At 43.4% G+C, this 57,671-nt stretch carries 62 protein-coding genes and 5 riboswitches (2 of these 67 cut by a window edge); of the genes, 58 read left to right on the top strand and 4 right to left on the bottom strand.

What is annotated here, in order from left to right; genetic code table 11:
• The 27 genes from DSBG_RS00535 to DSBG_RS00410 form a co-directional block, all read left to right on the top strand.
• Positions 1 to 129, top strand: the 3' end of a protein-coding gene (locus DSBG_RS00535; protein ID WP_068962272.1) for an energy-coupling factor ABC transporter permease. 924 nt of this gene lie to the left of the window's left edge; only the last 129 of its 1,053 coding nucleotides appear in the window; its start codon lies off the left edge, out of view; its stop codon occupies positions 127 to 129.
• A gap of 62 nt (positions 130 to 191) precedes the next feature.
• Positions 192 to 1,001, top strand: coding sequence for a cobalt ECF transporter T component CbiQ (gene cbiQ, locus DSBG_RS00530; protein ID WP_068962271.1), 810 nt, complete (start codon positions 192 to 194; stop codon positions 999 to 1,001).
• Positions 998 to 1,756, top strand: a complete 759-nt coding sequence (locus DSBG_RS00525; RefSeq protein ID WP_068962270.1) for an energy-coupling factor ABC transporter ATP-binding protein — start codon at positions 998 to 1,000, stop codon at positions 1,754 to 1,756. The genes cbiQ (DSBG_RS00530) and DSBG_RS00525 overlap by 4 nt, the downstream gene beginning before the upstream one ends.
• 280 nt (positions 1,757 to 2,036) lie before the next feature.
• Positions 2,037 to 3,632, top strand: coding sequence for an ABC transporter substrate-binding protein (locus tag DSBG_RS00520; protein ID WP_068962269.1), 1,596 nt, complete (start codon positions 2,037 to 2,039; stop codon positions 3,630 to 3,632).
• The gene (locus DSBG_RS00515; RefSeq protein ID WP_068962268.1) at positions 3,625 to 4,593 is read left to right on the top strand and encodes an ABC transporter permease; all 969 of its coding nucleotides are present in this window, start codon (positions 3,625 to 3,627) and stop codon (positions 4,591 to 4,593) included. The genes DSBG_RS00520 and DSBG_RS00515 overlap by 8 nt, the downstream gene beginning before the upstream one ends.
• Entirely contained in the window at positions 4,590 to 5,429 is an 840-nt protein-coding gene (locus DSBG_RS00510) for an ABC transporter permease (RefSeq protein WP_068962267.1), read from the top strand. Before DSBG_RS00515 ends, DSBG_RS00510 begins: the two co-directional genes overlap by 4 nt.
• Positions 5,429 to 6,199: a class I SAM-dependent methyltransferase gene (locus DSBG_RS00505; RefSeq protein WP_068962266.1), complete on the top strand. Its 771-nt coding sequence runs from the start codon at positions 5,429 to 5,431 to the stop codon at positions 6,197 to 6,199. Before DSBG_RS00510 ends, DSBG_RS00505 begins: the two co-directional genes overlap by 1 nt.
• A gap of 6 nt (positions 6,200 to 6,205) precedes the next feature.
• Positions 6,206 to 7,006 (top strand): ABC transporter ATP-binding protein, encoded by an 801-nt coding sequence (locus tag DSBG_RS00500; protein ID WP_068962265.1) that lies wholly within the window; start codon positions 6,206 to 6,208, stop codon positions 7,004 to 7,006.
• A complete protein-coding gene (locus DSBG_RS00495) occupies positions 7,000 to 7,851 on the top strand; it encodes an ATP-binding cassette domain-containing protein (protein WP_068962264.1) in 852 nt (283 codons plus the stop codon). Before DSBG_RS00500 ends, DSBG_RS00495 begins: the two co-directional genes overlap by 7 nt.
• A 219-nt stretch (positions 7,852 to 8,070) precedes the next feature.
• A riboswitch (NiCo riboswitch) is annotated at positions 8,071 to 8,165 on the top strand.
• Between the two features lie 553 nt (positions 8,166 to 8,718).
• Complete coding sequence (locus DSBG_RS00485) at positions 8,719 to 9,669, top strand: cation diffusion facilitator family transporter (RefSeq protein ID WP_068962262.1); 951 nt, start codon at positions 8,719 to 8,721, stop codon at positions 9,667 to 9,669.
• A 15-nt stretch (positions 9,670 to 9,684) separates the two neighbouring features.
• The gene (locus tag DSBG_RS00480) at positions 9,685 to 9,894 is read left to right on the top strand and encodes a hypothetical protein (RefSeq protein WP_068962261.1); all 210 of its coding nucleotides are present in this window, start codon (positions 9,685 to 9,687) and stop codon (positions 9,892 to 9,894) included.
• Positions 9,885 to 10,616, top strand: a complete 732-nt coding sequence (locus DSBG_RS00475; protein WP_068962260.1) for a protein kinase family protein — start codon at positions 9,885 to 9,887, stop codon at positions 10,614 to 10,616. The genes DSBG_RS00480 and DSBG_RS00475 overlap by 10 nt, the downstream gene beginning before the upstream one ends.
• 16 nt (positions 10,617 to 10,632) lie before the next feature.
• Complete coding sequence (locus tag DSBG_RS00470; RefSeq protein ID WP_068962259.1) at positions 10,633 to 10,902, top strand: hypothetical protein; 270 nt, start codon at positions 10,633 to 10,635, stop codon at positions 10,900 to 10,902.
• A 32-nt stretch (positions 10,903 to 10,934) separates the two neighbouring features.
• On the top strand, positions 10,935 to 11,609 hold the full coding sequence (locus DSBG_RS00465) for a DedA family protein (RefSeq protein ID WP_068962258.1): 675 nt from the start codon (positions 10,935 to 10,937) through the stop codon (positions 11,607 to 11,609).
• A gap of 111 nt (positions 11,610 to 11,720) precedes the next feature.
• Positions 11,721 to 12,410 carry a protein kinase family protein gene (locus tag DSBG_RS00460; RefSeq protein WP_068962257.1) on the top strand — a complete coding sequence of 230 codons (690 nt, stop codon included), beginning with the start codon at positions 11,721 to 11,723 and terminating at the stop codon, positions 12,408 to 12,410.
• Positions 12,411 to 12,505: 95 nt separating this feature from the next.
• Entirely contained in the window at positions 12,506 to 13,117 is a 612-nt protein-coding gene (locus tag DSBG_RS00455) for a cytochrome b/b6 domain-containing protein (protein ID WP_242877355.1), read from the top strand.
• 167 nt (positions 13,118 to 13,284) lie between these two features.
• Positions 13,285 to 13,692, top strand: coding sequence for a hypothetical protein (locus DSBG_RS00450; RefSeq protein ID WP_068962256.1), 408 nt, complete (start codon positions 13,285 to 13,287; stop codon positions 13,690 to 13,692).
• 12 nt (positions 13,693 to 13,704) lie between these two features.
• On the top strand, positions 13,705 to 14,220 hold the full coding sequence (locus tag DSBG_RS00445) for an FAD:protein FMN transferase (protein WP_068962255.1): 516 nt from the start codon (positions 13,705 to 13,707) through the stop codon (positions 14,218 to 14,220).
• A 7-nt stretch (positions 14,221 to 14,227) separates the two neighbouring features.
• Positions 14,228 to 14,413, top strand: a complete 186-nt coding sequence (locus tag DSBG_RS23900; protein ID WP_282434182.1) for a hypothetical protein — start codon at positions 14,228 to 14,230, stop codon at positions 14,411 to 14,413.
• Positions 14,410 to 14,652 (top strand): cob(I)yrinic acid a,c-diamide adenosyltransferase, encoded by a 243-nt coding sequence (locus DSBG_RS23895; protein WP_282434181.1) that lies wholly within the window; start codon positions 14,410 to 14,412, stop codon positions 14,650 to 14,652. Before DSBG_RS23900 ends, DSBG_RS23895 begins: the two co-directional genes overlap by 4 nt.
• 56 nt (positions 14,653 to 14,708) lie before the next feature.
• Positions 14,709 to 14,892: riboswitch (cobalamin riboswitch) on the top strand.
• Between the two features lie 339 nt (positions 14,893 to 15,231).
• Positions 15,232 to 16,017 carry an energy-coupling factor ABC transporter permease gene (locus DSBG_RS00435; RefSeq protein ID WP_068962254.1) on the top strand — a complete coding sequence of 262 codons (786 nt, stop codon included), beginning with the start codon at positions 15,232 to 15,234 and terminating at the stop codon, positions 16,015 to 16,017.
• Positions 16,014 to 16,310, top strand: a complete 297-nt coding sequence (locus DSBG_RS00430; RefSeq protein WP_068962253.1) for an energy-coupling factor ABC transporter substrate-binding protein — start codon at positions 16,014 to 16,016, stop codon at positions 16,308 to 16,310. Before DSBG_RS00435 ends, DSBG_RS00430 begins: the two co-directional genes overlap by 4 nt.
• The gene (cbiQ, locus tag DSBG_RS00425) at positions 16,307 to 17,077 is read left to right on the top strand and encodes a cobalt ECF transporter T component CbiQ (RefSeq protein ID WP_068962252.1); all 771 of its coding nucleotides are present in this window, start codon (positions 16,307 to 16,309) and stop codon (positions 17,075 to 17,077) included. Before DSBG_RS00430 ends, cbiQ (DSBG_RS00425) begins: the two co-directional genes overlap by 4 nt.
• A gap of 5 nt (positions 17,078 to 17,082) precedes the next feature.
• Positions 17,083 to 17,934, top strand: a complete 852-nt coding sequence (locus DSBG_RS00420) for an energy-coupling factor ABC transporter ATP-binding protein (protein WP_068962251.1) — start codon at positions 17,083 to 17,085, stop codon at positions 17,932 to 17,934.
• Positions 17,935 to 17,956: 22 nt separating this feature from the next.
• Positions 17,957 to 18,481, top strand: a complete 525-nt coding sequence (locus DSBG_RS23495) for a DMT family transporter (protein WP_242877354.1) — start codon at positions 17,957 to 17,959, stop codon at positions 18,479 to 18,481.
• Entirely contained in the window at positions 18,472 to 18,807 is a 336-nt protein-coding gene (locus DSBG_RS23490) for an EamA family transporter (protein WP_242877364.1), read from the top strand. Before DSBG_RS23495 ends, DSBG_RS23490 begins: the two co-directional genes overlap by 10 nt.
• 314 nt (positions 18,808 to 19,121) lie before the next feature.
• Positions 19,122 to 19,862: a precorrin-6A/cobalt-precorrin-6A reductase gene (locus tag DSBG_RS00410; RefSeq protein WP_068962250.1), complete on the top strand. Its 741-nt coding sequence runs from the start codon at positions 19,122 to 19,124 to the stop codon at positions 19,860 to 19,862.
• Between the two features lie 194 nt (positions 19,863 to 20,056).
• Here the strand turns inward: DSBG_RS00410 and DSBG_RS00405 are convergent, their stop codons facing one another.
• A complete protein-coding gene (locus DSBG_RS00405; protein WP_068962249.1) occupies positions 20,057 to 20,848 on the bottom strand; it encodes a lipid II flippase Amj family protein in 792 nt (263 codons plus the stop codon).
• Between the two features lie 153 nt (positions 20,849 to 21,001).
• Positions 21,002 to 21,189: riboswitch (cobalamin riboswitch) on the top strand.
• Positions 21,190 to 21,325: 136 nt separating this feature from the next.
• Between DSBG_RS00405 and DSBG_RS00400 the strand changes: the two genes are divergently transcribed.
• The 8 genes from DSBG_RS00400 (at position 21,326) to DSBG_RS00370 (ending at position 31,015) form a co-directional block, all read left to right on the top strand.
• Positions 21,326 to 21,520, top strand: coding sequence for a hypothetical protein (locus DSBG_RS00400; RefSeq protein ID WP_068962248.1), 195 nt, complete (start codon positions 21,326 to 21,328; stop codon positions 21,518 to 21,520).
• 9 nt (positions 21,521 to 21,529) lie between these two features.
• A riboswitch (cobalamin riboswitch) is annotated at positions 21,530 to 21,714 on the top strand.
• A 159-nt stretch (positions 21,715 to 21,873) separates the two neighbouring features.
• Positions 21,874 to 26,181, top strand: a complete 4,308-nt coding sequence (locus DSBG_RS00395) for a X2-like carbohydrate binding domain-containing protein (protein WP_068962247.1) — start codon at positions 21,874 to 21,876, stop codon at positions 26,179 to 26,181.
• Positions 26,182 to 26,453: 272 nt separating this feature from the next.
• The gene (locus DSBG_RS00390; protein ID WP_068962246.1) at positions 26,454 to 27,221 is read left to right on the top strand and encodes a DUF4430 domain-containing protein; all 768 of its coding nucleotides are present in this window, start codon (positions 26,454 to 26,456) and stop codon (positions 27,219 to 27,221) included.
• A gap of 24 nt (positions 27,222 to 27,245) precedes the next feature.
• Positions 27,246 to 27,485 (top strand): hypothetical protein, encoded by a 240-nt coding sequence (locus DSBG_RS23485; protein ID WP_242877368.1) that lies wholly within the window; start codon positions 27,246 to 27,248, stop codon positions 27,483 to 27,485.
• Positions 27,373 to 28,155: an energy-coupling factor transporter transmembrane component T gene (locus tag DSBG_RS00385; protein ID WP_242877363.1), complete on the top strand. Its 783-nt coding sequence runs from the start codon at positions 27,373 to 27,375 to the stop codon at positions 28,153 to 28,155. Before DSBG_RS23485 ends, DSBG_RS00385 begins: the two co-directional genes overlap by 113 nt.
• Positions 28,137 to 29,810, top strand: coding sequence for an ABC transporter ATP-binding protein (locus DSBG_RS00380; RefSeq protein ID WP_068962244.1), 1,674 nt, complete (start codon positions 28,137 to 28,139; stop codon positions 29,808 to 29,810). The genes DSBG_RS00385 and DSBG_RS00380 overlap by 19 nt, the downstream gene beginning before the upstream one ends.
• Positions 29,811 to 29,836: 26 nt before the next feature.
• Positions 29,837 to 30,493 carry an ECF transporter S component gene (locus tag DSBG_RS00375; protein WP_242877353.1) on the top strand — a complete coding sequence of 219 codons (657 nt, stop codon included), beginning with the start codon at positions 29,837 to 29,839 and terminating at the stop codon, positions 30,491 to 30,493.
• A 102-nt stretch (positions 30,494 to 30,595) separates the two neighbouring features.
• Positions 30,596 to 31,015, top strand: a complete 420-nt coding sequence (locus tag DSBG_RS00370) for a hypothetical protein (RefSeq protein ID WP_068962242.1) — start codon at positions 30,596 to 30,598, stop codon at positions 31,013 to 31,015.
• Positions 31,016 to 31,091: 76 nt separating this feature from the next.
• Here the strand turns inward: DSBG_RS00370 and DSBG_RS00365 are convergent, their stop codons facing one another.
• Positions 31,092 to 31,907, bottom strand: a complete 816-nt coding sequence (locus tag DSBG_RS00365) for a sugar phosphate isomerase/epimerase family protein (RefSeq protein WP_068962241.1) — start codon at positions 31,905 to 31,907, stop codon at positions 31,092 to 31,094.
• A 672-nt stretch (positions 31,908 to 32,579) separates the two neighbouring features.
• On the opposite strand from DSBG_RS00365, the gene DSBG_RS23480 reads away from it, so the two are divergent.
• The 23 genes from DSBG_RS23480 to DSBG_RS00260 all read left to right on the top strand — a co-directional run bounded on the left by DSBG_RS23480 (position 32,580) and on the right by DSBG_RS00260 (position 54,404).
• Entirely contained in the window at positions 32,580 to 32,765 is a 186-nt protein-coding gene (locus DSBG_RS23480; protein WP_242877352.1) for an energy-coupling factor ABC transporter permease, read from the top strand.
• Between the two features lie 59 nt (positions 32,766 to 32,824).
• Positions 32,825 to 33,121, top strand: coding sequence for a PDGLE domain-containing protein (locus tag DSBG_RS23475; RefSeq protein ID WP_083236648.1), 297 nt, complete (start codon positions 32,825 to 32,827; stop codon positions 33,119 to 33,121).
• A gap of 337 nt (positions 33,122 to 33,458) precedes the next feature.
• Positions 33,459 to 33,548, top strand: a riboswitch (cyclic di-GMP riboswitch).
• A gap of 511 nt (positions 33,549 to 34,059) precedes the next feature.
• Positions 34,060 to 34,473 (top strand): sigma-70 RNA polymerase sigma factor region 4 domain-containing protein, encoded by a 414-nt coding sequence (locus DSBG_RS00355; RefSeq protein ID WP_068962239.1) that lies wholly within the window; start codon positions 34,060 to 34,062, stop codon positions 34,471 to 34,473.
• Positions 34,474 to 35,048: 575 nt separating this feature from the next.
• On the top strand, positions 35,049 to 37,346 hold the full coding sequence (locus tag DSBG_RS00350; RefSeq protein ID WP_068962238.1) for an ATP-dependent DNA helicase: 2,298 nt from the start codon (positions 35,049 to 35,051) through the stop codon (positions 37,344 to 37,346).
• Positions 37,347 to 37,388: 42 nt separating this feature from the next.
• Positions 37,389 to 38,111: a Flp pilus assembly protein CpaB gene (cpaB, locus tag DSBG_RS00345; protein WP_068962237.1), complete on the top strand. Its 723-nt coding sequence runs from the start codon at positions 37,389 to 37,391 to the stop codon at positions 38,109 to 38,111.
• Entirely contained in the window at positions 38,101 to 38,838 is a 738-nt protein-coding gene (locus DSBG_RS00340) for a CpaE/TadZ family protein (protein WP_068962236.1), read from the top strand. The genes cpaB and DSBG_RS00340 overlap by 11 nt, the downstream gene beginning before the upstream one ends.
• 23 nt (positions 38,839 to 38,861) lie before the next feature.
• Positions 38,862 to 40,229 (top strand): ATPase, T2SS/T4P/T4SS family, encoded by a 1,368-nt coding sequence (locus DSBG_RS00335; protein ID WP_242877351.1) that lies wholly within the window; start codon positions 38,862 to 38,864, stop codon positions 40,227 to 40,229.
• Positions 40,230 to 40,242: 13 nt separating this feature from the next.
• Entirely contained in the window at positions 40,243 to 41,160 is a 918-nt protein-coding gene (locus DSBG_RS00330; protein WP_068962357.1) for a type II secretion system F family protein, read from the top strand.
• A 13-nt stretch (positions 41,161 to 41,173) separates the two neighbouring features.
• Positions 41,174 to 42,079: a hypothetical protein gene (locus DSBG_RS23470; protein ID WP_242877350.1), complete on the top strand. Its 906-nt coding sequence runs from the start codon at positions 41,174 to 41,176 to the stop codon at positions 42,077 to 42,079.
• Between the two features lie 108 nt (positions 42,080 to 42,187).
• On the top strand, positions 42,188 to 42,397 hold the full coding sequence (locus DSBG_RS00320) for a hypothetical protein (protein ID WP_068962355.1): 210 nt from the start codon (positions 42,188 to 42,190) through the stop codon (positions 42,395 to 42,397).
• A 162-nt stretch (positions 42,398 to 42,559) separates the two neighbouring features.
• On the top strand, positions 42,560 to 42,766 hold the full coding sequence (locus DSBG_RS00315) for a hypothetical protein (RefSeq protein WP_242877349.1): 207 nt from the start codon (positions 42,560 to 42,562) through the stop codon (positions 42,764 to 42,766).
• A gap of 52 nt (positions 42,767 to 42,818) precedes the next feature.
• Entirely contained in the window at positions 42,819 to 43,307 is a 489-nt protein-coding gene (locus DSBG_RS00310) for a DUF4320 family protein (RefSeq protein WP_068962234.1), read from the top strand.
• Positions 43,308 to 43,339: 32 nt separating this feature from the next.
• Complete coding sequence (locus DSBG_RS00305) at positions 43,340 to 43,810, top strand: hypothetical protein (protein WP_176716122.1); 471 nt, start codon at positions 43,340 to 43,342, stop codon at positions 43,808 to 43,810.
• 10 nt (positions 43,811 to 43,820) lie between these two features.
• Positions 43,821 to 47,042 (top strand): DUF8195 domain-containing protein, encoded by a 3,222-nt coding sequence (locus tag DSBG_RS00300; protein ID WP_068962233.1) that lies wholly within the window; start codon positions 43,821 to 43,823, stop codon positions 47,040 to 47,042.
• A complete protein-coding gene (locus DSBG_RS00295; protein WP_242877348.1) occupies positions 47,042 to 47,452 on the top strand; it encodes a prepilin peptidase in 411 nt (136 codons plus the stop codon). Before DSBG_RS00300 ends, DSBG_RS00295 begins: the two co-directional genes overlap by 1 nt.
• 63 nt (positions 47,453 to 47,515) lie before the next feature.
• A complete protein-coding gene (locus DSBG_RS00290) occupies positions 47,516 to 47,956 on the top strand; it encodes a hypothetical protein (RefSeq protein WP_068962231.1) in 441 nt (146 codons plus the stop codon).
• A gap of 69 nt (positions 47,957 to 48,025) precedes the next feature.
• Positions 48,026 to 48,283, top strand: a complete 258-nt coding sequence (locus tag DSBG_RS00285) for a DUF6870 family protein (protein WP_068962230.1) — start codon at positions 48,026 to 48,028, stop codon at positions 48,281 to 48,283.
• A gap of 166 nt (positions 48,284 to 48,449) precedes the next feature.
• The gene (locus DSBG_RS00280; protein WP_068962229.1) at positions 48,450 to 50,117 is read left to right on the top strand and encodes a recombinase family protein; all 1,668 of its coding nucleotides are present in this window, start codon (positions 48,450 to 48,452) and stop codon (positions 50,115 to 50,117) included.
• Entirely contained in the window at positions 50,118 to 51,818 is a 1,701-nt protein-coding gene (locus DSBG_RS00275; RefSeq protein ID WP_068962228.1) for a recombinase family protein, read from the top strand.
• Positions 51,811 to 53,388, top strand: coding sequence for a recombinase family protein (locus DSBG_RS00270; protein WP_068962227.1), 1,578 nt, complete (start codon positions 51,811 to 51,813; stop codon positions 53,386 to 53,388). The genes DSBG_RS00275 and DSBG_RS00270 overlap by 8 nt, the downstream gene beginning before the upstream one ends.
• Positions 53,389 to 53,422: 34 nt before the next feature.
• Positions 53,423 to 53,830 (top strand): recombinase family protein, encoded by a 408-nt coding sequence (locus DSBG_RS00265; RefSeq protein ID WP_176716121.1) that lies wholly within the window; start codon positions 53,423 to 53,425, stop codon positions 53,828 to 53,830.
• A gap of 17 nt (positions 53,831 to 53,847) precedes the next feature.
• Positions 53,848 to 54,039 (top strand): recombinase zinc beta ribbon domain-containing protein, encoded by a 192-nt coding sequence (locus tag DSBG_RS24265; protein ID WP_176716120.1) that lies wholly within the window; start codon positions 53,848 to 53,850, stop codon positions 54,037 to 54,039.
• Positions 54,036 to 54,404 (top strand): hypothetical protein, encoded by a 369-nt coding sequence (locus DSBG_RS00260; protein ID WP_068962226.1) that lies wholly within the window; start codon positions 54,036 to 54,038, stop codon positions 54,402 to 54,404. Before DSBG_RS24265 ends, DSBG_RS00260 begins: the two co-directional genes overlap by 4 nt.
• Positions 54,405 to 54,594: 190 nt before the next feature.
• Here DSBG_RS00260 and DSBG_RS00255 read toward each other — a convergent pair whose 3' ends face one another.
• Together DSBG_RS00255 and DSBG_RS00250 are read right to left on the bottom strand one after the other, a co-directional pair.
• Positions 54,595 to 54,921: a YnfA family protein gene (locus tag DSBG_RS00255; protein WP_068962225.1), complete on the bottom strand. Its 327-nt coding sequence runs from the start codon at positions 54,919 to 54,921 to the stop codon at positions 54,595 to 54,597.
• Positions 54,922 to 55,012: 91 nt separating this feature from the next.
• On the bottom strand, positions 55,013 to 57,671 hold the 3' portion of the coding sequence (locus DSBG_RS00250) for a UPF0182 family membrane protein (protein ID WP_068962224.1). Its footprint extends 80 nt past the window's final position; 2,659 of the gene's 2,739 nt are visible here — the last part of the coding sequence; its start codon lies beyond the right edge, outside the window; it ends in the stop codon at positions 55,013 to 55,015.

Raw genomic sequence — 57,671 nt, 5'->3', positions numbered from 1 at the left:
TGGCCCGCTGTAAGTGGAGGAACGAGCACTTCAGGATTGATAGGTGGCGGGATGACGCTTGTTTTGGCGGGTCTTGTGGGGTCAGGCATTAGTTTGGCTAAAAGAAGGAAAAATGGAACCTCAGCTTGAATAGTTCTGAGGTGGGGCAGATACCTTGCTTAAATAGAAAAAATTAGGATTGGATCGTTAATATGCCGAATATAATGAACTCATTGTATAATATGCGGATTCTCGATGATTTGGCCCGAAAGGAAACTACCATTCACAGATTACATCCTCTTGCGAAATTGTTGACCACAGTTAGTTATCTAACTGTGGTCGTATCCTTTGGAAAATACGAAATTAGTGGTTTAATTCCGCTTCTTTTTTATCCGGTAATGGTCTTTGTCTTGGCAGAACTTCCGGTAGGGCCAATAATCAAGAGGATGCTACTTGCTTCACCCTTGATTATCGGAATAGGTATACTAAATCCTTTTTTTGACCATCAAATCTTTTTGTTGAGCGGAATAGAAATATCAAGAGGCTGGATTACATTTCTGTCTCTTTTAATAAAGAGCGCATTAACAGTCTCCGCGGCCCTTCTACTTATTGCCACCACAGGGATGGACCGGCTTGCAGGGGCGTTGAGAATGCTGAAAGTACCTCGCATATTTGTGATTCAGCTGCTCTTAACCTATCGGTACATCTCCGTATTGATGGAGGAGGTTGCTCGGACATTAAGGGCTTATTCACTGCGTGCTCCGGAACAAAAGGGTATTCACCGGAGTGCTTGGGGGTCATTGGCGGGACAGCTTCTATTGCGTACATTTGACAGAGCACAGCGGATTTATGAAGCTATGTGTTTAAGGGGCTTTACAGGGGAGTACCATACCGGAAACTACGGGAAAATAATAGTCTGGGACCTGACTTATATAGTCGGATGGGTTTTGTTTTTTATAGCAACGAGAATTTACAATATTCCTATGCTCATAGGTTCATTGATTATGGAAGTGATAAGATGAGTCATCATAAACTTGAGGTAAAGGATCTGCATTATAGTTATCCAGATGAACATAAAGCGGTCAAAGGGATCTCCTTTTGCGTCCATCATGGCGAGTCTGTGGGAATCATAGGAGCCAACGGAGCAGGAAAATCTACGCTACTCATGTTGCTTATGGGGGTTCTTTTTCCGAGCCAGGGTGAAGTTTGTGTGGGAGATGTTCGAGTTGCAAAAAAGACACTCCCCATGATTCGGCAAAGATTGGGTATGGTCTTTCAGGACCCAGACGATCAGTTATTCATGACAACTGTCTATGATGATGTCGCCTTTGGCCCTCGCAATTATAAACTTGACGAAAAGGAAGTCGAACGACGTGTCCTTGAAGCCTTAGAAAAGGTCGGAATAGTTCATTTGAAAGACAGAGCACCTTTTAAACTGTCAGGAGGGGAAAAGCGCGCTGCGGCCATTGCCTCCGTGCTTTCCATGCAACCGGATGTTCTGTTAATGGATGAACCCACTGCTGCGCTCGATCCAAAATCCAGACGCAGGGTCATAGAGCTGTTGAAGAGCTTTAAACACTCGAAAATTATCACAAGTCACGATTTGGATATGATCTACGAGAGTTGTGATAGGACTATTGTCATGAAAAACGGAGAAATTATAGCCGACGGACTTACGTCAGAAATCCTTGTGAATGCAGACTTAATGGACGAGTGCGGACTCGAGGTGCCGCTGACCATTCAAAACTGTCCAGTCTGTGGGATGGGAAAAACGTAAACTTAGAAGAAATTTGTGGAATGGCGAGAGAATACAGTTGAACAAAGAAAAATATCGCAGAGCAAGACCATGAAGGTATTTGCAAAGACCATGGAGGTCTGACTTTTAGTAGAGTCAGACTTTCGTGGTCTCTTTTTTACCCTTGAAAGGAGGTGGTAAGGGGCATCCCCAGAGCACAGATCCAAGTATTAACGTAGAAGACTCGGATAATCTAAAGAAACCAATGTTAGGGAGTTAGCGCCAAAGAAAAACTTAAAGGAGAAGGGAAAGGGAAAGGGGAATGAGAATGAGGATGAGGATGAAAAAATCTATATCTATTTTAATGGTCGCAACCTTGCTCGTAGCTGTTCTATTGACAGGGTGTTCAAACACAACTTCAAATACAGTTCCAACCAAAACAACGAAGAGTGAGAAAACCCTGATCTATGCGGCTGAGACCGAGTATGAAAAAATAAATCCAGTTTTAGGGACAACGAATTTGGATGACCTTATTTTCAGGGGCCTGATGAGGTTCGATGAAAAGAACGTACCACAGAAAGACATCGCCGAATCGTATACGGTATCCACTGATAACCTTGTCTATGACTTCAAATTGAAGAAAGGAATCAAATTTCAGGATGGAACAGAGTTGAAGGCTGAAGATGTTGCTTTTACGATCAGTAGTATCCTCGACGCAAAAACGACTTCAACACAGAAAGCTGAGTTCTTGGAAGTTAGATCAGTTGAAGCTGTTGATGATTATGAGGTAAAGGTCAATCTAAAAGATCCCTTTCCTTCAATTTTAGATAAGTTGACGATCGGTATTGTTCCTAAACATGCCTTTGATGGTAAGGACATAAATACAGCCGAATTTAATCAAAAACCGATTGGATCTGGGCCGTATATGTTTGATAAATGGGAAAAAGGAAAAAGTCTTACTCTCAAAGCTTTTAAAGATTTTAATGGTAAAGTAGCTTCAATTAATACGGTGGTATTTAAGTTCTTGCCTGATGGAAATGTAAGAGCGCTTCAACTTGAAACTGGAGAAGTTGACATGGCCTTTCTTGAACCCAGTCAGGTTGAAAAAATCGAGAAGACAGGTAAGGTGACTGTGTACAAGGTTCCTACGGCTGATTACAGGTGTATGATGTACAATCTGAACAATGACTTGTGGAAGGATGTCAATGTAAGGAAGGCTTTCAACTATGCTGTAGATAGGAAAGCTGTGGTAGATGGGATTTTGATGGGCTATGGATCGGCCGCTTATTCTCCGATACAGATGAATCAGTATAAAAACGACGCTATCGAAAAATACGAGTATAATCAGCCAAAAGCTGAAGAACTTCTAGATAAAGCCGGTTGGATAAAAGGCAGTGATGGTGTCAGGCAGAAAAACGGCAAAAAACTTGCCTTTACTCTCACGACTCCGGTTACCGACGAAGTAAGGGTTAATATGGCAAACTATCTGGCCTCGCAATTCAAAAAAATTGGAGCCGAGGTGAAAGTTGACGCCCTTGACTGGAGCGTTATCAAGATAGATAAATGTGATGCCTTTGTCTTGGGCTGGGGTAGTCCGTTCGATGCTGATGCCATGACCTACTCTCTCTTCCATTCAAGCCAAATTGGCAACAATGGGTATAATTTCGGTTCCTATAATGATCCGAAAGTTGACGAGCTCTTGTTCAAAGGAAGAATCGCGGTTGATCCTGAACAGAAGAAAGCATTGTATCAGGAATTCCAGCAAGCGATTTCTGAAGATCCACCCTATAACTTTATCGTTTATCTAAAAGCGCTTTACGGTGCCAACAAGAAGATCAGCGGAATAAAAGAACGGACGCTTGGACACCATGGAGCGGGCTTTTTGTGGAATCTTGAGGAGTGGACGATGAATGATTAGCCGCTTTATTTTGGGAAGGGTGGCTCAAGGGCTCATCGTGCTTATTTTTGTAAGTATAATATCCTTTGCCATCATCAATGCGGCTCCTGGAGACCCGGCCTTAGCACTGTTTGGAAGCCAAGCTCAGAGGCTAACAGCGGCTGAACGAATAAGAATTAACAACACCTTCGGAGTAGACAAGCCCATAACTGAGCGATACTTGAAATGGGCGGGACAGATGCTAAAGGGCGATCTGGGCGTATCTTACCGTGAAGGTAGGAAGGTCATAGACATTCTACGCGAGAGGCTTCCCCATACTCTCATTCTCTTTTCAAGTTCCATGATCCTAATTATCGTATTTTCGATTCTCCTAGGACTTAAAGGGGGGCTTCATGAAGACTCCTTCTGGGATAAGGGATTGTCGGTAGCGAGTATCATCTTTAGCTCTATTCCAGCCTTTTGGTTGGGGATCATAGGCATTCTTGTTTTTTCTGTCTATCTACACATCCTGCCCTCATCGGGAACGGAAAGTCTTAGAGAGGGTGGTGACTTCGTTGATCGCCTTAAGCATCTTATTCTCCCGACAATTGTCATGGCCTCTGCCCATATCGGACTTTATGCACGGTTTATCCAGGAGAAAATTAAAGAAGAAAACAAACTCTATTATGTACAGGTAGCCCGTGCCAACGGTATGGAGGAACGGTTTCTGGTGAAAGGAATCCTGAAAAATGCCATCGTGCCATATATTAACTATCTGGGCATTACTATACCGGGTTTTTTTGGAGGGTCAATCGTTATTGAATCCGTGTTTTCTTGGGCTGGGTTAGGACAGCTTTCAGTTAAGGCAACAACTACACGGGATTACCCCGTTCTGATGGGCTGCATTATGCTGGCAGGAATCATCGTTGTTACAAGTTTGCTGATCACAGATATACTATCCCTGCTCGTTAATCCTAAACTTAGGAGACAAGTTGCAAAATGAAAAATTTTAAGCGATTAACAACTAAGAGTGATCGTTCCCTGCTTTTGTGGGGAGGAATACTAACTGTTATTGTACTTTTGGCTGTCTTTGCGAATGTTTTTGCAACCCATAATCCAACTGAAGTAAACTTAAAAAATGTGTTTTCTTCGCCGAGTGCCAACAATGTATTTGGTACGGATAATATGGGTAGAGACATCTATTCAAGAATCTTATATGGAGGACGAATATCCCTTAGCGTGTCAATCCTGTCAGTATTGTTATCGACAGTCGTTGGAACCTTGTTTGGCGGCATCAGTGGATATATAGGGGGATGGTGGGATAGCTTGATGATGCGCATATTGGAAGCCTTGCTGGCAATTCCTACTCTGATTATTATGATGGCTTTACAGGCGATTACACGAGGCGGTACCGTTAGTTTAATCTTGATTATTGGTTTGACAGGGTGGATGACCACGGCAAGAATTGTCCGTTCTCAGTTTATGGAACTCAAAGAGAAAGAGTTTGTCAAGGCAGCACATATTCTTGGCACTCCACCTCGGAAGATCCTTGTAAACCATTTACTGAGAAATAGTCTCTCAGCCATTTTTGTAATATCTATATTTAACTGCGCCCATGCAGTCTTTACCGAGGTTTCCTTAAGCTTTCTGGGCATTGGTATACCGCCCCAGACGCCATCCTGGGGAAATATGCTCAATAATGCCCAAAACGACATGCTGATTGGAGCATGGTGGGGGGGAGTCTTTCCGGGGCTAATGATTGTAGTCTCCTTACTTGCCATTAACTTTCTGGGAGAATCATTGAAGAAAAAATACGGAATACAGGGAGGCGACATTTGATGGATAGCAGTATCAGACAGAAGGTTGCGTCAAGCTGGGATATCCATGCTAAAGACTATGATGCACAATATGCTCATGGGTTAAAGAGCCTTGGAGAAACAGAGCAGTGGAAACTGGCTCTGCAACAAATTGCGGGTAAAAAAAACCTAAAGATATTGGACGTAGGAACTGGGACGGGATTTCTGGCTCTCTTGCTCGCGGAACTTGGACATAAGGTTAAGGGTGTAGATATATCGGAGGGCATGATGTCTGAAGCCAAAAGGAAGGCAGAAATGAAAGGTCTTCCCATTCAATTTAGTTATGGGGATGCCGAAAACCTCGATGAACCTGATAACACCTATGATCTAGTCATTAATAGGCATATACTCTGGACGATGCAATATCCTGAAAAAGCCATCCAGGAATGGATAAGGGTCTTGAAGCCGGGAGGTAAACTTGTCATTATGGATGGAGATTGGTTTTATAGAAAGCCCCTTTATACCTTGAAGATCTTTATCGGTAAACTCTTAGTTGCTGTAACAGAATTCAAAAATCCTTGGAGTCACAAACAAGATTATGACGAAGAACTCAAAAGAAGCCTGCCAATGATTAAGGATGAAAACGCCCGCGCTAGTGTTTCATTGGCTAATAAATGTGGCTTAAGTAATGTTAAAACCTACGGGCTGGAAAAAGTAGCAGAGGCAGAGAAAAATGCGATGCCTTTTAAACAAAAACTTCTAAGTCCTCATCGAAGAATCGTCATCGAAGGAGTAAAGCCTAAAGGAGGATGAGCGAGAGTGGAGAGTATACTCAAAGTCGAAGATTTATGTGTGAGTTTCAATGGACCTGAAGGAAGTTTTAGGGTAGTTGACAGCATAAGCTTCGAGGTCGAGGTAGGGAAAATAACCTGTGTCGTGGGACAAAGTGGAAGCGGAAAAAGTATGACCGCCCTGTCGTTAATCAATATGATTCCTTTGCCCGGAAAGGTGAGTGGCAAGGTGATATTTAAGGATAAGAACCTGTTGGATCTGTGCTTCAAAGAAATGCGCGAAATTAGAGGGAGACATATATTTTCTATCTTTCAACATCCGATGAATTCCTTGAATCCAAGTATTAAAATTGGGAAGCAACTTTTTAAATTTGCCAAAAGCCATGGTATGAGCGAAAATAAACAGTTCTACAAGGAAATTGCTGAGATCCTAGACACCCTAAATTTCGTGAATTCCAACATTATACTAGATCAGTATCCGTTTCAATTAAGCGGAGGGATGCTCCAACGGGTGATGATTGCCCTTGCGATCTGGATGAAGCCGGAGATTATCATTGCGGATGAGCCGACGACTGCCCTCGACGCCATCGTTCAGAAAGAGATCTTGAAGCAGTTTAGTATGATTAGGAAAATGTTTGATGTCTCCCTACTTTTGATAACCCATGATCTTGGTGTGGTGGCGGAGATCGCCGATGATGTCATTGTAATGAAAGAAGGAAGAGTTGTTGAAAAAGGGAACGTCTATAAGATATTCAACAATCCTCAGGAGCCCTACACTAAATCCCTACTTTCTGCCACGTTTAGAAAAGAGGCAGGCTTAGTATGTTGATGGAGGTATTTGAGCTTAATAAATATTATAAAAAGAGTATTTCTCTGATGAGCAGGGATGAAGAATTGATTATGGCCTTAAGTGATGTGAGTTTTGGTATTAAGCATAATGAAATTGTAGGAATTGTTGGGGAAAGCGGGTGTGGTAAAAGCACCCTCTCTCGCCAACTTGTAAAGCTGGAAAACTTGACATCAGGCAAGATTGTATTTCAGGGAGAGGACATAAAAAAATTTAGAGGATCTAAATTGAAAACCTTCAGGAAAAACTGTCAGGTAATTTTCCAAGATGCCATGTCTTCGCTTAATCCCTCTTTCACTATTAGGGACATTTTGTCCGAACCGCTAGACAACCATTATAATCTTAACCGAGCAGAGAAGCATTCGATAATTAAGGTGATGCTGGAAAGAGTAAGGCTCAAGGAAATAATTCTGGATCGATTTCCCAAAACTTTAAGTGGAGGAGAACGGCAAAGAGTTAATATATGCCGTGCACTTCTCTTGGAACCGAAGCTTTTGATCTGCGACGAAATTGTTTCAAATCTTGATGTTTTAGCACAGGCTTCAATTCTCCAATTATTGAAGGAGTTGAATAGAGAGTTTAAGATGTCTATCCTGTTCATTTCGCATGATATAGGGGTGGTAAAATACATATGTGATCGAATTATGGTGATGCAAGCGGGCAAGCTGGTGGAAGTCATCGATAGCAGGGATGGGACCTATAGAATAACTCATCCCTATACTGAACAGCTTTTTGCATCGCTACCTGTAACCCATCCTGATAACAGAGCTAATAACTCTATATTAATCTATAACCATACGGATAACCAAGAAAGGTCTTTGAGATAGGTATCTGCTTCACACATCATGGTATGAGCCTTTTTTGGGAAATTGAAAGATCATGGAACGCCCATGTTTAGGGTCAGACCTCCAGGGTCTTTTTTGTACATTACAGGTTTTGTTTTGTTAGAAATTAATTCGATATTCCGCCAACCAAACTAATTGAGATCGTACAAAAGCTCTGTTGACAAATTAATTTGTTTAACATATAATATGAAAAATTAAATATCTTAACTAATAGAGCAGGCGATACACTTCTATAAAGTGTGTGGGGCTGGGCTGGCCAAGAGCCGGCAGCAGGATAAAATACCTGTGGGACTATAATTCTAATAAAATTATAGTCCCACAGGTATTTTGGTTAAATCGGAGGTGGTATTCGTGAATTCATTTCGTTTTAGCATCATACATAAAAAGAAATTGTTTTGCATAATATTCCTCTTACTATTTTCGTTGATGTCTGTGTATATGCCTCATAGTTTAGTTGAGAGTTCTGAGCACCATAATTATGAAAGCTCGTTTAAGTATATTATAAATGATAACAAACCAGTCGCAAATCTGAGAAAATTACTCAAGAAATTAAAGTCATTTGTTAACAAACTATTTAGGTTGCCACAAATACTATTGAATAGGGTTGTTTTAGCAACTATTCTCTTAGTTTTATTCAATATGCGATTTATGCGCTTTTCTAAAGTTTCTATTCTTCACTTATTCCCTTTCCTCTGTTTCTACTTCTATGGGAGCAAATACAAGCACAGTATGAATCACTCTGATTTGTTACCATTAATGGGTGTCTAAAGTTAGACATTCCATCGTGCGTAACTAAAAAAATCAGTGTTTTTTTGCGTGCTTAAATAAGTTAGTAGGATGGGGAAAATCATGGTGATTGATAAACAAAAGGCAGCGTTGAGTTCTGTTTTTGCAGCAATTTTCCTCACATCAATGAAAATTGTAGTGGGTATTTTTACAGGCAGCCTAGGTATTTTATCCGAGGCACTGCATTCAGCGTTGGATTTATGTGCTGCAGTTATAACATTTTTTGCAGTAAGGTTTTCCGACATACCAGCAGATGCCAAGCATCACTACGGACATGGCAAGATCGAAAGCTTTTCTGCGCTGATCGAAACAGTTTTGCTTTTCATGACCTGTGGCTGGATTATTTATGAAACGGTGGAAAAGCTTTTTTTCGGCAAAGGTGTGGAATTGGTTGGAATTCAATGGGGTGTATTAACGATGAGTATTTCAATCATTGTTGATGCTTCAAGGGTGAAAGTTTTGAAGCAAGCTGCCAAGGAACATGGTAGCCAGGCCTTGGAAGCGGATGCACTTCATTTCAGTAGTGACGTATGGAGCTCGTCAGTCGTTATTGGGGGCTTAGTTTTTGTATGGATCGGTGATTACTTCAACATACCTGTTTTGAAGTACGCAGACTCAATAGCGGCTTTAGGCGTTGCGCTACTTGTTATTAAGGTAAGCATCAAGCTTGGTAAGGAGACCATTGATGATTTGTTGGATACAGCACCAAATGGCATGAAGGAAATGATCGAAAAGGAAATCAGCAAAATATCAGGTGTTCTTCAGATTAATGAAATCAGAATTAGACCCTCAGGGGCAGTTCGGTATATCAATATTAATGTCGGTATTGACCCAAATCAAAGCCAAAGAACGGTTCACACTATGGTTCACGAAATCAGGGAAACGATTTCAGTGAAAATACCGAGGTGTGATATTGTGGTCAGCACATTTCCTGTTGATGCACTTGGAAGTGATGATTCAAGCAGGGTGAAGGGCATCATGACTAAAAACGCAAAGACACTAAATAACGATTAATAGGGAGGATTCACTATGAGCTCTTTTTCAAGATCAAAAAATAAAGGACATTACCCGGATCAGAATCATGGCGGCGGACATTATAAAAGGCCGCATGGCTCGGGAGGAATACTTGGTAAAATCTTTGAAGCCCTGACAGGTTCGAAAGGGCATTCACGGTCCGGTTCAGACGATAGCAAGGGGCATTCTTCAAGTCGTCATCGCCGTAAGAGTTCATGGTCCTAAGCCTATTTAGACGGGACAAACAATATTGGCCCTCAGAGCAGATCGCAGACTATACAATCGAGAAAACAATAGGAGAAGGGCGGTTTGGTATCTGCTATCTGGTTTCTGATGGTCAAAAATCGTATATACTCAAGCAACTAAAAAGAGCAATGCTGAAGAAAGCTGGGGTAAAGGTCCGGTTTGAGGAAGAAATTCTAAGGAGCTTACAGCATGAGAGCGTTCCCCGGTTTATTAAAAAGATTGAGCGTGAGGACTTCAACGGCTATGTACTTGAATTCAAGGAAGGTAGAACGTTCGAGGACATTATTTATCTTGACAAGCACGTGTTTGAAAGAGAAGAGATATACAGAGTAGGACGCCAGGTTGTCGAGATTTTAAAGTATTTGCATTCAAAGAGCATAGTCCATAGAGACATAAGGGTGCCAAATACCTTGTATGATTGTCAAAAGGTTAACCTTGTTGATTTTGGGCTAGCTCGTTGGATTAATAACGAGAAATACAGGGCAGATATGGACTTCGCATTTTTGGGAGACTTCCTTCTGCACCTGTATTACTCTTCTTTTGAACTCAGAGGTTTCAAGAAGCGCCCCTGGTATGACGAATTGCAATTGTATCCAAAGGAACTATTATTTTTAAAAAGGCTGATGGGTGTCAATCAAAGGTATACAAGTATTTTTGAAGTTGAACATGATTTTTACGAGACGTTTGAAGCTTATCAATAAAAGAAGGGGTAAAAAGATGGATTTTGAACAAGTTCAACATAATTTTAGACAGAATGGGCTAGGAAAAAAAGTCGCAAAGGTAGTACTCACAGGCTGCTTATTTCTTGTCATTGTGTTTGTAATTTTACTTGTAATTGCAGTAATATTGGCATTTAAATACAATGCACAGATATATGATGGATTTGTGAGGATTATCAATTATATATTCGGAAATTCACCGGAAAATTTGATCAGTGGATATTTCAAACAGTTTGCCGATAACTTTTTAAAGAATCTTTTTAATTAATATTGACGAAAAACAAAGGCTGAGGAGATTTTATGGAGATAATTACTCAATTAGTAGATTTTGTATTACACATAGACAAGCATTTGGTTGAGATAATACAAAGCTATGGCGCATGGACGTATTTATTACTGTTTCTTATTATTTTTTGTGAAACGGGACTGGTTGTTACACCGTTTCTGCCGGGAGATTCATTGCTCTTTGTGATTGGAGCTTTAGGTGCGACCGGGGCTTTGGATTTTGAGATGGCAGTAGTGCTTTTGATCATTGCAGCGGTTGGAGGAAACACCCTAAACTATTTCATAGGGAAAATGATAGGTCATAAAATTCTTGAAAACAGTAAATTCACATTTATTAATCGGATTATTAAGAAGGAATATATTGAAAAAGCTCATGCATTTTATGAAAAGCATGGGGGGATAGCAATATTACTATCTAGGTTTTTACCCATATTGCGTACTTTTACGCCCTTTGTAGCAGGAATAGGTAAAATGAGCTTTGCTAAATTTATGATGTACAATTCAATAGGTGGCATTGCTTGGGTATTACTTTTTACGATGGGCGGATACTTTTTTGGTAATATTCCAGCAGTCAAAAACAATTTCACGTATGTAATACTCGGGATAATTCTAGTCTCATTTCTGCCTGTTGTTATTACAGGGTTTAATGCAAGGCGGGAAAAGAGAAGTGCTGTAATTTCCGAAGAGTGATATATTTTTGAACAAATGGATACATTCATACTCTGCGGCCCACATATTAGAGCCTTCTAGAGGATTCTGGTGGTTGCATTTGTATATAAATAGATCAAAGGGTGTGATCCAATGACGTGGCATATTGCAACGCAAGAATTAAGTAAAGTAAAAGTTACAGCTAATGGAGAAAATGATTTTGTTACCGTAAAGGGGAACTCTGATAAATTCCAGTGTATAGGAGTGGGTACGGATGCCGCAGTATTTCGTTTTGTTCATGCACCACACTATGCTTTTAAGGTGTTTCGTATTGACAAGCTTGCAAAGATAGAAATTGAAAAAGAGGTGTATTTAAAACTTGGTCATTCAGGATATTTTCCTGTTTGTTATGGCAGTGGATTGAATTTCCTTGTAATAAGTTTTGAAGAGGGAATAACTCTGTACGATTGTTTGTTAAAAGGCATTCATATACCGAAACAAGCCATACAGGATGTAGAAAATGCGAGGAATTATGCCTTTAACAGAGGACTAAACCCAAGAGATATTCATTTGAAAAACATCCTCCTCCACGAAGGCAGAGCCAAACTTCTTGATGTCTCTGAATATATGAAACGAGGAAACGATAACAGGTGGAAATACTTGAAAGAAGGATACAAGGAACACTATCACTTAATTGATGGAAAAGCCCTTCCACACTGGATTATCGAAACCGTAAGGAAATGGTATAACAAGGCAAAGTCCGACAGTTTCAACTATCAAGACTTTGTTCAAGAACTCGCCATCTTTTTCAAATGGGAGGATAGATTAAAGTCATTTAAATAAAATGCTAGAAAACTACAAAATCAGCCTTAAAGAAGACGGCTGTTTATGATGACATGTCAACGTCCAGGATGATTTATTGAGAGGAAGGGTTAATCGTGGTAAATGAGATGTTAAGCCCCAAAAGGAAAATGGTGGTACGGCATAGTAAATCTGTCCGGATTGAGCATTGGTTAATTGCATTGTCAACTATTTTGCTCATCATTAGTGCCATAGGTGAAATCAAAGTTATCCATTACATGGCGGCCGCTGTCCTAATACTAGCGTCCTGTTTTCACGTTATTAGTCACCTTATCCGCAAAGAGTTTGGCTTATTACTGCGAAAGGGTGACATCAAACAATCATTCAAGATCATCAAGGCAATGTTGCTCGGAAAAGCTGAGCCTCAACATGACAAGTACCTGGCAGAGCAACGGGTTGCGTACACCTACATTTTCATCTGTATATCTGTATTGATTCTTACTGGAATTGTAAAACTGCTAAAGGAATTCCCTTCTACCAAGGACCTTGAAAAATCGTTGAAGGTTATAGGCGAACTTCACAATGTAGCAACAGCAGCATTGATAATTGGAATTGTTGCACACCTTCTTGCTTTTTACATTCGCGAAAATCGCCCACTACTTAATGGGATGTTGACAGGAAAGGTTGACTTGGAATATGTGAAAAATCGACATCACCTTTGGTACAAGAAATTAAATATACGTGACTAACTATTTTGTTGTTCTCCCTGTCATTGGCTAGAGTCATGAGAGGGAGTTTTCTTATTGCTCAAGGTACATTTCAGGTTGATTTCAGTTTAGTCAATTATAGTTAATATCATCGCAACCCGCTTGAGAAGATGTGAGATATCGAAGACTTATTTTGAAAGGAGAATTACATGAAGAACAAAAGCACGTTGGTTAGTTTGGTTTTTGCCACAGGAAGTGTCGTTGCCCTTGTTATGATACTGGGTAATCTGGAAAGTCCTTCTTCTCCTCAGTCCACGACTAATACTGTAGTATTACCTGCGAGTTCAGTTAATACTACAGTAGCTCCTGCGGGGCAGGGTAAAGTAGTGAGCACAGGTATTTCGTATGAGTATGACTTTGACGATGAAAAAGATGATGACAAAGACGATAATAAACACAATGGCAAACACGATGGAAAAGGTAAGAAATATGGGAAAAATAATCAGGCCTTGCCTTCTACAGCCGCTACTTCAACTTCAATTCCCTCGACTCCTTCAACTTTAGATTCCTCCCAAATCCAGCAGAATCCCAAGCAATCCACTACCCAGGCTTCGTAGTGTGTCTGATTTATGAAGAAGGTCATTGGTATAGCTTTTGAGGCTATGAATACATCCGTAAATGTGCGGGTAATCACTACTATTGAACGGATGGAAAAACTAAAAAATTATCTGAATTTGCTGCCGACCTGGTTCACCGAGGTAGAAGCGGTCTTGAGTCGGTTTGATCCCCAAAGTGAGTTGGCCCGTATAAACACTGGGGCAGACGGTACCTATCAAGTTTCTAATATATTGGCCGATGTTGTTTACTTGGCCTTAAACGCTGCCAAGGTTACCAATGGTATTTTTGATCCTACTATCCTCAGAAAACTGGAACAAGCTGGTTATGACTGTACGTTTCAGGAAGTTATGGACAGAACGGAAACAGGGTTACCGGTACTGGTAAAAGAAAACGTACAAAAAGCCAGGTGCGGAAGAATGGTGCAGAGTAATAAGGTGGATAAGACGATTAAAATAGATCGACGCACGGGCAGCCTTGTTAAGTTAAACGGGATAGGCCTTGATTTGGGCGTATGGACAGGGACTTAAGGTCCTCATGGTTCAATTTTTAAAAGGATGGACTACCGGAGAAATGAAGTTTATCGCCAGTTTAGGACCGTGCTTTCAGCTCTTTAGTAAGAAAGAAAATGACAAATTCAGTTGGGGAATGACAGAGGAAGAAATGGGAGGAATAAAAGGAGAAATGCGGATTGGTCTGAACTATACTATGAGGCCGTCATGAGCGGAGAATGGGATTTGATCATCATGGACGAGATTATGGCTGCGGTGAATTGCGGGTACCTGCCCCTGAAGGAAGTAGTCGAGCTTGTTAAGACTAAGCCACTAAAATTGGAACTCGTTCTGACAGGGAGGGATGCCCCCTTAAAGCTGATTGAGTTAGCGGATTATGTCTCAGAAATAACTGCCCGCAAACATCCCATGGAAAAGGGCGTCATGGCTCGCGAGGGTATAGAGTATTAAGATTAGTTGGGCCTTAGGCACTTGACCAAGTATTGCTTTTGTGATAAATTTAATTTAAATTTAATAGACGAGCAAGCGATTTTTCTTAGCCGAGAAATCATAACAGGGAAGCCGGTTTAAATCCGGCGCGGTCCCGCCACTGTAATGGGGAGTTTGTGCCACATCCACTGAGGAAACTTGGGAAGGAGGCACTAAACGAGGAACCTGAGCCAGGAGACCTGATTGCTTATTTGCTTTACTCACGATGGATGGGTGGCAGGAATTATTTAATTCAGCCCTTCATATTTTGGAGGGCTTTTATATATTTTTAAATGTACATAAATAGTTTCCCGAGGGAAACTGACCTGCAGGGTAAAAGTCTTGTTCAAGCGGGATCTGCTATCAAAAATGCGAATGCGACTTGAAAGCGGAAGAGAACGCGCCGTTCGAGGCAACCGATACATTGCTGTCTTTATGATGAGTAATGTGAGGTTGTCTCTTTATTTTTTTTTATAGGAGTGGATGAGAAATGTAAGAGCTGAATCAATGAAGGATAGGTTTGAAGTTTGACGTTTCAAATGAAAGGGGTCGATGATTATTATGAATCTACGTATGATTAAACAGATCAGCTTATTAATAGCCTACGTTTTGGCTATCTATATCGTCTTTCCCAATAATGCTTATGCTATGCATATTATGGAAGGATTCTTGCCTTTTAACTGGGCCGCCTTCTGGTGGCTGGCCATGATTCCGTTTGTTATCGCTGGAGTACGTTCCATTAAGAAAACGGTGACACTCCATCCAAGTTTAAAAATGCTACTCGGTATGGCTGGAGCTTTTGCGTTTGTTTTGTCTGCCTTGAAAATTCCGTCCGTAACGGGTAGTTGTTCGCACCCGACAGGTGTAGGTCTAGGTGCCATACTATTCGGACCGGCAGCAATGACCGTCTTGGGAATGATTGTTTTAATCTTTCAGGCTTTGCTACTCGCCCATGGCGGTATAACGACCCTTGGAGCAAACACGTTTTCCATGGGGATTGTTGGTCCTTTTGTCTCCTATGGTATCTATAAGGGTGCCAAGAAACTCGGAGCTCCCCTATGGCTCTCAGTTTTCTTGTCCGCGACTATAGGTGATTTAATGACTTATATCACGACATCCATTCAATTAGGGCTAGCGTTCCCCGCAGCTTCGGGCGGAGTAATGGCTTCCGTAATAAAATTCATGAGCATTTTTGCGGTCACTCAAGTTCCCTTAGCTATAAGCGAAGGTATCCTCACCGTTCTAGTCATTAATATCCTAAGTGCTTACAATCAAAAAGAGTTGGGATTTTTAGGCGTATTTACTGGGAAAGAGTTACCCATCAAGAAACAGGGGGTGAAAGCATGAAACCAATAGCCAAGAATGCAATATTACTAGTAATAGTAGTTGTACTGTCTTTTGGTCCGCTTTTTATAGCGCACAATGCCGAATTTGCCGGAGCTGATGCTCAAGCATCAACAGCAATCAGCACGCTCAATCCCAATTATACTCCTTGGTTTACACCCTTGTGGGAACCGCCCAGCGGAGAAATAGAATCTTTTTTGTTTGCCTTGCAAGCAGCCATCGGAAGTGGATTCGTCTTTTATTTTATTGGACTTTCGAAAGGAAAATACAACGCCAGTAAGAGAGAACAAACGTGATTGACATAGATAGTTACGCCTATAGCAATAATCTAAAAACAGTTCACCCAGCGGAAAAGTCTCTTTTTGCGATGGTTACCATGGTAGTGTGTCTAACCGCTACCACGGTAATCACTCCTCTGATCGTCTTAGCTTTAATGGCGGGGGGGATAATCGTCAAAGCAGGCATCCCCACCCGAGTTTTTGTCAAGCTTATGCTTGTTCCTCTTTCGTTTCTCCTGATTAGCGTTTTAACGATTGCTTTTTCAGTCTCGACCAATCCTGCGGGATTTTGGCTAGCTCAAACCATTCATGGTCTAACCGTAGGAATACACTACCCAGATCTGATCACAGCAGTTCATCTCTTTCTAAGATCATTAGGGGCTGTTTCCTGTCTTTACTTTCTAGCCCTAACCACACCCATGACTGAAATAATCACAGTACTTCACAAGCTGAAAGTTCCTATGATTATTACCGAATTAATGGTGCTGATTTATCGCTTTATCTTTGTCTTTATGGACACAGCCACCACGATTCGTCGTGCTCAGCTTTCTCGATCAGGCTATGTCTCTCTGAAAAGTTCTTTTCGTTCGTTGAGTCGGCTCTCCTCAGCACTATTAGGGAAAGTTTTTGTTAAATCCCAAGAGCTATACAATGCACTGGCTGCGCGGTGTTACTCGGGGGAGATTAAAGTGCTTGCCAAGAAACGTCCTGTTAGCCTCAGAAATTATCTTATGATAACTGGGTTCGAGATCCCTTTAATCTTATTGAATTTACTTTGGAGGTAATACGTTTGTCCGAGCTCATACTTGAAGCAGTTGATTTAGAGTATTCTTATCCAGATGGCACAAAGGCCTTGCGCAATGTTAATTTGCAAGTTCACAAGGGGGAAAAACTTGCCATTTTGGGATCGAACGGAGCGGGAAAATCCACGTTATTTATGCAATTTAACGGGATTTTTCGCCCCAACTCAGGGACCATCAAGTACCAGGGAGAAGATATCTCTTACAAAAACAAGGCTCTTATTGAATTACGCAAGCAAGTGGGCATCGTATTTCAAGATCCAGATAGTCAGTTGTTTTCGGCAAGCGTTTGGCAGGATATTTCCTTTGGCCCTCTCAATCTTGGACTTCCAGAAGAAGTCGTGATCGAGAGAGCGAAACAAGCTCTAATCGATACAGAAACCATGGATCTAGAAGATAAGCCAACGCACTTGTTGAGTTATGGGCAGAAAAAAAGGGTTTCTATCGCAGGAGTACTGGCGATGGAACCGGATGTCATCATTTTTGATGAACCAACAGCTGGGTTGGATCCTCGTCACTCCCAAGAGTTCATGTTGCTCCTGGAAAAGCTGAGTCTTGAGGGTAAGACGATTATTCTGTCCACCCATGACGTTGACTTAGCCTATTCCTGGTCAGACAAGATGGCTATAATGTTCGGTGGAGAGATCATCGCTCATGGTGACCCTGGTGAGTTATTTCGGCGAACAGAGATTGTTAAACAGGCAGATTTAACCCTTCCTTGGCTAATAGAGCTGCACAGCGAGTTGGTGCAAAAAGGCTGGCTGCCTCCATCTACCCCTTTACCGAAAACAAGGAAAGATTTGTTTAGAAGCATCCCCGCCAAGATCGAAAGAGCGGGTTAATACTTGACAAGAGGAAATAAAAATGAAGAACAGAAATACTACCCCAATGCTGCAAGCAGTAATTGCCGCTGCTTTGTTTGGTGCAAGTGCCCCTCTTTCGAAACTGCTTTTAGGTGAAATTGCACCGACTCTAATGGCATCATTTCTATATCCTGGCAGTGGTATCGGGCTTTACTTACACAGATATGTACAGAGATACTTCCACAGATTAGACGAACGTTTCAGTGATGAGGCAAGCCTGACCAGAAATGATTGGCTCTGGATCATGGGGGCTGTACTTGTCGGTGGGATAGTAGCTCCCATTGTACTGATGTTTGGCCTGAAAAATACACTGGCCTCTACGGCTTCTCTTTTGCTAAATTTCGAGGGTGTGGCAACTACCGTAATTGCTGTCGTTGCATTTAAAGAGACTGTCGGAAAAAGGATATGGATTGCTGTACTACTGATTACCATGGCAAGTATTTTGCTCTCATGGGATTCATTCGGGCAGTGGGGTTTTTCATGGAGTGCCATTGGAGTAATTAGTGCTTGTGTTCTGTGGGGATAGACAACAATTTCACACGAAACGTTTCGGACAAAGACCCTCTCTCGATTGTTACAATCAAAGGATTAAGTGCCGGTACTTTCTCCTTAATTCTATCCGTTATTTTGGGTTTTCCGTTACCTGCGTTCAAATTTGTTCTTCTGGCAATGGTCTTAGGCTATTTCAGTTACGGGCTAAGTATCGTACTATTTATTCGAGCCATGAGAGAACTAGGGTCTGCTAGGACAAGTGCTTTGTTCGGAACGGCTCCTTTTGTTGGAGTAGCACTATCTTTGCTCTTGTTCAGAGAAAGCCAAGGCACGTTGTTTTTTTTTCTCTTCCTATCATGATTATTGGGGCAGTCTTTTTGCTCAAAGAAGACCATGAACATTTACATAAACACGAAACAACGGAACACGAGCATAGGCATAACCATAACGACTCACACCATACACACGGCCATTCTGATCATGAAATACCTAAAAATGGCTATCACTCCCATGTTCATGAACATGAATTTATAATTCATGAACACCAACATACTCCCGGCATATATCATAGACATGCACATTAGTAATAAACAAAGGTGTCATATATCCCATACACATTAGGCGTGTATAGAGTTACACTTGTTTTTATAACGGGTATATGGAGGCTAACAATAATGATCATGTTATTGGGAGAAACGGCGGCAGCGCGTGAAATCTGTGAGTGTCTTAAAAACAGGGGGATAGAGTTTAAACGAATACAAACATGGACGGAAAAGGCTTTTTTGCAGAAGCCCTCCTTAATACTTGATGCCAGCCCTCCTTCCAGCAGTGTAAAATTTGCCCCGTTACGCCAATGGTGTGAGCAAAAGGGCATTCCTTATCTTAGGTTAGAAAGACCAGAGACTGTCATTCCAGACAGCTTATTAATATATCCAGTTCTTACGTGGGAGGAAGCTTTGCTTCAGTTAGAATTGCGAGTCGGTGCAATGCATGAAACAAAAAGACGAATAATAACGATTTTCGTGACGACGGGCAGCCACCAACTGGAAAGCATCGTGCAAAGCACCTTTGCTCGCTCTGCACGATTAGTTGTTAGGGTTCTTCCTGAAGGGCGTTTAGTCCAAAAGTGTCAAGATATGGGCATTTCTCCGAGGGATATCGTAGCGATGCAAGGGCAATTTTCGAAGGAGATCAACAAGGCAATGTTGAAATTCTATGGAGCAGATATTCTCCTAACCAGAGATAGTGGAGCGGCTGGTGGGACCGATACTAAAATCTCTGCAGCTTTAGAATTGGGGATTGAGACAGTCCTTGTGAAGAGAACCAAGACAAATGGTGGTTTAACTGTGAATAATGTCCAGGAACTACTGGATTGGGTGGATACGAATTGCCCAAAATTGATTTCTAAGGACTAGGACTCTCTATTGGTGAGATTATACCCTCTAAATAAATCCTGCAGTTTTTGAAACGGAGAAGCTAGGAGCAATCAGGATTTGCAGAGATTGACTCAGTGGTCTTATCAGAATTTGTCCTTCTCCTTTCGAGGGTTTGAAGTCGGCTAAGGTATGTGAAGTTTTAATTTTCCGAACGAGGATTGGAGTCTAAAGTATCACTTATAAATATTTGCAATGGCATGGGCCACTGGGGTAAGGAGCACTTGTCCCATTATGGTTCCTATTAGCTTGGCGCTCATCAACATCACGACAAGCGCTTTGACATCTTCGTAGGGACGATTCCCCTTTAAAGCCTGATCAGTAATGATAGAAGATTTAGGGTCAACAAAGAGCATAAAGATAATATTTGCGGCACTGTTAATTACTCCTGCCGAAGCGGAAGCCGCTAAGCGATGCTGGGCATCAACAAGTAAAGCAGCATAATAAGCTGACATCACCCCTATGGTGTAGATTCCGGTGACAAGAGAATTGAGAGCTATTAATTGAATAGGTATTCTTTTAAACGGCAGATTATTTACCATCTTTTTTGAAGGTAAAGTAACATTCTCAATAAATCTACGGATACTGCGAAATTTCAAAGCATCCATTACAACAAATGGTACAGACCCAGACCGTTCAAGATTTTTTACAGCTCTGGAAAAAAATTTTAAAAAAGTGGGAGTTAATACTATGCCAAAAAAAGTTCCTACCGTCGCTACCCAAATGATCTTGCGTATGGTAGGAAGAGGGTCGATAGTTTGATTAATGGAACTATCCATCAAACCTCCAAACAAAGGAGCTTGCAGTGTATGTGCTGTAAGAGAGATTAGATAGAATAGGTTAAAGAGGGTATTGGATAAGGCGAATTGCCGACTTTTAACAGAATTAAGCCGCACAGAGTAGGCAAACGTATCGATTATATGAATTATAAATGTTGAAACAAATAATTGGTAAATATTGAACTGCACCAACCCACCCCCATCCTTGATATGACTATGTCAGATAGGGGATAGAAATACCCAGTCAATATATCAGTTAGTTTGACAATCAGTGCTAATAATTGTAAATTTATGTACTGACAGGGTTTACAAGAATTTAGAATTAAGGTTATAATGAGGACAATTAAATATTAGGTAATGAGTGATTCTTTTCTAAGGGAAAGAATTTAAAAGGGAAGTCAGTAAAATCTGACGCGGTCTCGCCACTGTAATAGGGAGTTGCCTCACAAATTGTCACTGGATTTTTTCTGGGAAGACGTGGGGCTATGATGAACTAAAGCCAGGAAACCTGCTCATTGCAGATCAACACAGGAACCTACGGAAGATAGGGGAGGTGTCGTTTATGTCGGGAAGTCAGCGTATATTATCCGGCTAGCGGAGTCACTATATCCCTTTACAGGTATTCTGTAGAGGCTTTTTTTGTTTCTCTTGAAGGAGGCCTGACTGATGAGAGATCGAGAGAAGAATCAGGAGATGGAAGAGCACAGGCAAGCGTTGCTTGATGCGCGAGGAGAAATCTTAGGGAAGTATAATTCGGAAAAGGAGCAGAGGATTCAGTGGCTTGTGAAGTTCATAGATATTGAAGACGAACTCGAAGAATTATCCCGACGGAAAACCAATGGACTAGCTCATAGGAGATAACGTAAAATTTAATTTATGAAAAATTCAGGTATCGGAGCATGAGTGCTTCGGTTAAAAAGGAAGCAGGTGCAATTCCTGCACGGTCCCGCCGCTGTGATGGGGAAATGTTTCGTGAAGGCCACTGGCATAGTCTGGGAAGGCGCGAAACATTGATGATCCAGAGTCAGAAGACCTGCCTGTATTTTAGACACCAACTACTCTACGAGCGATAGGGGGAGGTGTTAAAAGTGCTGGCATCAATCTATGATTATCAGTATTTTTAGCCTCTTGACCGATCGGTTGAGAGGCTTCTTAATTTCTAAAGCAACGAGGAGATACTTTAGCTATAGGCATGTAGAGGGGGATAAATAGAAATGAAAAGAGATTTTCGAAAATTATATTCATGGCTGTTGATAGCTGTAATGATGCTTTCCATGTTGGTTGTGCAAATTCCTTTGGCTAAACCGGCTTATGCGGCATTAGATCAGAACAGCACTATAACGCCTGTGACAGCTGTTTTTGACAAGAATTCTGCTCATCAAACCGATGTGCAAATAACGACGACTCTTAACGGAAATAATTTAAACAGTATAACCAATGGTGGAACTCCGCTGACGGTAGGGAACGACTATACAGTAACGACCGGCAGCAGTATTACCATTGGTAAAGGATACTTGGCCCAACAGGCGATAGGAACAACAACACTGAATTTTATCTTCAGTGCCGGCAATCCTCAGGCTTTGCAGATAACGGTTTCTGATTCCACTCCAGCTTATTCAACCAGTCTTACAAAAGTACTTAGCTATTATCACAGCAATAATTATAGTAATGCCACTACCTGGTGGGATATGGTAGGACTCTGGGGTGCAGGGGAAGGCAGTAAAACCAGTTGGGACAGCAGCAAAACTATTCTTGCTGGAAATATTCTGGGAACACTGGCCAAGGGAGAAGATCCGAGCAATACTCTAAACGGACGTAACCTCTTGTCAGAGCTGAAGGCGACACAGGACAGCAGTACAGGTGTATTCCCAGGTTCCTTAGGTCTAACTTCAAGCGACCAAATCTGGGCTATGGTGGCTCTGGATGCTGCGAAAACACCGTATGAGCAAGAAAAAGCAATATCAAATTTATTGACATATCAAAATTCGGACGGAGCTTTTTTTTACTCAACAGACTACAACACTAGTGATCCTGACCAAACAGGGATGGCCCTGCTGGCTCTGGCCAACCATCAAACGGTAACTGGTGTTCAGACTGCTATCAATAACGCTAAAGCTTATTTGAAGAGTATTCAACAGAATACAGGAGGATTTGCTTCCTGGGGAACAGATAATCCCAACAGTGTAGCTACAGTGATTTCGGGTTTGGTAGCTGTCGGTGAAGATCCTTTATCGGATAGCTGGAAAAAGAACGGGAAAACCATGCTTGATGACCTGCTAAGTTTTCAGTTAGCCGACGGGTCATTTTACTCTCCTTATAATCCAGGAAAAACTGATGCTATGGCAACCTATCAGTCCTTGATTGCGTTGGGGGATCTATTTGCCCATAAATCAGTCTGGCAGAGGCTGCAAGAAAGCAGTACCCAGGGAAATAATAACAGTACAATAACGCCTGTGACGGCTGTTTTTGACAAGAATACTGCAAATCAAGCCGATGTGCCAATAGCAATGACTCTTAACGGACATACTTTAACCAGTATAACCAATGGCGGGACTACGCTGACGGTTGGGAGCGACTATACGGTATCGGCCACTAGCAGTACTGTAACTATTGCTAAAGGTTACCTAGCCCAACAAGCGACAGGAACAACAACACTGAATTTTATCTTCAGTGCTGGCAATCATCAGGCTTTGCAGATCACGGTTTCTGATTCCACGCCGTCAGGCAGCGGAACTTCTTCGCAGCCGCCTGTCCAAAGTAATATTACTTTGACAGTTGCCGGAAAGAATGGACAAACTATTCTCTCGTCGACAACCGTGCCCTTGGAAAGTGGGGATACGGTTTATTCCGTTCTGATAAAGACGCTCGGCCAAGCGGCTGTTACTGGGTCAGGTTCTTATGTTACGGGGATTAATGGGATCAACGCAGGTACTGATGGTCCTTCCAGCGGTTGGATGTATTCAGTAAATGGTGCTTATCCGAGTGTAAGTGCAGCGTCAATTACTTTGACAAACGGTGACGTAGTGGTTTGGCAGTATACGACCAATATGGGCAAAGACATAGGTGCTCCGGATAACAGCGGTGCAGGAACAGCTACCAGTGTTAGCCCAATTCCAGCCCAGCCAACAGTCACTAATCCGGTTGGCTCAACTGGATCAAACAGCCAAACTAATCAGGACGCCTTGGCAGTCTTAACTAATGTCACGGCCCAGCAACAGGCCGGGGCTAGACTCCCAGACAACACTCCCACTGTAAGTCCGGCTGGTACAGAGCAGGTGGTCCTGCAGGCAGCGGACGGAGTTCAGCTGACTGTGCCGCCAGGAGCGTTAAGTAATCAGAGTACTCCGGTTAAATTCACAGTCGAGATAGGTAAGGTGACGACTCCACCTAAGGCCGACACAGGCGCGATAGTCATCAATCCTCTTAAGTTCCAGCGCCAGTTTGGCTTTGAAAACTCGACAGGTGCTGAACAGGCAGAGCCTGTTCAGTTTAATGCGCCCGTTGAGATTAGTTTCCCTGTCGCCTCTGGAGATCTTCCCACCGGGATCACGACCCAACAACTGGCCATCTATTGGTGGAATACGGCCAAAAACGATTGGGTTAAGTTGGGCGGCGTTTTTGACCCGATCACCAAGACCCTATCCGTGCCTACTTATCACTTTTCTACGTATGCTGTCATGGCAGATGTTTCGAGTGTGCCTAAGCGTTTGGCCGGCCTTGACCGCTTCCAAACAGCCAATGCGGTGGCCACACAGGGCTGGAAAGCTGGAGCAGACAATGTGGTTTTGGTTAATGCCTATGCGTTTTCTGATGCCTTGGCTGCAGTTCCCTTGGCCTTTAAGCTCAACGCTCCTATCCTGTTAACGGAGACAGACACTCTTACCCCGTCGACTCTGGCAGAAATACAAAAATTGGGGTCGAAAAAGATTACCTTAATCGGCGGGACAGCCGTCATTTCCCAGGCTATCCAAGCTGAACTGGAAAAAGTCTACGGAGCGGACAATGTGTTGCGCTACGGCGGACGGGACCGTTATAGCACGGCAGCTCTGCTTGCCACTGCTTTGGGTACAACAGGGAAGGCCATCATTGCCAATGGTGGTGAAAATAGTTATGCGGATGCTCTAGCTGTATCCAGTTATGCTGCCTACAAGGGAATCCCGATTCTTTTCACGGAACGGACGGTTCTTCCAGATCCCACAGTTCAAGCACTGGCTGCGCAAAAAGTCAGTTCCACCATTGTGGTGGGCGGCAGTAACGTCATCCCGGAAACTATTACTCAGCGTTTGCCAGGAGTGGTACGTTATGCTGGAAGTGACCGTTATGCGACTTCAACGGCCATAGCCCAGGGGTTACGTCTTAATACGGACCGGGTTTATGTAGTGACAGGTCTAAATTTTGCCGATGCCTTAACAGCGGGGAATTTGGCTGCGCATTCTTTCTCTCCGGTTATTATGGTTGATAATACCATACCAGAAGCCGCTTCAAGTTTCCTAACCGCCCACAAAGGAACGACTTCCGATCTGGTCATTGTGGGAGGGACCGGGATTATCAGCGCAGATCAAGAAACCAAATTGCGTACGCTAGTTCCTAATTTAGTTCGGCCTCAGGAAGGAGCTACAACCCGCCAGCAGGTGGATGAAACTATCAGTGGTTTGGCAGTCTGGGAAAAGGCTACTATTCAAGCGGCCTTTAAGCAGGCTGCTTCAGGTGAAATTATTGATCCTACGGTCTATAATTGGCCCACTGTCGGACTGGGTCAGCTGAACCTCAACGATGGCTTGTCCTCTTATCTGGCGGAAAACGAGAAGTACCTTGGCCAAGATTGGAACTCCGTCACACGGAAAGTGACCAACCTAGCCAGAATGTGCTTGGCAGTAGAAGCAGCCAAAGGAGATCCCCGCAATTTCGGTGGCAAGGACTTGATTGCTGAGATCGCCAATTATCCTGATATTGAAGCTCAGGGCATCAATGGGCCGATTTTTGCCCTGCTTACTCTGAACAGCGGTGATTATAATTTACCTTCGACTGCTCAATGGACGCCAGAAAAATTACTAAAAATCATTCTGAACAAGCAATTGTCTGATGGAGGATTCTCCCTGGACGGAACGGGTGATAGTGATCCGGATATTACGGCGATGGCTCTTCAGGCTTTAGCCCCTTACTATTCAGACAGCCATCCGGAAGTGCAGGCTGTTGTGAATAAGGCGTTAGCTTGTTTAAGCGCACTGCAGGATTCGGAGGGAGGATTTAAATCCGGGGGCACAGAGAGTAGTGAAAGTGTTAGCCAAACAATGATTGCTTTGTCGTCGCTAGGGATCGATATGGATACCAACTCGATGTTCATTAAAAATAACAAGACGTTATTGAGTGCCTTGCTTCAATTTAGATCCGCGGACGGTGGTTTTAAACATCTATTAACGGGGAATTCGGATAACACTGCTTCCGAGCAAGCCCTGCTGGCCTTAGCCTCTTATGTCAGATTAAAGGATGGAAAGACTTCCTTATATGATTTTCGTCCTTAGAAAACCCTGACGGTTCAGATCTCTTCTGAATAATACTGGTAATACTGGAGACTAGAACTATGTTCATTCGAACGCTAGGAGCCTTGGCGGATGCATAATGAATCTGAATGTTATGCCAGTTACCGGAAGCTAAATTTGTTGTGATAGGGGTAACGATTAAGGACAAGAGTAATTGAGTGCCTAATATATGAGGGTCCGTTAACATTGGATAATCTATGATCAGGAATACGGACCCTCATATATAAGAAAATGTGTGAGGGAAGGACTATAATTTGAAAAAGCTAGCATCGCTTCTTGCCATGTTTCTGTTAGTAGTGGCTCTTCTTTTGACGGGGTGTGGCGTAGATAATCAAACTGCATCTGGGTTGCCTAAGGACAGCGTGAATAAGGTATCAAGCAATATGGAAGCAACTAAATCAAACAATACTTCTCTTGGGCCAGAAAACAAAAATAATTCAGCAGATAGCAGTAAATCCCAAGTTGATCAACCAATCAAAGCAGATCTGCCTAAGACAATAGATAGCGCTCAAAGTCAAGAAAATCCTTCTAAAACCACAGCGGCACTCACGACGACTATCAAAGCTAATCCTTCCACGCCAACACCGACAATTCAAGTTCCGATTCCAATACAACCTGAAAATACAGACAAGCCAGCAGTAACTATTGCGATCAACTGTTCTACTGCAGTTGCTAAGGGTCTCGACAAGCAGGAAAAATTTAAAGATGTCGTTCCTGCTAATGGAATCATTTTGCCTCCCACAAAAGTAGAGTTTAAAGAGGGAGAAACTGTGTTTGATGTATTGAAGATAGTCGTTCGCGAAAATAATATTCAGATGCAGTATGAAGGTTCCAATGGAACAGCTTATATTAAAGGGATTAATAATCTTTATGAGCTTGACGGCGGACCTTTAAGCGGATGGATGTATTGTGTCAACAAATTGTATGCGAACTTTGGGTGTAACCAAACTAAGCTTAAGAATGGTGACACCATTGAATGGAATTATACCTGTAATATGGGCAGAGATTTAGGCCAGAAGTGATCGGGAGAGTGAAGAGGGTCGAAAGTGGCTACGGAAGTAAGGGAGAGAGCAGCCTTTGAACAGAGCATTCTCAGCGTTTCATCCAGCAGTAAGCTTTGTGTTTTTTGCAGTAATGGTAGTTTTTACGATGCTTTTTATGCAGCCGGTTTTTTTGGGGGTAACCTTAATTTCAGCCCTAATTTTCTCTTTCATTTTGAATGGGGGAAGGGGCGTGAAGTTAAGTCTCTTAGTTTACCTCCCCATGTTTTTATTAATCGCAGTTAGCAATCCTTTATTTAATCATCGAGGAAGAACAACGTTGTTTCTCTTCATGGACAATCCCATTACCTTAGAAGCTATACTGTATGGAATATGTTCGGCGGCGTCTCTGATCGCCATTCTGGCCTGGTTCTCTTGTTACAGTAAAGTTATTACAGCGGATAAATTTTTATATTTGTTTGCCAAGCTGACTCCGGCGGCAGCCCTGCTGATTACAATGACCATTAGAATGATTTCCAAGTTAAAATATCAACTGAAAACCATATCTAATGCTCAACATACAATAGGGTTGGATCAAAGAACAGGAAGTCTAAGTGAGAGAGTTAAAAAGGGCATGAGAGTCATATCCATAATGCTGAGCTGGTCAATGGAGGATGCGCTTGAAACGGCAGATTCAATGAAGGCTAGAGGGTATGGACTAAAAAACAGAACGACTTTTTCACTCTTTAAATTTGATAAGCGGGATGGCTTGTTATTAGGCCTGATTAGCGTACTAGCGGGCATATGCTTTGTGGGGTATTTCGCAGGATACGGGACAATGCAATTTTATCCGTCAATCAGACCTTTGAATTTATCACCCCAGGTTATTGTCCTATATATAGTATTTGCAGTATTAGCGTTTTTGCCGATTATTATTGAAGTAAGGGAGAGCTGCAAATGGCGTGCTTACAAATAGAAAACTTGAGCTTTTCCTATCCTAATACCCAGGAAAGAGCACTCGAAAGTGTGAACTTAGAGATTAAGGAAGGCGAGTTTGTTTTAGTATGTGGCGAGTCAGGTTGTGGCAAGAGCACCCTTTTACGGCATATTAAGCGTGAGATTACACCGCATGGTAGTAAGGTGGGTACGTTATATTATAGAGGGGTAGATATTGAAAAATTAGATCAAAGAGTGGCGGCTTCTGAAATTGGATTTGTGATGCAGAATCCAGAAAATCAGCTGGTGACAGATACCGTTTGGCATGAATTGGCGTTTGGTCTGGAAAATTTAGGGATAAGTACTTCCGAAATTCGTCGTAAGGTGGCCGAAATGGCCAGCTTCTTTGGCATCGATGGCTGGTTTAGAAAATCGGTTGACGAATTGTCCGGCGGACAAAAACAACTCTTGAATTTAGCCTCGGTGATGGCCATGCAACCAAAGCTGCTAATCTTGGACGAACCAACGGCTCAGCTCGATCCCATTGCGGCTCAAGATTTTTTAGCAACGATCGCTAAAATAAATAAAGAATTAGCAGTTACCGTCATTTTAACAGAACATAGACTTGAAGAAGTATTCCTTATGGCTAATAGAATTGTGGTCATGCAAAAAGGAGCAATCGTTTGCTTTGATACACCAGAGCAAACAGCCAAACTATTAGCCAATAATCATCATAAACAGACTATGTTTAAAGGATTGCCATCTGCAATTCGGATTTATAGCGAGATAAGTTTGGGCAATCATTGTCCTTTAAGCGTGCGGGACGGGAGAAAATGGCTCGCTGAATATATGACCCCAGTCGAGAAAATCTTCGATGATCAAGTGAAAGATCGAGCTCAAAAGCAAAAGCCTGTCATTGCAGCGGAAGAAATATGGTTTAAGTATTCCAAGGCAGGGGATGACATTTTGCGGGGATTTTCGCTTAAGGCCTACTCGGGGGAAATACTCTGTGTGTTAGGTGGCAACGGAACCGGTAAAACGACCATGCTAGGCGTGATTTCAGGATTACTAAAACAGTATCGAGGAAAGGTTGTCATTAACGGTAAAAAAATAGAGGCTTTCCAAGCTGGAGAACTTTATCGAAACAATCTTGCTCTCTTACCTCAAAATCCAGCCGCTTTATTTGTTTGTGATACTGTCTTAGGGGATCTGGAAGAGGCGGCAATGATGCTTAGACTGGATAAGGATACTCTAAGCGCTGAAATTGACAGGATTGCCAAAGAATTGAGAATCACTAAATTTTTTGAACGACATCCGTATGATTTAAGTGGTGGAGAGCAGCAAAAAGTGGCACTCGCCAAGCTTTTATTATTAAAACCCAAAATTGTGTTATTAGATGAGCCGACCAAGGGGCTTGATGCAGAGTCTAAGGAAGAATTAGGTGAAATCTTAAAAAAGTTAGGCGGCCAAGATGTTGCGATAGTTATTGTAACTCATGATATCGAATTTGCGGCGGAGTATGCTGATCAATGTGCCATGATGTTTGACGGAAATATTGTATCAGAAGGAAAAGCGAAGGAGTTTTTTGCAGGAAACAATTTTTATACGACAGCTGCCAACCGGATGGCCAGAGGAATATTCCCCAAGGCAGTGACTTGTGAGGACGTGATTGCACTATGCAAGCTAAGCATATAAGCAAATACACAAAAGTAGTAAGAATTATGTTAATCATTTTATTACCGTTGTTGTTGATGCTATCTACGTTAAACGGGGATAAGAACTACGGTTTATTAAGTGTGATATTTGTGATCGTGGCGATGGTTCCCTTCTTCTTAAGGTTTGAAAAACGTAGGCCGGAAGCCAGAGAATTGGTAGTTATTGCTGTCATGGCTGCTCTGGCGGCCTTAGGACGGGTTGCTTTTGCCCCAATTCCCAATTTTAAGCCGACTTCAGCCATTATAATTATCAGCGCTATGGCGTTTGGACCTGAGGCAGGATTTTTGACAGGTGCGACAGCGGCAGTGGCCTCGAATTTATTTTTTGGACAAGGTCCATGGACCCCGTGGCAAATGTTCTGTTGGGGGATGATCGGTTTTGTCGCAGGGATATTGAAAAATGCAGGTTTTCTCAAAGGGAAATTAAGCTTATCAATCTATGGACTAGTAGCCGGGTTTGCCTTTGGATGGGTCATGAACCTCTGGTATATTATCGGATTTATCAATCCTATTACTTGGCAGGCTATAGTAGCGGCTTACATATCAAGTTTTTGGTTTGATTTTACTCATGCAGTATCAACCCTAATCTTTCTTTTTGTGTTGGCAAAACCTTGGCTAAAAAAGCTAGACCGAATAAAAACTAAATTTGGCTTGATGGAATGAGCATATGCTTAGGAAGCTGTGATAGTGCTTCACTTGAGAAGTGTATTTCTAATTATAAAGCGTACATATGTGTAAATAACTTAGTGGATGGAGCGATATGTCATGATTACAGCCACAGTTCATAGCTTAGAAGGTGTTGTCTGCAGACTTGGGTTAGACCCACTCATAGTTAACCGCTTTATGGAGAAGTGGTTACAAACTGCTCACGAGGTTTCTTTTGAGGACGCTGATGAGGTAGCTTGTATATTGAACAAAATGAAAAGAGGCACTAAGTACTATTTAGCCCCAGATCCTACACAAGAGGGTCAGCAGGTCGTGCTCATCGTGAGAAAAAATCGAGTAATTACAATACTTACTCAGTTAACCAATTCCTTTTACGGTGTACCTGAGGCTAAGACGGTAAATGGCACACGTATGATTAGAACACTAGGGGGTGAGATGTATGAAGACAATGGCAATTGGGTTAGACAACTTAGAAAAAGACGCGAAAAGTATCTTTTTAGAAAAAAACTCAGATCCTAGAAAATCCAAGTCAATAACTCCGCCTTCAAAATCACGTTCAACTCCGTGGGTGAAAAAGCTACTATGTGCATCCACGCTACCTGGGTAAACCTTCTATGTCTAATAGATCGCGCACATTTTTTACTTTTTGAATGGCTCTTTTAAGATAGTTTTCAGGAGACTCCTCGTGTTCCTCAGTCGTCGGATAAGCTTCCAGCGTCAAGCACCCTGGATAACCCGTTGGAAAGTGTTGGGCTACCATAACCCAATCAATAATGCCATGCCCAGGTAACCAATGCCGGTCTTCGAGTCCGTCATTATCCGACAAATGAGTCGCTACAAGCCGCTCTCCAAAATTGTCAAGTAGATTGAAGTCCTGTTTGTCCGATAGAAAGTGATGAGAACTATCATAACAAAAACCCAAGTAGTTCGATTGAATTTTGGAGAGCAAATAGGGAACATTATCACTTCTTCGGGTATTTTCGATGGCGATCATTACCCCAAGTTCCTCGGCAAGCTTCACGAGTTCTAACAAGCTTTTTGCGCCATAATCATTTGGCGCTGGAGGGTTGACGCCTTCTGTCAAATGCATGACCATCATCGGTATATGATGGTTTGCACAATCATTAAGCCACCGGATATGTCTTTGGATAAATTCGAATCTCACGTACTCGTGCTCTGACCACAACGCATTAGAGTTATTATAAGGGACATGCAAATTTTCTAATACTAAACCCATATCTCTGACCAACTGAGGCATACTCTCCTTCTTGACCCGCCATGGAGTGTCTTCATCTTCCCACCAGATAGAGGTCGCGGCAAATCCAGCTTCTTTGATTAATCTGATCCTCTCTTGAAAAGGAAGTACAAAACCAAACCAAGAAAATATCCCCAGTGGATATTGATGTCTCATTAAATTGCCTCCTATATTTCAGCTATTAGATGAAGGTGATGGATATTGGCACTACCATTACCATGAAGAGATATTGGCTTTGCTCCTAGTCTATAGTGTTACAAAAACTATCACAAGAGTAAAAATCCTGAAACCGATTCAGTAGAATCAGCCTTGTTAAACTCATCCGCCCTTGTTGTTCCAACTTTTTCCTTCATTAATTCGAAGTTGCCAAGTCATGGAAGTATGTTGTGGGAAGCAGGTTATGGTACTACAAAATAACTATCAACTATTGACCGATCCTAAAGATTGATAAGGTTGTCGTGATCCCTAAGTGAAAATTATTAATTTTATAACAAGGAATTATTTGGCAGGATTTTGCAAGTGATTGTAGAATATTTGTTATATTATTGAAAAATGATATTGCAGAGCAAGACCATGAAGGTGTTTGCAAAGACCATGGAGGTTTGACTCGTTAGAGTCTACTTTGTGGTCTTTTTTATTTGCCTGAAAGGAAGGTGTGTCAATATAAATACCTAACCACAAAAATGAAGCACTCGCTCAAATAAGAGAAAGAGGAAGAGTTTTAGTATGCATATTCCAGACGGGTATTGAGTCCACAAACAGATGTGATGGGGATTGTAAGTGCATCTGTCTTAGCAATTGCAGCTAAGAAAACCTCTAAAACACTAAGTGCTAAGAACATTCCCCTATTGTCATACAGCTAACGGGACTCCGCTTTATAGCCCCTATGGACTGAGTGTGGCTGTATCGGCAATGCTTTTTGTTCATGCGATCGTAGCAGGGCCGGTCGAGGCTGTGGTAACTGCAATGGTCATTGCTTATTTGCAACGTTCCGATCCAGCTTTATTGAACTGAGGAATAATTCAGAAAGTAAAAATCCTTCTTTTAGTTTAAGAAAGTATGTCATTGGGTTATTGGTCATTGCTGTATTTACTCCATTGAGGCTTCTGGCATCAGGAACTGCTTGGGGAGAATGGGGCGGAGAGGACATACAGTCAAGACTCGGATTTGTTCCAGAGGGATTCCAAAAATTTGGTGATTTTTGGAATCATGCAGTACTCAAAGACTATGGCATTGCAGGATACGACCAAACATTCTGGCAACAGGCGCTTGGTTTCCTTTTATCGGCGTTTGTAGGAGTGTTAGTTATAGGTTTAATAACTTTTGCTATTGGACGTTTTGTTAGTAAAAAAAGACAAGCTCAAAGTTGATTATCACTTAGCGAATCCCTTATGTTGGATTCCCTAGGCAGGATCTGACATACCTTCTCTTTCGCCTAGATATAATGAGGGCATAGATGACAAGTGTCTAAGTATCTAGGCGATTCTTTCTGAATTTGTGAATTATACAATGTCAGTCGGAGGGAGGCCAGATTAGACCAGTTCGGGTTGGACATGCGGTCATCCCGCCGGGATAAATTTACTCCCTTGATAAACGAAAAAGAGTAAATTTATTCATAAACTCAATCTATTATGGATGAAAGATTCCTTCGGTGTTTCTTCTCAACACAAATAATTGTTGCGTTGTTATAAATAACAATTAAATTATCAGCGCTAAGGGCAAACCTGTCAAAAGACAGGGACGCAAAGCCATAGGGTCTAAGGTGCTTACCAGCACTATGATAGCCTGGCTACCGCAGAGACAACGGGTCTAAACCTGCCCTTAGTGGCAGGTTTTTGCGTTTTAGACTTAACGAGGAAATTTCATAATTTGATGCCAGTAATACAATGACATATTTCAATAAAATATGACCGTTACAGCCTTATTTTTCATTTCATGTGAGTGAGGTGCTGGCAAATGGCAAATGGAATTTTAATAATAATAGAAAGGCTAGAGTAGCTGAACTAAGAAGATACAAAGGCACTTATCATGCAGAGATCAATTTCTCCGACACGGATAGGTACCTTAGATCTCTGCGGACTTCCACGCAGACACCAACAATTTTACAATTCAATACACCTCATACAAGCCATAAAAACGCAATTTGTTTGTCGCAAATTGCGTTTTTTTATTTGACAAAAAATCAAAATTTTCGACCGCAGATTGCAATTAAATACTTTGACACCCTTGCCAAGTCGGTAGGGTGCCGCTCTCCTCCCTCCATTTCTGGTTTTGAGAAATTCACAAATCAGAAACGGAGGAAATCAAAATGCAGGAGGACAAAACATACACCCTGCTTGTCAATAAGAAGCGAATCCCGGTAACCGAGGAAGTTTACAAGGCATATTATCAAAATAAAGAGCGCGAATCCTATTTGGACAAGCTTTCCGAGCGAAATAATCTATCCTATGAAGAATGCGAGGAAAAAGGCATTCAGATAGATTACTTATTAGCGCAGACACAGGAATCTGCGGAGGACAAGCTTATCAAGGCCGAGATGCTTTCCAGGTTGACCGTGGCGATGGAAATGCTGACCGAACAGGAACGGCTGCTGATTTATTCGTTGTTTTTCAAGGGCAAAAGTGAACGTAAATTATCAGTGGAAACAGGAACACCTTTGATGACGATCAATGACCGTAAAAGAAGAATCCTAAAAAAACTTGAAAAACTTTTAGAAAAATAAAAAATAAATCCGTACACCCCCTCACTTTTTTCCTTAAAGAAGTGAGGGGTTATTTTTATTATCTCCCTCGCTGTTCCTTGACAAGTGCATATACGGTGTATCGGAAAAGCCACCTTTCCCGCCGCTTAGAAGCGGCAAGCCACATAAGCGGGAACGCCATGACCATTCCATAGGAATGCGAGCGATTACTCCCGGCTTTGAATCAGCCTGTTGCGGGCTGAATGGCGATGACGGGGAAAGGGATACACAATGATACTTCTGCCTTGAACGCCTCACCGCATTGGGCAGCCCGCGATGAATGACGGGATCAGGCCGGTTTGGGTTGGAAACTGATACCCATGCCAGTTGATATGTTGCTCTCCAGCAAGGAGCAAACCGGTACATACCCTTGTATCAGGGACGTTGTGAACAAGTATGATACATATATTTTTGCCATTTTTGTATGACGGCAGAACTATTGCGCCGGGACACAAAGCGATTGACGCCTTGATGTGTTTTCAAAACCATTGGTGCTCCGGCGCACCATTCTGTCGCCAGACATTTTCATATTTTCGTAAATTCAAGGGAGATAAATAATGTTTGATATAACGACGAGAGACTATTCTATTCTGGAAAGGTACATTCTGGCCGGGAGGATAAAGGCTGACAGCAACTATTTCTTTACCCTGGACGGCAGGTATATTGTCTATTTCCGATTTTCAGGAAAGAGATTTACTTATTCCGTGCTGAATTACGCCACCGAGAAGTCAGTCGTGCTGGCGACAAGCCAAGCTGTGTTCTCCGAAACAGACTATCCGGGCCTTGTTAAAAAGATACTCCATTGCAAGGTATATCAGTTTGTGCTGCCACCACAGCCCCAAATTGTGATTGAAGCCATATTCAGGCAGCTCATGCCGGAATACGGCTATGTGGTGCGGGACAAGCAGCTTGAACTGTCGGTGATGATGTTCGAGAGCATGAGGCATAAAAAGGTCGCCCTGTGCGAAGCCGAGGTAGGCACGGGAAAAACCCTTGCCTACCTTGTGGCTGCCATTGTCTATGGTCTGTATGAGGGGAAGGAAAGACGGACGAGCCCCTATGTTTTTGCCGGTCCGATGAGCCCGACGCCCATTACCATCACCACCTCCAGCATTGATTTACAGCAGTCTATCATAAGGAAGTTCATCCCAGACCTTTCTAGGATACTGATGGAGTATAAAATCATCGCAAGCCCCGTTACCGCTGTACTTCGAAAGGGAAAGGAGCATTATCTGTGCCAGGAACGCTACGCGGATTTCATGGGCTATCTTGCAAACAGCGATATTTCAAGAGATGTCAGGCTTTATCAAAAGCTGAAAGCAAAGACACTGGAGCAGGGCAATATTGACCTGGACGCCTACCCCGACATAAAACAGCATGTGGTCCGCAAAATCAATGTGCCCAGGGACTGCGGCCGCAATTGCCCCTACTACAAAAGGTGTCGGTATATCGACCATATCAGCCGCGCCAGATCGGACGGTTATACCTTTCAGGTGACAAACCACAATTACTATCTTGCCAATGCGCAGCGGGAGCATTCGGGGCTTTCCCCCCTGATACCGAAATGCGGCGTACATATCATAGACGAGGCCCATAAGCTCCTGGACGCCGCCTATCAGATATTGGGAGAGAGCTTTTCAAGCAGTCTGACGGGTGAGTTTATCCGAATCCTCCACAACCACACCACCGGCAACAAGGCATATCACAAAAAAGCCTATCTGTTAAGCGATGACCTGGCCTTTCATAACCAAAGGCTGTTTATGGAGCTTGAGAAAACCCTGCCCACGGATGAAACGGAGGAAAACCGGCAGAAAAACGTGAAGCTAAATGCTGCCGTCAAACAAGCCATGTGGGATTTGCAGACCAGCCTTGATGGGATATACCGGGCCTGCTTTCAGGATATCGCTTGCTGTCGGCAGCTTGGGCACCTGCACCGGGAAATCAGCGGCGGAATTGAAACCTTTCTGGCGCCGAAGGATATCATCTACTGGCTGGAGAAGGGCGACGATGGATTGTGGCAACTTGCCGCCATCCCCACCAACATGGAAGCTCTGCTCTATGAGGTGCTGTGGAAAGGCATGGCCTCCAAAATACTGACCTCGGCCACCTTGACCGATGACACAGGCTACGTCTTTTTCAAGGAGCAGACAGGCATCGGCAAACTGTCTTCCTTGCTGCTGGCGGAGATACGGACACCTTCACCCTTTGACTATAAGAGCAACACAAGGCTCTATCTCTCCGAGAAAATACCCTTTCCCGATAAAAACGACGAGCGGTACATAACCGCCGTTTCGGATGAAATTGAAAAGCTGGTGGAGGCCACCTACGGCCATACCGCCATTTTGTTCACCTCTTACAAGCTACTGTCGGCTGTGCATGAGCTTTTGAAGGACAGAATCACCCAATTCCCCCTTATTACCATGCACAAGGGGACAAAGAACACCGCCGAGGCGTTTAGAAAAAGCCGAAACGGTGTCCTTTTCGCTTCCGGCTCCTTTTGGGAGGGCGTGGACTTCCCCGGCGATATCCTGTCTTCAATCATCGTGATCAATCTGCCCTTTCCCGTACCGTCACCCATCATGGAGTACAAAAAGAAGGACTTTTCCTCTCTTTCCCAATTCATTGACAGGTATGCCTTCCCGGTGATGATTGCCAGGCTCCGGCAGGGTCTTGGACGGCTGATCCGCAGCGAAACCGATACGGGAGTAGTCGCCATATTGGATTATCGCGCCAGCAGGTACGGTAAATACCACCGCAGGGTGCTGGCTTCCATTCTCGGATATACCCTGGCCGGGTCCATTGACGAGGTTGGGGAGTTTGTGAAAAGCGTCAAGGCTGCGGAGTATTTTGAATGAGAAATACTCTGCCAAATACCTTTAGGAAAGGATGAAGATGTCTTGAGAATTTTTAAGAACCGGATATTTTTAAGCATTCTTTGCATTGTCTTGGCAGGAGCTATTTCCTTTTTGCTCCTGCCAAAGTTTTATGGGGGCAAGAGTGCAACGGTGATGGTGCTGCGGGCTGCAGAGGATATCCAGGCAGGCACGAAGATACAAAGCAAACATTTTGCTGAAGTCGAAGTTGGGAAATACGGACTGCCGGGTAACATCATAAATGACAAAAACTCGATAATCGGCAAGATTGCAAAGACCTACATTGCCAAGGGAGACTATCTGTTTCCCCAAAAGATAGGCAATTTTGTCACCGATGAGCAATTGGACCGCATTGTCAAGGACAATAAACGCCTTGTTACAGTCAGTGTACCGAGTATAGCTGCAGGACTCTCATCGCATCTGAAAAGCGGTGACTTTGTGACGGTTGCCGTCTTTCTCAATCAAAAAGAAAATTCAAATACGGAGCAAGGTACTTCTCCAAAGGTAATGGTATACCCTGAGCTTAAAAGCCTTGAGGTTTACAGTGTGGAAAATTCCCGCACACAAAGCACTGAACAGGTGAGAGATCAGCAGCAGGCGGATAACAAGAGTCCATCTTTAGACCCTGTACCCAAGACCGTCACCCTTATTGTCACCGAAGCACAGGCAGTAAAGCTTATTGAAGCCGAGTACACAGGCAAACTGCATTTCATATTTGAGAAAAGAGGACTTGGCGATGGGCAGTAAGCTAGTAGCCGTTTGGGGCAAGGACAACAGCGGAAAAACTACCTTTGCGGTCAATCTGGCCTGTGCTTTGGCAAGCCGTGACCGCCTTGTTGGGCTTATCTCCTCCAATCTGATATATGGCAATTTGCAAATATTCTTTGGTCAAAGTATCCCGCCTGACAAGGGTTTGTTCCATGGGTTAAATGATGATAACCCCAACATTGGAGAGAAGTTTTCAGAGTATGAGGAAAACAAAAACCTGTTTTTCCTGTCGGTGCCAAATCACTACACCGGACTTCTTTGTGACAGCGTATCCCTTCAAAGTGTGGAAAAGCTGATTAATGCGGCTTCATTAGTGTTTGATATCCTCATCGTTGATGGCGCTGAGGATATTGCAAATCCGGTATCCGGCGTAGGTCTCTGGATGGCAGAAAGGATATATACCCTGCATAAGCCATCTATTGCTGCGCAAATGTGGCATAAGGGTGTAGAGGATTTTGTAAGAGAGCTGCATATCGCCGACAAGAAAATCAATATAATGCAAACTCCTAACGGTGATTTCTGCGACGAAACCTTTAAAAGCCTGATAGAACTTTCCTTTGCTCATGAGCTTCCATTTGTAAAACGGGCAAGTGAGCTTGAAAACGCCGGAACACCGATATATTTCTTCAAGGACAGGAGATGCAGTAGCTACAGCAAGGTTCTGGAGCAAATCTCAGCTGAAATCTGCGGAGGTAAAGGAAAGTGAATAACAAGTTTTCGGTAAACGAGTTGATCTACAAGGCAAACAAGCTGCGTTCCGACGGCGGGGAGAACAATCTTGAGGCCCAGGACTACAGCGATATTTTGGATAAGCTGCAGCGGATCATCTCTAAAAACCACTCTACCGAGCTGGCCCAAGTGCTTTATTCAGAGGAAGCTGAGGGAAAGCTCAAAAATCTTATCATGCAGTATTTGAACAGTGAGCGGATGGTGGCAAAGGGGATTCAAAACATCTCCGAGCTGGTAGACCAGGTTTACAACGATATGGCGGGCATAGGGATTTTATCTGAATACCTTAAGGACAGCGAGGTTGAAGAAATCAATGTCAACGGCTGCAACGGCATTTGGGTTTTATATAAAGATCAAAAGGTACGGCTCCCGGTCACTTTCAGCAGTCCGGAGGCTTGCTCAAACATCGCCAAGAAAATGAGCCGGTTCGGCAATGTCATATTGGATGGCTCAAAGCCCATCGGCGACAGCTTCATATCCAGAGGAATCCGTATGTCTGGTGCCATTGTACCGTGCGTTGACCCTGATGCAGGTGCCATTGCTTCCATAAGAAAGCAAAAGCCGTCCTATATCACAAGAGAGAACCTTATCCACTGGGGGACGGCAACAGCAGAGGAACTGGACTTTCTCACCCTCTGCGTCAACAACGGCATATCGTTAGCCATCGCCGGGGCAACCGGCAGCGGAAAAACCTCCGATATGGGATATATCTTAAGCTGTATTTCAAGCGATAAAAGAATTGTAACCATTGAAGACACAAGAGAGCTCACCTTGGTACAGCTGGATGAAAACGGCGTCATGGTTAATGATGTCATTCACCTTTTAACGAAGGAAGAACCTAACCCCATCACCATGCTTGACCTGTTAAAGCTGTCCTTAAGGCTCCATCCTGCAATCCTTGTCCCGGCTGAGATGAGGGGAAAGGAAGCACTGACAGTTCAGGAGGCAGGAAGGACAGGACACACCATCGTCAGCACCCTGCACGCAAATAGTGCCAGAACAGCCTATGAAAGAATCCTTACGATGTGTCTGGAAGCCGGAACCTCTCTGTCGGAGGAAAGACTGCTCAAAAACATCGTGGAAGCCTTTCCGATCATGCTTTTTAAAATGCAGCTCCCCGATAAATCCCGCAAGTATATCGAAATATTCGAGGCCACAGGGGTGAAAAACGGTGAGGTCACAGGCAATACCCTTTTTAAATATGATGTAGACCACTACGAAAAAGACGAGGCCGGAAGAATAATAGAGGTTGTAGGAAATCACAAACGCCTGGGGTATGTATCCCAATCCCTTGCCGAGCGCCTATTGGTCAATGGTGTTGAACTAAAGGAAGTTCGCCGTTTTGCAGGAAACGAGTATAAAAGTTGAGGGGAGGCTGACTATGAATAGCATCCAGATATCCCTTACTTTGGTCTTTGTCCTTATCAGCCTGTCCCTTTTCCTCCTCCTGCTGAAGATAAACCCTTTTACAGTGGAGAAAAATATCTTGAAACAGCGGCGGCTGTACCTGTCAGGGGCAAAACTGAAAATCAGCGAGAGAGTAACCATCCGATTTACAACCCTGTTCCGGCAAACCGGATACACGTTCAAAAAATTCACCCTGATGGTTGCCGCAGCACTGGTGTTGGGTTTTATGGCCGGGTTTCTGCTATTTAACAACGCTGGATTGGCAGCGGTTATGGCAGTCTGTCTTACACCTACTCCCTACTTTTACCTTACTGTAAAAAGCGCCAAGGCTGCGAGGGAGGAAATCGAAGGGCTTGAAAATACCATGTCGATCATCACCAATGCCTATGCCGGCTGCGACGACATTATCAAGGCGATGGAAACCTATGTTGAGGAGAAAAATAAGTATATCCCGGTGAGGTTAAGAAAGCCAACGCCCTTTGATGAGTTTGTCTCAGAGATAAAGCTCATCAATCCGAACATAGAGCATGGGCTTTACCGTCTAGAAGCAAAGATAAAAAACAGGTATTTTGCCGAGTGGGTAAAAATGCTGATTCTTTGCTATCGTGACAGACGGCTGAAATTCGCCCTGTTTCCTGTGATAAAGTCGATGAATGACGCAAAAGTAATGCAGATAGAAAGTGACGGCATGATGACCAGGGTATGGCGGGATTATTTGATGACGGTGGGCATGATGTTCAGCATTATTCCCATGATGCGCTTTTCCAATGCCGAATGGTTCTCCATTTTAACAGGGACCACCATAGGGAAAATGCTGATTGTAGTCATGCTTATGACCGCTTTGGCAACTTCGTTTCATGTGATGAAGGTGACAAAACCCGTGAATAAATAGAGGAGGTCAAAATTTGTTCTATCAAATTATAGTCTTTGTCCTGCTGACTGCGGCAGGATTTTTAATTTGCAGGCAAATACTCAAAATTCCCAAACAGAGTATGAAGAAAAACCTCAAAAACTTACAGACCGAAAAAGAGAAAGCAGGAGCAAAGCTTTTAAAAATCTTTGTAATGCCGCTTGTAAAACCGGTATCCCGGTTCATCAGGATTGAACCGGAAAAAGAAGTGAAAATGGCAGCAATGCTAAGGCGTGGGGGACTTGTCTTGACTCCAAAGGAGTATTATGCCCGGGCTGTCATCTGCGCTGTTTTTACCCTACCCCTTTCAACCCTGCTTTTGGCAATCGGGGCAGTAAAGCTTGCACCTGTAACCCTTATCTTTTCGGTTATTGTATATTTCCACTTTATGACCGACCTCAAAGACAAACTGAAGGAGAAAAAAGCGTTAATTGAAATAGAGCTTCCAAGCTTTGTCCGCTCTATCCTCTACAAGCTTGAAGATGTGAGAGGCAGCAACGAAAAGTCCGTTGTGCAGGTGGATTTGATCCAGATATTTGAGGACTATCTGAAGGTTTCCAGCGAGGTTTTCTATTATGATGTTGCCGTCCTCATTATGGAGATGAAAGCTAAGGATATAGAAACAGCGCTTCGGAACTTTAATGAACGTATCGGACTGATTGAGGTGTCTTTTTTGGTAAATGCTCTCATCGGTCTATACCGTGGGGAGCATCAGGGCGAGGCTTTAATGTATCTGGCGAAGGACATGGATATCAAGGCAAAAGAAGCCCTGAGAAAAAATCTCAACAAGCTGCCCGGCAAAATAAAGCTTGCCTCCATACCCCTTGTGGTAGTGACCCTTGTAAGCCTTTTATATGTCATAGGCTCCCACCTAATTAGATCGGTCGGGGGCCTTTTTTAATGTGAAAAAGGGACAACCCTTTTCAAATAAAAAATATTCAGGAGGTTGAAGAACATGAGAAACATGGCAAGCGTAAGCAAAATCAAAAACTTAGGGAGGTTAAACAGTATGAGAAACAAAATGACAAACAAAATGACAAACGCCTTGTTAAAGGCAAGAGGACTTATGGTCAACGAGTCCGGTGATCAGATGACGGGCTGGCTCATTGTAGTCCTGATTGTAGTGGTAGTGGGTGCAGTCTTCATGACCCTGTATCAGGGTTCTATTACGCAGATCTGGAACAGTATTGTCACCAAGATTACAAGCCTTCTGGGCTAAATAACTATCGGCAACTAAAGACACCACTGAAGCATAGGGGAGGATTTTCTTCCCTTTGCTTTTGGTGGAATGTTTAACAATTAAAGTTTCTGTTTTTACACTGGCAAAATTGTATTACAAACAAAACCCAATAAAAAAACTATGCGGAGGTATTTTTCTATAATGAGAACTTTAAAAAACAAAATGATGTTGGCAGGTTTGAAGGCAAAGAATGCATTGGCAAACAAGTCCGGTGATCAGATGACGGGCTGGTTGATCGTAGTGCTGATTGTAGTGGTAGTGGGTGCAGTATTTATGACTCTGTACCAGGGTTCAATTACACAAATCTGGAACAGCATTGTCAGTAAGATTACCGGGCTTTTGGGCTGATAAAGCATACGGCGGGCTGCCAAAACACCGCCGGGACAGGGGTGTAAAGAAGATGAACAAGCAGCGCCGGGGCTTATGGGGGAGATTTTCTCCCCCATTGCTTTTGAAAGATGTGCTTTCCGATAGAAAAGGCAGCACCTATTACGACCTGATTATCAAGACCTTTGTGGTGATTACGCTGATGGCGACAGTGATGTCATTTTTAAGCATCTTCACCACCTATCTGAATCTCGACCATATTTGCCGCAGAGTGGTACGGACCATTGAGCTTGAGGGGCAGGTATCGGACAACGTGTATGATGTCTTCTACAGGCTGAAGGAGCAGACAAGGCTGTCGCCAACCATGAGCATCGAAGATGTTAATTATTGTGATGAACAAAACCAAAAAATTCAGCTCAGAGATACTTTTACAGTCAAGATGAAATACAATCATGTCTTTACCGTTTTCACGCCTTCCTTTGCGCCGCCTGTTCAGATTGTCATACCTATGGAGGCAAGCATCACAGGCATGTCGGAAAAGTACTGGAAGGTTCCGGATTGACAAAGAAAACTATCAGGGGGGGTGGGTATTTTGTGGATCAAGCCTTGCAAATTCTAAAAAGCAAAAAAGGTGATGCTATATTTTTCATTTTTATGATCATGTTTGTCATCCTGACCCTCTCAGCTATGATTATTGAATATTTCCGGATTGACAGCCTGTACCAGCAGGTGGAATATGAGCTGCAGCGAGGGGTAAATTCATCGGTTGAATATGCCATGCTGGATCAATACCGCAGGGATGATGCTGCAAAAATGGATAGTGCCATAGCTGAACAAGAACTATACGACTATCTTAACCACAGCATGGAGCTTGACCAGGAGCTTGACAAAAATTTTGACAATAAGCTTGTATACCAGCTTGATATACAGAGCATTACGGCAACGGAAGCCCCTCCCCGACTCACCATAGAAGGACAGCTCAAAACCCGCAGCACCTTCAGCTTTTTAACGGGAGAAATACGGCTGCCCTTTAGCATATCCAGCAGCAACAACAGAATTGATTAAGGAGGTTCTCATGAAGCTGAAAGCATTATTTGCCATGCCCTTGATGTGTTTATGCTTTATGCTGCTGCCGGGAAATGCCTTGGCAATGCCAGACAGCGACATAGAGATAAACCTAACATCTCCGGTAAACAGCCTGGTGAGTGAAAGCGGTGTCGTAGCTGTAGAACAATTTCCCGCTCAGGTGAAAATTGACACCACTGCAAAAGTGGGTGCAATTACAAGCATTCAATCAACGTTTAACGGCAAAACTCAGGCGATTGCTCAAACATATACTTTAAACATCGAAAACAAAGAAGCCTGTGGCGCATACACAATCACCGCCAAAACGGACAACGGAGCAGTCCTCACAATTACCGCAAACGTAGTTTTTCAGGTAAAAGCCACCTATGATATCCGTTACTGCACAATAGCGATGAATTTAAAGGAAGCCTTTGACGGCGATCAGCAGATTAAGGGTTTTTCTACACCACAACGTATCGATCTCGTCAAGGCAAACACCATCGCTGAATATGAGAAGGAGCGTATAGCCGGGATTATCGGCAGAAGTGATGGCAGGACCTATATGCTAAAAGGGAGCTTGGTTGTAGAAATTCACGATTTTGCCACGGGTAAAATAATCGGGACATATGATGTGGATGAGAATTTTGATAGTCTCAGCACAAGCTTTAATTGGACACCCAAGACCATCACCGCTTTTGGAACTATACGAAATGCAGCGATTTCTTATCAGTCTCCTGTAAAGGTTGATATTGATGCCACCTGGTGCAGTGAAAACAAGCAGGAGGTTTACGGAAAACTTTCGGCAAAGGATAAAGGGGTGCCGGAGTATCTTTACCCTTACAAAACCACCAGCGTCACCTTTTCAAAGGATGATCTGCTCTTATCCCGCAACTTTATCTATAGAGGTCTGGAGTGGGATTACACACCTGAGACAACCGGGTATGCTGATGGTGAAAGTCAGACCCAAATATCCATCACCCAAAAGATTAATTACAGGATTCCGGCAGCCGAATTTTATTTCAAGTTTAAAAAGCAGGATGCCAATGATCTGTCTGTAGCCATCAATGCACCTGCGACGGTGTACCGGGGTGACAGTTATTCCTTTGATGTCACCTATACAAATAGCGGAAATCAACCGGCCTATGATGTGCCGCTCAAAGAAAGGGCTGACGATGCCACAATAAAGGAAATCCCGGCGATATTGGACTTTTCACCTAATGAGAGCAAAACCTACACCATCAAACGCCAAGCCGACACTTCTGCCAACGTGATAAACCTGTGGGCCAATATCGGTGTACCGGAGGGCTTTATCGACGGCAATCTGTCAAACAATACAGCTACGGCAGAAATCCAGGTAGTTGACAAGCCTGCGCCAAAGCCCACGATAACATCGGCGCCAAAGGACAATCCGGATGACACTATCCCTCCTGGTGTTAAACCCGACCCGAAAAAGCTGTGCGATCTATCGGCAAGCATTTTTGCACCACCTACTGTATATGAACATGAGACCTACAGCTTTACAGTGAGCTTCACGAACAATTCCGACCTGGAGTTGACGAATGCAGCCTTGCGGGGAACAAATAACGAGGCTGCTCTGGTGCAAATACCGGAAAATTGCAGCTTCAAACCGCAGGAAACAAAATCATTTACTATCACAGACAAGGCAGGGAGCAAGTGTGAGGTATATAAGCTGTGGGCAAATATAGGTGTACCACAGGGCTTTAAGGATGACAATCCAAGCAATAACACTGCTGTTTCCAAGATCACTGTCATTGAGAGAACACCCAAAGAGCCGACAAACCCTGGTAATCCACCGGATAAGCCGAATAACCCGCCAATTAACCCGGATAAGCCTCCGGTAATACCTGATAAACCACCGGTAAATCCGGATAAGCCACCGGTAATACCTAACGAATCACCGGTAAATCCAGATCAGCCTCCGGTAATTCCCGACAAACCGTCGGTAAATCCAGATCAGCCGCCGGTTGGACCTGATGTGCCAAAAGAAAAGCTATGTGATTTATGGGTTAATCTATCCTCGCCACCCACAGTCTACGAACAGGAGGAATACAGCTTTACAGTGTATTTTACTAATGACACGGACCAAGCGCTTTCAGGAGCAAGTCTAAGCTCTTTGATTGATAATACTGTTGTGAAGGAAGTGCCATCGACAGCAAACTTTGAACCACATGAAACCAAGACTTTTATCGTCAAAGGAAAAGCGGGGGAGAAAGGCACAACCATCAAGCTCAAGTCAGATATTTTACCGCCACAGGACTATACAGATGCAAATATGAGCAATAACACTGTCAGCGCAGAAATTCTGGTGGTTCAACGTCCCTATGACCTGGATGTACAAAGGATAACGCCGGATAAATATAAGGAAAACCAGACGGTCATCAGCACCATCAAGGTGTCAAACAAAGGAAGCCTGGACTTCACTCCCGGCCAGAAAGTAACTGTTCTGTTTGAAATTCCGGAGCTTTCGGTGACAAGGCGTGTAAATGCCGTTGTTATGGAAAGCGACACCTACAACATCGTATCGGTCAAATGGGATACTCCCAATGTGCAGGCCGACAAAAACATCACCTTGATTGCCACCATCAATCCCGACCGGACTTTGAGCAATGAAAGCTCCACCGACAACAACACCTATACCCAACGGGCCGTCATCAAAAACGTGACCTATGATGAGCCGGAAGAAAGCAGAACCATCCCGGCGCCGCGGCAAAGAAACGACCAGCCAAAAGTTATCTGGTGGGAGCAGCGTTATGAAAACGGTCAATTTGTATGGCGGCAGTTTTACGCGGAGTTGAAAGTCACTGCCACGTTGGACTACGACACGAAGGCAAAGGGCTATCTCAAGTCGGGCTATGGCTTTTCCATCAGCGTAACGACCACCGTGGACACCAATTATGACAGGCCGGAGCTGATTACCGCCCCGCAGACCGCGGAGGTATACCTGCCGCAGTACCGCTATGAAACAGCTATCCCTCTGATGGCCGACGGCACGAATCATTTTATCTTCCGGGAAAACCCAAGCTCACCCTTTAGATATAAGAAACAGTACGTGCCGGTGTGGTTCCCTGACAACAAGGACTATATTGTGCAGCTTCTTGTCACTGATGTGCATTCGCCTGGAGGAACGCTGTCCAAATGGATTACCGGAGGGGAGCTTAAAATATTCGTGGTTGACAGCATGTATTCCGATGATGTAACTACAGGGAGTTGATGAATATGCTGCTTTGCGCCGTTCCCATCCTGTGGGCGGCAGTATCGGATTATAGGAAGCGGATCATCCCCGATTGGACATGGATTGCAGTCCTTCTGATCGGCAGTGTATCCGCTTCTCTTTTTAATACGCCGTATATTCCCCTGCTGGAAAGAATTTTAGGACTTTTGCTGCCGGGCGTGAGCCTGCTGCTCCTTGCCGTCAAATATGGCGGTGTAGGAGGCGGCGATATCAAGCTGACGGCGGCGATGGGCTTTAGTTTAGGGTTGTTTGGTCTTGTAGTCATCCTCTTTTTCGCGCTTCTTCCAGCCTGCATCTACGCAAAAGCGACAAAGCAAAAGAGCGTACCCCTGGCCGTATTTTTGTGTGTCGGCTTTTTCGCCTATGCTGCCCTTTTCCTTTTCTCATAAAACAATGTTTTTTATTGTATGATGGGTGCTGCCGATAGCGGCATTCACAAGGGGGAAGCTTTTATGACGTTTTTTCACGATGAAGTCCACCGCCAGAATGTTTTGAACTGCCTGTGGAAGAAAAACCGGATTTATCCCGACGGAAAGGCCGACAACTATTACTTGTCAGCCTTATATATTTTGCTCTCCACGAAGAACAACCTGTATAAAAAGACCCGCCGCTTTATTGATGGTGAGGGTATCGACTTTGAAAAAATGCTGTCCGCCCAGGATTTTCCCAGCAGCGAAATAAAGCTCATCAAGCTGGCGGCCAATCTTTTTAACGGTTCTATGGAGGTTTCTCCTACGGAACTGATAAACACGCTGGATGATGAAAACTTCGAGCTGGCGCTGCAAGCCATTTTCTTAAGACGTACCGGCTGCCATGTCCGGGATTTGCTTCCTACGGTGGAGGCGGCTCTTGAACTGGAACAGGAAGACAACGAAGAAATGGAGATGTACTAAAGCCTTAATGCCTAAATTGCCAAGCGAAAAGACGAACGACTATTTAAACTGAAAAGAAAGGGGTAAGCAATGGACAATGCATCGAAGCTTGATCTGGAAGCTATGCGAAATGTTGATATACGCACGGTTGATCCGGCTACGCTGGTGGATATCTGTGAAGTGAAAATAGACAAAAATCTGCCCCAATCCGAAAGGGTCAGGGACTTTATCCGTCAAATCAAAAATCCTTACTGCTACAAATGCGGCAAGGCGATTGTCAAGGTAAGCTTTTCGGATACCACTGCGACATTGGAAGACCGGCTGGAACATTATTTAAAATCATTGTAGGAGCCTGAAATAAAAATTTGCAATTTGATGGCAAAGCTTTTGGAGTTCAATCTGGACGCGTGGTTAGATTTATGCTATCATCAAGCATAAATAGGCACTTAAATCGGTGGCGCCCGGTTGTTGAAAGTTTTTGCTGATGAACTTCAACAATCAGGAGGCTACTATTATGGAAAACTTAACAGGCAATAAGATTTTCAATGCTGCAATCTACGTCCGCCTTTCCAAAGAGGACGGTGACAAGGTTGAGAGCGACAGCATTGTAAACCAAAAAGATTTGATCCGGGATTACCTGAAAGGTATGCCGGATATTTGTGTTTGCTCGGAACGGGTGGACGACGGTTATTCCGGTGTGAATTTTGAACGTCCCGACTTTCAGAAAATGATGGAAGAAGTAAGGGCAGGAAAAATCAACTGCATCATCGTCAAGGACCTGTCCCGTTTCGGCAGGAACTTTGTGGAGGCCGGGCGGTATATCGATCAGATATTCCCCTTCCTCGGTGTGCGTTTTATAGCCATCAACGATGGCTATGACAGCTTTTGCGGCAAGTCGTCCTCCGACAAGATACTGATTCCGTTTAAGAATTTGGTAAACGATGCCTATTGCCGCGACATATCGGTCAAAATCAGGAGCCAGCTTGAAATCAAACGTAAAAAAGGCGATTTCATCGGCTCCTTTGCCGTATACGGATACCTGAAGGCGCCGAGCGACCGGCACAGGCTGATGGTGGACGAGTATGCTTCTACGGTTGTGCAGGATATTTTCAAATGGAAGCTGCAAGGCATCAGCCAGCAGCGTATAGCCGACAGACTTAATGAAATGGGGATACTGTCCCCTATGGAATACAAACGGTCCTGCGGGATGAACTACAAAAGCGGATTTCAAACCAACCCCAAGGCTAAATGGACTGCCGTTTCGGTGGGGCGCATCCTGCGCAATGAGTTTTATATTGGAACACTGGTGCAGGGCAAACGGAGCACCCCCAACCACAAAATCCGGACACAGATACTAAAGCCCCAGGAAGATTGGATACGGGTGGAAGACAGCCACGAGGCCATCATTGCTCCGGAGGATTTTCGGGCAGTCAACCGCCTGCTCCTGCGGGATACGCGGGTCGCACCCGCCGAGGAAACGGTCTATCTGTTCAGCGGTCTGATTTTTTGTGGGGACTGCCGCCGGAATATGGTGCGCAACGGCGTTTGCCAAAATGGGAAAACCTATATCTACTACATGTGCGGCAGCAACCGAACATCAAAGGAATGCACTGCCCATCGCATCAGGGAAAAAACGGTGGAACAGGCTGTATTTCAATCGCTGAAAACCCATATTGAAAACATCATCAATGTAGAGCGTATTCTGCACTATATCAATACCCTGCCCTTTCAGCAGAACGAAGTTAAAAAGATCGACGCCCAACTTGTCAAAAACCAGGGAGAAATCGAACGCTGCAATTTACTTAAGGCAAGCCTGTATGAATCCATGATCAGCGGTGTACACAGCAAGGCCGAGTATCTGGAAATGAAAGAAATGTACGAAGGTAGACGGAAGGACGCCTTAGTCGCCGAAGCACGGCTCCAGAAGGAAATCGACGCCATCCTGGGTTTTCAGGGCGACAAATGCCAATGGATTGAGCGGTTTAAACAGTACAGGGACATTACTGAGCTGACAAGGGTAATCGTCGTAACACTCATTGACAAAATCCTGGTCCACGAGGGGATGCGCATTGATATTCACTTCAAGTATCAGTATGATTTTGACCGGATGGTGGAAACCATCGGGAATGTAAACCGGATACAGCCCATTCCCATGCTTCTGCCGACAAGGGAGGCGATGTAAATGGCGAGAAAAAGCAGAGTATCCGCCGTTGCCGCCGACACCATGCCTGTGCAGCAGCTTGAAAAGGTTTATAGCACGGGGATATACGCGCGTCTTTCGGTGGAGGACAACAACCACAAAGAGGACAGCGATTCCATCGAAATGCAGAAGTATATGCTGCAAAAGTATGTTGATGGGCAGCCGGACATGCGCGTATACTCTCTTTATTGCGACAACGGACGAACCGGAACCAACTTTGAACGCCCCGAATTTGAACGGCTGATGGATGACGTGAGAGCCGGAAAAGTGGATTGCATTGTGGTGAAGGATTTGTCTCGTCTCGGCAGGAATTACATTGAAACCGGCCACTATATGGAAAAGATATTCCCGTTTCTCGGTGTGCGCTTCATTGCCGTGAACGACAGCTACGACAGCCTGACCGGTCAAAACGGGAACGACCTTATCGTTTCGCTGAAAAACCTGATTAACGACATCTATGCCAAGGACATTTCCAAGAAATCCGGTTCGGCGTTGGCGGTAAAGCAAAGGAACGGCGAATTTATCGGGGCGTTTCCTCCCTATGGCTACATGAAAGACAAAGATGACAACCACAGGCTGGTGCCCGACCCCAATACTGCTCACATTGCTCGTCAGATATTCCTTTGGAAAGCGGAAGGCATAGGAATCAATACAATTGCCCGAAGGCTCAACGAAATGGGTGCGCCATCCCCGGCAAAATATCGTTATTTATCGGGTATTTTCAAGAAAGAACCCACCGGGAGCGGCGCCATCTGGCAGGGACAGAGCATCAAGCTGATAACCTCCAATCTGATGTATGCGGGTCACATGGCGCAAGGGAAAAGTAGAAGATCCCTGTACGACGGGCTGCCAACCACCATGATTCCGCAGTCTGATTGGGTCGTTGTAAGGGATACCCATGAGCCGATCATTGACGAGGACACCTTTAGCAAAGTGCAAAAAATCAAAGAAGAGCAGAACCGCCTGCGCGTTTCCCTGAACGGGAAATATGCGGACATCTCCAATAAAGAAAACGTGTTCAGGGGCCTTCTTTACTGTGACGACTGCAAAACCAAAATGGTGCGGTACAAGGATGTTTCCAAGGCCGGCTCGGTATGCTACCGCTTTATCTGCCGGGTGTATGCCCAAAACCTTTCCCTGACCTGTACCAATAAATCGGTGCGGGAGGATAAGTTGTTTGAATCGGTACATGCCGCCATTCAAAGCCAGATCGACCTATCGGTGGATATGGCAAGGATGCTGGAAAGGCTCAACCGGCAGGAGGATTTTCAAACGTCGCAAAAAGAAGTTGAAGAAAAAAACAGCGTCATACGTCGAAAGTTGAAACGCATCACCTTCCTGAAAGGTTCGCTGTTTGAATCCTACACAGATAATCTGCTGTCGGAGGATGAATATTTGTATTCTAAAAAAAGCTACGATGAGGATATCAAACGTCTGCAGACAGAGCTTGATGCGTTGGAACGGGAAGGCATGAAATATGAAAAAACCCTGACCCCTCAAAACGAGTGGATTCAAGCGTTTCAAAAATACAAGGACAAAACGTCTATTACTAGAGAAATGGCATTGGAGCTGATCCAGTGCATTTGGGTATCTGATTACAATAGCATTGAAATCGTATGGAACTACGGCGACGAATATAAGAAAATTCTTCCTTATAAAGAGGGAGGTGTCTGCAATGGCTAAAAAAGCAGCCCTCTATATACGCCTTTCCTCAGAGGATGAAAACGAAGGCGAAAGCAACAGCATCAAGAACCAAAGGGATTTGCTCCACAGCTACCTTGCTGACCATGTGGAATTTGTGCAGTATGAGATCCTCGAATTTTGCGACGACGGATTTTCCGGCACCAATTTTGACCGTCCTGCCATAAAGCGGCTTCTTGACAGGGTAAAACGAAAGGAAATCCACTGCATACTTGTTAAGGATTTTTCCCGTTTCGGCAGAAATTTTCTTGAGGTATGCGACTACCTGGATCAAATATTCCCTTTTCTCCGTGTCCGGTTTATCGCGGTGAACGAAAATTACGACAGCAGCAAGAGCAACGGGAGTTCTATCGGAATGGATGTAGCATTTAAAACGCTGATCTATGAGCTTTACAGCCGGGACATCTCCGAGAAAATCCGCAGTGTTCAGCAGGCGAAATTCAAAAAAGGTGAATACCTGTGCGCCATTGCCTTTTACGGCTATGCAAGGTCAAAAGAGAAGAAAAACAGCCTTGTGGTGGACGAACCTGCCGCCGCTGTGGTCAGAAGGATTTTTCAAATGGCCTACGAGGGTGTTCCTTTCATGGAGATTGCCCTAACACTGAATAAGGAAAAAGTGCCATCCCCGCTAATGTACCGCAGGGAAAACCATACCGACAAAGGCCGGGGCTGGAAGGTCGCGGGAGACCAGACGGTATGGACGTCGGTGGCCATCAGGCGGATACTATACGATGAACGATACACCGGAAAGCTGGTCAGCCGCAAGAGGACAAAGGTGGACATTTCCCTTAAAAAAACCGTGACACTGCCGAAAAGCGAGTGGATAATCGTGCCAGGCACTCATGAGGCCATTGTATCCGAGGAAATGTTCCAAAAGGTGCAGTCTAAATCCAAAACAAGAATCATACCTGGCTGGACAAATCAGCCGAAGCATATTTTTTACGGGAAACTGAAATGCGCTCACTGCAATCATAGCCTGCAAAGAAAGCTGCTTCGCAAGGAATATTTCTATCGTTGTGAAGCAGGAATGGCTGCTCAGAACGAGCAATGCCAATCGGTAAAGCTCTCCGAGCAGACACTTACGCAAACGCTGCTGTCGGCCATAGACGCACAAATCCGGCTTATCCAGTGCAGCCTTTCCAAAGAAGGCCGTTTGGAAAAAGCCGGCGATGCCATCACCAAGCTGCAAAAGCAGGTCAAGGAACAGCGTGCCATGCTGGACAAATTGAAGCTGGCTAAGATACTGGCTTATGAGGAATTCTGCGACGGGAAAATCCCGAAGGACAAATACCTGAAACGAAAAGAGGAATATTCGGAAAGCATATCGTCAGCGGAGGCTTTAATCCTCCACTGGGAGAAGGCGGTTAATCAGGAAAACCTTCAAATCCAAAAAGATACTGAACTGCAAAGCTGTCAAAGGTTCGCGTCTGCTACTGAGCTGACCAGGGAAATGCTGGAGGAATTTATTCAAGTCATTCACGTCTACAACAATGGGGCGATTGAGATTGTTTGGAATTTTAAAGATTATAACAACACCTGTATCCCGCAATAAAAGCGGGATACAGGATAAAGGAGGAGATGATCAGATGAAGAATCGGATAAAACAACAGGGCAATCGGGTTTGGATATATTGCAGAGTAGCTCACCCGGATGACATGGCTTTAAAGTTTCAACAGGAGCAGATGGCAGAATATGCGAGGAAACAAGGCTGGGAGGTCGTTGGCATTACTGCCGAACAGGGAAGTGGCTTGGATTTTAACCGTAAGGGCTTAAAAGAGGTTATGGAAGTGGTAAAAGCTGGACGGGTAGACATAGTGCTGGCAAAAAGTGTTTGCCGGATTGGACGCGACATGTGTAGGATTATGGCGTGTGTGGATGAGATGGACGAATATGGAGTTAAGTTGATGACTGCCGATAACGGCGAGCTTAATTTTAAACCGCTAAGAGCTGTTATATACTGCCGCGTAGGTCCGGAAGAGCAATTGAGATTATAATAGCAAATATCCTTTTAGTGGCAAAGTGTTTTTGTGGGAACATTTTTAAAAGAAGGTATTGGAATAGCAAGAATACTTTAAGGAAAGTTGTATGGCAATGTAAAACCTACATATCGGATGGTAAGGATGTTTGTGGACTCAAGGCCGTCGATGAGAATGTTTTGATGGATGGCTTTATGAAAACAGGCAGAGCTTTATCAAGACGATGACCGCGAATATTGAAATGATCATTTTGCAAAGGCCAAACATAAGAGAGACCGAAGCCTTGGATCAACGGATTGAAGAGTTAAAGAATGAGTTAAAGAGGCTTATCCGGTTTCAGGTGAATAATAACATTGATCCTGAGGTCTATAATGAGGAATACAAAAGTCTATCTGAAGAACTGGGTGAAGTACGAAAGAAAAGGTTGGAGCAGGATAAGGTAATCGAATCAAAGGATGTGATGAAACAAAGGTTTGACGAAATCCTAGAGACGATAAACAGCAGGGATTCACTGCTACCAGAATTTAATGAAGAAATATTTAATGCGTTGGTCAGAAATAGAAATTCTCACACAAGCGCATTTTGTTTTTGAATTGAAGAGCGGGTTGAGGGGAGAAGAAATAGGGGAGTAAAAATCACAAAACTTATTTTCAACTTCAAATTCAATTCTTTATAGTTCTTCGCCAATTAATATATCCCTTCTGAGCCCGATAATGAAGGTTATGAAAAGTAGTAGTTCTTCCCGAGGAACTACTACGAACTGTGTGGATAATAGTTGAGAATTACTGGCGTGGAGCCCATAAAATTATGGAAACACCGACCAGACAAATGACAGCTCCTATCCAATCGTATGTATCAGGAATTTTTTTATCAATTCCCCATCCCCATAAAACTGCTAAAATTATAAAAACTCCTCCATAGGCTGCATAAGTCCTACCAAAGCTCGGGAACTTTTGCAAGGTTGGTATGATACCGTAAAGAACTAGGATTAATCCCCCTAAAATTCCATACCAAAGGGGTCGCGCTTCCCTAAGCCAAAGCCAAACTAAATAACCGCCTCCTATTTCGGCTAAACCTGCGAGGATAAATAGAAAAATTGCAGCAACCAAATAAATTTTCTCTCCTTTTATCAAACTCTAAATACAATGATAATTCGGCTCCACTTCACTAAAACCTTCCTGTGCTTATACGGACTGGGTCTTATCCGTTCGAACTTCCTTTAATCTGACTCTCTATACTATCTAAAATAGAACGAAATTGGTTGATTTGTTCAATCATAGAATTAATAGTTTCATCCTTAGTTGAACTAGGTATTACACTACCCGGTAATGTCTGAACGATTGGTAGAGTACCTTGTCCCAGCGTAGTAGGTTGCGGAGCATTTTCCCCGAAAATCTCGACCAACGCTTGCCCTAAATTTTCGGCCATAACCAATCGATCTTGATAAGCTAAAATAACTCTTTTTATTTCTGGAATACTGCCATTTTTATCTGATTGCATGTAGATAGGCTCGACATAAAGGAAATTACCGCCTAATGGAAAAGCCAAAAGATTTCCTCTAATGATGCTTGAGCCTTTTTGATCCCATAATGAAAGTTGTTTGGATATCTCCGGGTCTTGATCAATCCGGGACTCTATCTGCAATGGCCCATCAATTTCTGTATTTTTTGGTAACTTATAGAGCAGCAATTGTCCGTACTTATCTCCATCCATCCGTGCAGCTAACCAAGAAACCATATTGTTGCGAGTATTCGTCGTGCTAGAGGCAGGTGTAAATGGAAGCATGAGCACAAATTCAGGCTTATCTTCTCCGGGAATCTTCATGATGGTGTAATAAGGGTCGACATTTTGAGGTTTATCTAAATAGAGTTCTTTGGCGATATCCCAGGCATCTTCCTTATTATAGAAAACAGAGGGGTTCGTCATATGAAAGGTTTTAAGCATATTACTTTGAACGGTAAAAAGTGTTTCAGGGTAACGGAGGTGGCTCTTTAAGCTAGCTGGCATGCTGGCGATGTCCTTAAAGACCCCCGGGAAAATTTTGATGTAAGTCGCTAAAATCGGATCATTGGTATCAACAGCATAGAAATCTACCGTTCCATCGTATGCATCCACGACAACCTTTACAGTATTACGAATATAGTTAAAGTTTTGATCACTATATTTACTGGCATAAGGTAATTGAGCTGAGGTAGTGTAAGCATCCATAATCCATTTTAACTGTCCATTGTCAATGACTAAATAGGGATCAGCATCATATGTCAGAAAAGGTGCTAACTTTTGAACCCTTTCTTTGATATTACGGTTTATCAATAGACGACTCTGTGAATTAACTTCATTTGCAAAGTATAATCTGATGGTTCCATGGTGTAATGAAATCATTAGTTTATTAAGTGGAGTGAGCATAATTCCTGTACTTCCCTGATAATTATTTTCAGAATTGGTATTGCCGAGCGGATAATCAAATTCCTTCACGGATGTATTTACGACGACCCAGTCATTTGTTAATTCTCCATAATAAATTCGAGGCTCCTTAATTTTTAGTTCATCAAAATCTGTCACCGATGGTACATCTTTGATCGCAAACGAAGGTAACCCTTCCGAGGTAACCGCATTGGCGAAAGAGGCAGATACGCCAAATCCGTGAGTATATTTAAAGCGGGTATTGACAAAGGTTTTGGCTTTAGGATCTAAATCATTAGAAGATAATTCGCGTGCGGAAAGCATGACTTGGCGATAGTCCTTATTGATTGTATAACGGTCAATATCAATATCATTGAATTTATAATATAAACGAATTCCTTGTTTCTGATTATACGTTTGTAACATCGGTCGAGGGTCATTCAAACGAATATTATTAAGTGTTTCTTGATTGGATTTTAAACTATCAACAGTTAGAACACTGTCGCCCGGGTAATCTTGCTCTTGAATCTTATCAAGGCCATACCCAAAACGTGTCAAGGCAATTTCGTTTTGGATATACGGTGCTTCCTTAGCTAATTCGTTAGGTATTACAATGAAAGACTGGATTAGAGAAGGATAAATACCGTAAAGCAAGATCCCCAAGACGAAGATTCCAGTCACGGGTAAAGTCAATAAACGTACTTCCCTTATTATTATGCCTGACCAAGAAAGCAAAAACCCTAGAATACTAAGGACGATAAGAATTATTAAAACAGGGAGATTAGCGTTTAGATCCGTATACCCTGCACCAACGACATGACCATGGACTGAATATAACATTTGAAAAATGTCTAAGAAATAGCCGAAAGCTTTAAAAACAAAAAGTATGCCAATTAATAAGGCTAAATGTCGACGTGCGGCCATGCCAATCTCCACAGCCTTCGATTCCCAAAGTTTAAGAGAACGGAAGCGTAAGATACCGGTAACAAGATAAAAAAGTCCAGTAAATAAGGTCAGTAGAAATAGCGGCCCGAAAAAGGCATTATATAATGTTTGTAAAAAGGGTAATTTGAAGAAATAGAAGGACAGTTCTTTACCGAAGATTGGATCAACTTTCCCAAAAGGTGTAGCATTCACAAAAGTTAACACTTCCAACCAACCAGTAAATCCAGCAACAAAGCTTACTGAAAAACTGATTACTGCAGATAAAATTACTAGCCATATCGTCACTTTCTTTTGGTTTAGACTTAAAACCTGACGATCCATGTTTTGGACAAGATGAAGATTACTACTTAAACGGTGATTGACAAAAGTAACAATGGCATGGCGAACAGACAAGAGTATCGATACTATAAAAGCAAATAAAATTGTTCCGTTAACAGTTTGAATGAGCCATTTGCTCAAAAGAGGTGTCCAAAATAGTTGTGAATAACCAAGATCTCTAAACCAAAGCCAA

Origin of the sequence: Desulfosporosinus cupriresistens (genome assembly GCF_001707885.1) — a bacterium.
In the GTDB taxonomy this organism is placed as follows: domain Bacteria; phylum Bacillota; class Desulfitobacteriia; order Desulfitobacteriales; family Desulfitobacteriaceae; genus Desulfosporosinus.
Note: the sequence above shows the minus strand (reverse complement) of the source record. Positions and strands in the feature narration are given on the sequence as shown.

Coding starts and splice junctions, on each gene's coding strand:
- cbiQ (WP_068962271.1), top strand. CDS start 192: ATGCCGAATATAATGAACTCATTGTATAATATGCGGATTCTCGATGAT.
- DSBG_RS00525 (WP_068962270.1), top strand. CDS start 998: ATGAGTCATCATAAACTTGAGGTAAAGGATCTGCATTATAGTTATCCA.
- DSBG_RS00520 (WP_068962269.1), top strand. CDS start 2,037: ATGAGAATGAGGATGAGGATGAAAAAATCTATATCTATTTTAATGGTC.
- DSBG_RS00515 (WP_068962268.1), top strand. CDS start 3,625: ATGATTAGCCGCTTTATTTTGGGAAGGGTGGCTCAAGGGCTCATCGTG.
- DSBG_RS00510 (WP_068962267.1), top strand. CDS start 4,590: ATGAAAAATTTTAAGCGATTAACAACTAAGAGTGATCGTTCCCTGCTT.
- DSBG_RS00505 (WP_068962266.1), top strand. CDS start 5,429: ATGGATAGCAGTATCAGACAGAAGGTTGCGTCAAGCTGGGATATCCAT.
- DSBG_RS00495 (WP_068962264.1), top strand. CDS start 7,000: ATGTTGATGGAGGTATTTGAGCTTAATAAATATTATAAAAAGAGTATT.
- DSBG_RS00485 (WP_068962262.1), top strand. CDS start 8,719: ATGGTGATTGATAAACAAAAGGCAGCGTTGAGTTCTGTTTTTGCAGCA.
- DSBG_RS00480 (WP_068962261.1), top strand. CDS start 9,685: ATGAGCTCTTTTTCAAGATCAAAAAATAAAGGACATTACCCGGATCAG.
- DSBG_RS00475 (WP_068962260.1), top strand. CDS start 9,885: ATGGTCCTAAGCCTATTTAGACGGGACAAACAATATTGGCCCTCAGAG.
- DSBG_RS00470 (WP_068962259.1), top strand. CDS start 10,633: ATGGATTTTGAACAAGTTCAACATAATTTTAGACAGAATGGGCTAGGA.
- DSBG_RS00465 (WP_068962258.1), top strand. CDS start 10,935: ATGGAGATAATTACTCAATTAGTAGATTTTGTATTACACATAGACAAG.
- DSBG_RS00460 (WP_068962257.1), top strand. CDS start 11,721: ATGACGTGGCATATTGCAACGCAAGAATTAAGTAAAGTAAAAGTTACA.
- DSBG_RS00450 (WP_068962256.1), top strand. CDS start 13,285: ATGAAGAACAAAAGCACGTTGGTTAGTTTGGTTTTTGCCACAGGAAGT.
- DSBG_RS00445 (WP_068962255.1), top strand. CDS start 13,705: ATGAAGAAGGTCATTGGTATAGCTTTTGAGGCTATGAATACATCCGTA.
- DSBG_RS23900 (WP_282434182.1), top strand. CDS start 14,228: ATGGTTCAATTTTTAAAAGGATGGACTACCGGAGAAATGAAGTTTATC.
- DSBG_RS23895 (WP_282434181.1), top strand. CDS start 14,410: ATGAGCGGAGAATGGGATTTGATCATCATGGACGAGATTATGGCTGCG.
- DSBG_RS00435 (WP_068962254.1), top strand. CDS start 15,232: ATGAATCTACGTATGATTAAACAGATCAGCTTATTAATAGCCTACGTT.
- DSBG_RS00430 (WP_068962253.1), top strand. CDS start 16,014: ATGAAACCAATAGCCAAGAATGCAATATTACTAGTAATAGTAGTTGTA.
- DSBG_RS23495 (WP_242877354.1), top strand. CDS start 17,957: ATGAAGAACAGAAATACTACCCCAATGCTGCAAGCAGTAATTGCCGCT.
- DSBG_RS00410 (WP_068962250.1), top strand. CDS start 19,122: ATGATCATGTTATTGGGAGAAACGGCGGCAGCGCGTGAAATCTGTGAG.
- DSBG_RS00400 (WP_068962248.1), top strand. CDS start 21,326: ATGAGAGATCGAGAGAAGAATCAGGAGATGGAAGAGCACAGGCAAGCG.
- DSBG_RS00395 (WP_068962247.1), top strand. CDS start 21,874: ATGAAAAGAGATTTTCGAAAATTATATTCATGGCTGTTGATAGCTGTA.
- DSBG_RS00380 (WP_068962244.1), top strand. CDS start 28,137: ATGGCGTGCTTACAAATAGAAAACTTGAGCTTTTCCTATCCTAATACC.
- DSBG_RS00375 (WP_242877353.1), top strand. CDS start 29,837: ATGTTAATCATTTTATTACCGTTGTTGTTGATGCTATCTACGTTAAAC.
- DSBG_RS00370 (WP_068962242.1), top strand. CDS start 30,596: ATGATTACAGCCACAGTTCATAGCTTAGAAGGTGTTGTCTGCAGACTT.
- DSBG_RS00365 (WP_068962241.1), bottom strand. CDS start 31,907: ATGAGACATCAATATCCACTGGGGATATTTTCTTGGTTTGGTTTTGTA.
- DSBG_RS00355 (WP_068962239.1), top strand. CDS start 34,060: ATGCAGGAGGACAAAACATACACCCTGCTTGTCAATAAGAAGCGAATC.
- DSBG_RS00350 (WP_068962238.1), top strand. CDS start 35,049: ATGTTTGATATAACGACGAGAGACTATTCTATTCTGGAAAGGTACATT.
- DSBG_RS00340 (WP_068962236.1), top strand. CDS start 38,101: ATGGGCAGTAAGCTAGTAGCCGTTTGGGGCAAGGACAACAGCGGAAAA.
- DSBG_RS00330 (WP_068962357.1), top strand. CDS start 40,243: ATGAATAGCATCCAGATATCCCTTACTTTGGTCTTTGTCCTTATCAGC.
- DSBG_RS00320 (WP_068962355.1), top strand. CDS start 42,188: ATGAGAAACAAAATGACAAACAAAATGACAAACGCCTTGTTAAAGGCA.
- DSBG_RS00315 (WP_242877349.1), top strand. CDS start 42,560: ATGAGAACTTTAAAAAACAAAATGATGTTGGCAGGTTTGAAGGCAAAG.
- DSBG_RS00310 (WP_068962234.1), top strand. CDS start 42,819: ATGAACAAGCAGCGCCGGGGCTTATGGGGGAGATTTTCTCCCCCATTG.
- DSBG_RS00300 (WP_068962233.1), top strand. CDS start 43,821: ATGAAGCTGAAAGCATTATTTGCCATGCCCTTGATGTGTTTATGCTTT.
- DSBG_RS00295 (WP_242877348.1), top strand. CDS start 47,042: ATGAATATGCTGCTTTGCGCCGTTCCCATCCTGTGGGCGGCAGTATCG.
- DSBG_RS00290 (WP_068962231.1), top strand. CDS start 47,516: ATGACGTTTTTTCACGATGAAGTCCACCGCCAGAATGTTTTGAACTGC.
- DSBG_RS00285 (WP_068962230.1), top strand. CDS start 48,026: ATGGACAATGCATCGAAGCTTGATCTGGAAGCTATGCGAAATGTTGAT.
- DSBG_RS00280 (WP_068962229.1), top strand. CDS start 48,450: ATGGAAAACTTAACAGGCAATAAGATTTTCAATGCTGCAATCTACGTC.
- DSBG_RS00275 (WP_068962228.1), top strand. CDS start 50,118: ATGGCGAGAAAAAGCAGAGTATCCGCCGTTGCCGCCGACACCATGCCT.
- DSBG_RS00270 (WP_068962227.1), top strand. CDS start 51,811: ATGGCTAAAAAAGCAGCCCTCTATATACGCCTTTCCTCAGAGGATGAA.
- DSBG_RS00265 (WP_176716121.1), top strand. CDS start 53,423: ATGAAGAATCGGATAAAACAACAGGGCAATCGGGTTTGGATATATTGC.
- DSBG_RS00260 (WP_068962226.1), top strand. CDS start 54,036: ATGACCGCGAATATTGAAATGATCATTTTGCAAAGGCCAAACATAAGA.